This window comes from Alteromonas infernus (genome assembly GCF_902705815.1).
Genome location: NZ_CACSIG010000042.1, coordinates 1 through 57,671, shown reverse-complemented (window position 1 = coordinate 57,671; position 57,671 = coordinate 1). Strand labels below are relative to the sequence as shown.

Sequence of the window (57,671 nt, the reverse complement as noted above, 5' to 3'; positions counted from 1 at the left end):
GTATGGTTTTTTTCGGTGAATTCGTTTCTCCACTGGTTACCACCACAGTTTCAAACCCTATAAAGGCGTAAAGCGTAAGTAGGGCGCCAGCAGAAATGGTATCAAAAGCCGGTAGCGTGTTTGACATTGACGAGTCAGACTCGAGGTTAAAATCTAACTGCCAATAGCCTATACCGATAAGAGCGGCAAAGGGCAAAAGCTTTAACACTGAAATGGTGTCTAGTGCCCGCATCGCAGCTTTTAAACCCACAATATTCACAAAGATCAGCGTTGCTGTTAGTGCAATAATGGCCAGAGACTTACCTATCCCTGCGTTTAGCTCAGGCCAAACATACCCTGCGTAAAGTAACAGCACGTGCATATTGGCCGCGATAGCGGTTGCGCGGGCTAAATAGTAAATAAAGCCAGTTTGAAACGCGGCGGCATCACCGAAGCCTTTGCGGGCATAAATCACTGGCCCGCCGGTTTCTTGATACAAGACGGCTAGCTGCCCAAAGCACCACACCACAGCAAGCATCAGGGCGCCAAAAATCAAAAAGATGTAAGGGCTGAACGCACCTAATTCAGCGGCCATTTTGGCTGGTAGGGCAAAAATTCCCGCCCCAATAAGGCCGTTTAGCACTAAGAGGGCGGCACCTACACCGCCAATTCCTTTGCTTAAAAGGCCTTTGTTTGAATTGCTCATTTACGCACTACACTCGCGGTTATTGGGCAAATACTTGCTTGCCTGCCACGTACGTAGCGTGCACTTCGGTTTTCCAAATGTCCTTCGCATCAATGGTGAAGATATCTTGGTCCACTAAGATAAAGTCGGCCCATTTTCCTGGCGTTAGCGTACCTAGTGTGTCTTCCATATGCCCAGCGTATGCCGCATCTAACGTAAAGCCTTTAAACGCTTGCTCAACGGTTAGAGCCTCGTGAGCATACCAGCCTTTTACTGGCTGGTTGTTTCTGTCTTGACGGGTTACCGCCGCGTGAAGGCCGTAAAAGGGGTTGGCTAACTCTACTGGAAAGTCAGAACCTAGTGGCAGCGCAATGCCTGAATCTAGCAACGTTTTCCATGCATAGGCGCCTTTCATACGTTCTTTGCCTATGCGATCTTCGGCCATGTTCTTATCACTGGTGGCATGCGTTGGCTGCATAGAAGGTAGCACTTTTAACTTGGCAAAGCGGGCCAAATCATCGGGTGCAATTACTTGCGCATGCTCAATTCGATGGCGGAGTTCGCTGCCGCCAATATTGCCAAAGGTAGTTTCAAATTCATTGAGCGCTACGTGGTTCGCTTTATCGCCAATGGCGTGATAGTTAAGCTGAAATCCTGCGCCTATAACGGTGGTGAAAAGCTGCGTCATGTCTTCAGGTTGAGTCAGTAATAAACCATGCTGGTGTGGGGCATCGGAATAGGGCGCAAGAAGCGCTGCACCTCGGCTACCTAGCGCGCCATCGCCATAAGCTTTAACCGAGCGAATATACAAAAAGTCGTCTTCGTCGCGAATAGGGCCGTTACCCAACATGGTCGAAAGCTCGGTATCTGTTGCGCTTATCATAGCGTAAATACGTACCGGTAAATCGCCCTCAACGGCCTCTTTTAAATAGAAGTCATAAACCTCTCTGCCGACGCCGGCATCGTGCATTGACGTGATACCATTAGCAAGTAAGTGCTCACCAGCTGCGTCGAGCTGTTGGGCATATATGGCGTTACTGGCTTTGGGTAAATGCGCTTCTATTAATAAAGATGCGTTATCAATGAACACGCCAGTAGGGTTGCCGTTTGCATCTTTGATAATTTCACCGCCAACGGGTGATTGAGTGTCTTTAGTAATGCCCGCTAATTCCATGGCTTTAGTGTTGACCCACGCCGCGTGACCGTCTACACGGGTAAGAAAAACGGGGCGGTCAGATACGACGTTGTCTAAGTCGGCCGCTGTTGGAAAGGCCCTGTCAGACCATAATTCTTGGTTCCAGCCACGCCCTGTAATCCAATCTTGTTGTGCATTGGCAAAAGCGTAGTCGGCCACCATTTTGGCGGCATCTTGGGCGCTGCTGCTTTCTCGCAAGTTCACTTCGAGTAAGTTTGCACCTAAGCCTAGCAAGTGACCGTGTGCATCTATTAGCCCTGGCAGCATCACCTTTCCGTTGCCATTTATGGTTTCATCAATACGTTGGTTGTCTTTTTCTACGTTTAGTGCCACCACCTTGCCTTCATCTATAACAAGGTTAGAAAACGTGATGAGCTTGCCGCTTTCATTAAGCGTGTAACCTTTCACGTTATTTACAAGCGTTGCAGCCTGAGAAGCTCCCATAGACAGGGCAGCCATGAGTGCGGCAGAGGCAACAACGCCCATTACTCGCTTTGCAGGATGAGTATTCAATAGTGTTGGAGTCATAGTTAATTTCTGTCTTATCTTCATGATTTTTATTCTTCGTTTAATTCTTCAAAGTCGATGATAGGTGGCTGTAGCAAAAAGTCACGTTCCCAAATTTTTGCCATGGAAGCTTGGCTAATGTTGCCCCCAGATAACATCACTAAAGCGGTTTGCCTTGGTGTCGTATTGGCGGCCCATGCAGCAACCGCCGCCATAGTCATAGCGCAAGTAGGCTCAATGTGAAGCTTTAGTAGATGGTGCAGCCATTGCGTCCAATAAGCAATTTGCACCTCGTCCACTTCATAAAAATCATCAAGCTCTTGAAGTAAAGGAAACGTAACATCACCAACAGATGGTGTGGCTGCGCCATCGGCAAGGGTGTTAGGCGAATAGTCTAAAGCAACAATTTCACCTGCTTGAAGCGACATAGAAGCATCATTGGCTTCAGCGGGTTCTGCGCCAATGACAAGTGCATCAGGTTGCAATGTGCGTGTTGCCAACAGAGTACCTGACAACAAGCCACCACCACCGCAGGGAGCAAATACAGCGTCTACCTTACCCACCTCATTGAGAGCCTCAAGTGCTGCAGTGCCTTGTCCGGCTACAATATCTTCGTGATTAAACGGCGGGATCCAAACCGTATCAGGGGCTTTTGATGCTTCTTTTACCGCAGCGTCGGCCTCTGGACGAGTGGGAAACAACTTTAGTTCACCACCATAGCTTTGCGTGGCAGCGGCTTTAATAGGGGAAATAGTTTCACTGGCAAAAATTGTTGCCTTAATACCAAAGTGTGCAGCTGCATAGGCTACCGCCTGCGCATGATTACCCGAACTATTTGCAACCACGTGTTTTGGAAGGCGACCTTCTTCTTGTAAACGGGCGAGGAAATTCATGGCGCCGCGAAGCTTAAACGCGCCGATCGTCTGTAAGCACTCGGCTTTAAATAGGATACGGTGGCCTAACCAGTGGTTAAGTAAAGATGATTCCACTATAGGCGTGTGTTTTACGTCTTTTTTGATCCGCTCGTAAGCGAGTTTAATACTGTCAAAGTTAGGTGTGCTACTCATTAATTAGCGCTCTATGGTTAGCGATGCTTTATCTATTTTGATACTAATCCCCTACAGTGCCAGATGTGTTCATGTTTCGCCAGAGCCTACAACATATTGTATATAAGGCAATTCACATTTGTTTCATAATTCTACTTTAGTCTACCTCGGCGATTTACCGGAGATACGCAAATGCTGAGCAGAATTAACCATCGTATATATGCATTCCCTACGGTGCTTTTCCTTTTTCTCACCCTCGTTTTCGTATCTGCGGGTGTATCCATTCAAAGTGAAGAACGTGCGGCCCGAGTCTCTAAGGCAAATACAGTGGCTGAGCAAGTCAAAATCAGCTTAGAGGTATTTTCTACCGAGCGTATTCAAGCCCTTCACAACGTAATGAGAAATTGGCCTACGTTTGAACCGAACCAGGTAGACTGGTTTAATGCCCAAGCGCTTTCGCTTATGGGAATGCAAAAAGGATATTCATCGCTAGCGTTTGTTAACGCGAAGGGCAATATAGAGTGGATTGCTACCCCAAATTCAGGGGTTAAAACGCGACTGGATAACCGTTTAGTTGGGGAACCGATGAGCGAGTTAGGTCTGACTATTTCCTCGATGTCTGAAAAATTTGAAAGTACGCTTATTTTTTCTCCTCAGACTCAGCATCATCATATTCTTATTGGCAGAGCTATCAGCCCTCAAGAGCCGGAGCACGGGTATCTAATAGCAGGGTTCGATGTTCAGTCTATTTTAGGCGTCATGTTAGGCGAGTTAGTGGGGCCCCAATTTAACTTTAAGTTGGCGGCTGACAATGCCATATTATTTGAAAGCGGCGTACTTGTTAACGACGGCACACAAGTTTCACTCGCGCCGTTTTCCTTCATTACGCGTGATTTTACCCTCTCTATGCAATCTCAACTGAGCCCCTACAATACGGGTATGCTGGTTATCGTTATTGGTTTGATCATGACTGCCTTGGTGAGTTATGTATTGCATAAGCAGCTAAAAGGGGCGGTGAGTTTATCAGACAGCCAACAGAGGTATTTAACCGCTAGCGAGGCGTCTTTGGATGCGTTGTTGATATACCAACCGTCAGATGAAGACTTTGTGTTAGTAGAATCAAACTCCTACAGTCGATACTTATTTCGAGGGGCCTGTGATGTTCTGCACGCTATAACGCTTTCTGAGCAAATGCGTTACCTAGAGCTTCATGACATACCCAAGCATGTGCAAAGTGTTGCAGAAACTGGGGTGCCTTACGAGTCGCACCTTCCTTTAATAAGCGATAAAGTTGCCCCTGAATGGCTTAAAATACAGGTGGTAAAAGCGGCAAATAACATCGCGATTACAGTCAGAGACGTAACTGAACGGTTTAAAGCTCAGCAGGATTTGAAACGCAGTGAGGAAAAATACCGGCGTTTGGTCGATGGTATGCACCGACACTTTGTTTACACCAAAACGGTCGATCACACGTTTATTTACGTAAGTGCGGGCCTTGAAAAAATATTGGGATATGCTCAAGAAACGTTTTGTAAAAACGAGCCTAAATACGTTCGCCAAGTTCCCGATGAAACTTTTGAAATCCGCGAAATAATAGCAAGAGGAAACAAGCCCGAGCCCTATCTGGTTCACTATCAAAGTAGCGGTGGCAAATCCGTAGTGCTGGAGTTCTCCGATACGCCAATATTAGATGACGCGGGCGCATTAATTGCCATTGAAGGTATTGCCCGCGATGTAACAAAAGAGTTGGCGTTACAGGAGGAAGTGTTTTTTCAAGCGAATCACGATCAGCTGACAGGGTTACTCAACCGTTACGCGTTCGATGCGCAGCTACGCGAAATTTTATTACATACCAATGACAGCGCTGAGTGCACCCCATTCAGTGTTACCGGTAAAAGCGGTGGTATAAATAGCAAAACCAATGTGACGGCAATTAATCTACACAGGGAGCCTGCAAAGCCTAGCGTTATGTGTTTTATCGACATGGACCGTTTTAAATTGGTTAACGATAGCTGTGGGCACCCGGCGGGCGACAAGTTACTAAAAGAGATATCGACTATTTTTAGGCAATTTGTAAATGGCCAAGATTTACTGGCTCGCATAGGAGGCGACGAGTTCTGCATTATATTTCGCAACCAAAGTTTGGACGAGGTAACCCAGTGTTTAGATAAACTTTTGCTTGCCGTTTCAAATTACCGCTTCGTATATGACGATAAACTCTTTTTCGTTGGTGCCAGCATTGGTGTAATAGAAATAAACGCAAGTACTCAAAGCGCTGAAGCATTGATTAAGGCAGCAGATAATGCCTGTTATAAAGCCAAGCACCTTGGGCGCAATCGCTACTTTGTGTTTCGAGAAAACGACAGTCAAATGGCGATAGACGACAGTGAAAACCAAGTATTGCATGCACTTCATAAAGCACTGCAACACGACGGGTTCGAATTGTATAGCCAGGCGATTATGCCGCTTACAGTGCCGCAAGAAGAGCAAGGTGCTCACTTACAGCATTATGAAATTTTACTTCGTTTAAACTCTAAAGAGAGTGGGCTTATTAGTCCCGGGTTATTCATACCTTTAGCAGAACGCCACGGGTTGATGAACAAAGTGGATTTATGGGTTGTCGATAACACCTTAAAAACGTTGGAAAGCAACCCTGCGCATATCGACAATGTAGGTAAGGTAGCGATTAATCTGTCGGGGATCACGCTTGGCGATGAAATGGCGCTGCATAAAATCGCGCAGCGAATGCAAAGTACCACAGTACCCGCCGAAAAAATATGTTTTGAAATAACCGAAACAACCGCAGTAACTAACTTAAATGCGGCAAAACATTTTATTTCTACATTACGTGATATCGGGTGTAGCTTTGCCCTTGATGACTTCGGCGCGGGTATGTCTTCCTTCACCTATTTAAAAAATTTAGACGTGGATTACGTTAAAATTGACGGGTCCTTTGTTCGAAATATCGTTCACGATCCTATTGATCATGCTACAGTAACGGCAATTAATAACATTGCGCACAGCATGGGTAAACAAACCGTTGCTGAGTTTGTGGTGGACAATGCGACAGCAGAAGTGCTGCGAAAGCTGAAGGTCGATTATGGCCAAGGTTTTGCTTTGGATAAACCCAAACCACTGGCGCATAGAGTTCAATGGCGAGTAAAGCTTGCCTCTGCCTAAAAGGAAATAGTTATGGGTTTATTTGATACCATTATGGGTAATGCAAGCGAAACAAGCGCTGCAGATGTTCAAGAAGAACTCACCCCCATTTTAGCGGCTAATGAGACGGTTACTTCTGCGTTCAAATTAGTGCGCGATTTAAGCGTGTTCACTAATAAGCGTTTAATTCTTATTGATAAGCAAGGCCTTACAGGGCGCAAAGTAAACTACCACTCAATTCCCTATAAATCGATTACCCAGTTTATTGTTGAAACGGCGGGGCATTTTGATACCGACGCTGAGCTTAAAATTTGGTTGTCGGGCAAAGCCGATCCAGTTGAAATAGAGCTGAGTGCGTCATCAGCGCAGGCGGTACAGCAAAACCTAGCAACCCAGATGTTTAGCTAAGCGCAATTGTTTAGCTAGTTTACGGTTAATAAAAAGAATGCGGGCAGTGTGAAACTGCCCGCTTTTTTAGTTTCTTTCTTTAAGATTTAGTTTCAACAAGGGTTTGCAAATAATTGCAATTTCATGGCAGAAACATAATCTATAAAAGGTTTAGAAAACCACGCTAACGCTTGCTGAACAGGTGGTTGTGCCGGCTTCACACACTTGGTAACTATAGCTACCACCACCTTTAACATTAAGCGCGTCAGTATACGCGCCGTCATTTGCTGTTGTAGCAATCACGTTTCCGTCACGATATAAATCAACATTTGACGATGTAGCATCCGCCCAAGATAGATCCACACGTTGGGTGCCTTTTACTTTGTAGCCAGTAGCCGTAAGGGTCAAGTCACCGGTGCCGCCATTATCACCACCACCATTGTCACCACCGCCGTTGCCGCCAGCGCAGCCATTTTGCGTAAGGTAAGCATTCATATCGGCCGCTTGAGCAATACCATATCCGAAGAAATCATCTTTGCCAGCGGCACCTGCATCCATTGCAGTCGCTTTAAGCGCGCTTCGGATCTCTTCACCTGTGCAGGTTGGGTGGTTAGACCATACTAGTGCAGCAATACCAGCAACGGCTGGTGTTGCCATTGAAGTACCACTCATGTAGCCATAGTCACTGGCACCAATTGAAATATCAATGGTAGAAGCCGCAACTAAAGCACTTCTGTCTTCAAGCGCTGCGCCTACAGCAGGAATAGACGTATTATTAGTATCACCGAGCGTGCCGTAAAGCATACCAGGTTCGTTGTTGACAATAACGGCGCCTACACCACCAGATAGCTCACAGTTGTTCACTTTGTCGTAGAACGACACGCTACCGCGGTCGATCACACATACTTTGCCAGCAGCCCCTGTGTCTACCGTATCGCCTAAGCCAAGGAAGTAGGTAGCAGCCGATGCCGAGCCTGTGTTTTCCATTGCTGATGACGCAAAGCCTACACCGTCTACGCTCATTGATGAAAGCGACGCGCCACCTGCAGGGTAGGTAGAAAGGGTATCTACGCCGCCTGCTGTAACTTCCACACAGATAGTTTCGTCGGTCGTTACGCGTTTACCGCGACCTGTGGTACACGAAGGATATTGAGAGAAGTCGGCAATGTTGTTATCGGCATCGTTAGCGCCAATCATCATTACTGACGAGTAACCTGCAGGGTAAGAACGAACGCTATTGCCATCATTGCCCGCTGCAGCCACAGCTAGACCGCCCGCAGCAACAAAGTCTTTAAACGCATTTTCTTCTGTCGAGTTTGCGCCGCCGCCACCCAGGCTCATGTTGATGATGTTGGCTCCAGCCTGAGAACAAAGCTGTGCAGCTTGTGCTAAATCTGATGAGTAGCCCCAGCCTGATGCGTTAAACACCTTGATGATGTGCATATCAACACCAGGTGCCATGCCCACTACACCAAAGCCGTTATCAGCCGCGCCGATGGTACCGGCTACGTGTGTGCCGTGTGGACCACCATTTTCAAACCAGTTACCTGTACCAGGGTCGTTGTCACCGGTAATGGCAGACCAGTTGAAATCAGCATTCGATGAATCTAGCCCTGAGTCAATAACACACACTTTCATGCCAGCGTTGCTATCAAATGCAACTTGATCAGCCTGCGATTGATAAACCGCATACGGAGTTAGCTGGGTTTGCGTTGGGTCACCCGCGTCGTCGTTAAATAGCGCTAGCGGTACACGCTTTTGGTCTGCCTCAACCAGTTTTACGTGTGGATTGTTGAGTAAACCTTTCACGTCATCTAATGACTTACCGCTGAAGGTTGCAGCAATAAAACCGTCGGCATCAACGTGTATCTCTGCGCCAGACTGTTTTGCTAATGCTTTAACAATGCCCTTGGCGCTGTTGTCTACCTGAATGATGTAACGGTCGTTGTCTGCTAGTGCGCCAAAGCTTGATAGTGCTAAGCCAGCCGCGATTAAAGAAGGGGTAAATTTATTATTTTTCATAGGTACCACTCTGTTTCACCTGTTGTTTAATCCCACTTTTTTGATTGTTTTTTGTGGTGGGTAAGCAAAATGCTCATTTTTGAACCTACACTATGAAAAAAAATTAAACAAACCTTGTAGCAAAAAATTATTATAAAGTTGAATACCCAAAAAATAGGGCATAAAGATAAATTTTCTTTATGCCCTTGTATTTCATCTGCTTATATCTACTTAATCGTTCTATTGAAAAAGTTGGTTATCGTTTTGTATAAGTGAATGCCCGTTTGTTTTCCACGAATACTGTGTTTCTTTCCTGGGTAGTCCATGGTTTCAAACGGAATTGCCAAGTCTTGAAGATGCTTGTATAGCATCGTTGAATGGGTAAACAACACGTTGTCATCTGCCATGCCGTGGTAAATTAAAAGGTCGCCTTTTAGGTCTTTTGCGTAAGGGAATACTGAAGACGCAGTGTAAGCATCGTCATCCGTATTTGGGTTGCCCATGTAGCGTTCAGTATAGTGGGTATCGTATAAGCGCCAGTCGGTGACTGGTGCGCCTGATACACCCGCTGCAAAGTAATCGCCCGCTTTAAACATGGTCATTAGGGTCATGTAGCCGCCATAGCTGTGGCCATGAACACCAATACGCTCAGCATCAACGAAAGGAAGCGTACGCAAAAACTCTACGCCTGCCACTTGGTCTTCAACTTCAATAAAGCCCATTTTTTTGTAGATAGGATCTTCAAAACCCTTGCCGCGATAGTTAGATCCACGGTTATCTAGCGTAAACACTACATAGCCTTGGTCAACCCAATGTTGGAACAGCAAACCACGGTTGCCCGCCCAGCTGTTTGTTACAACTTGTGCGTGCGGGCCGCCGTAAAGGTAAACAATAACAGGGTGTTTTTGCTTAGGGTTTTGCTTTGCACTTTCTGGCGTGTAAATACGGTATTTGAGGGTTGCGCCATCTTTGGTGGTAATGTCACCAAATTCAGGGGCTGTCCAGCTATCCATATAGGCGTGCAGCGGGTGGCCTTCTTCAACCTTGTTTTCTTCAAGCCAGGTAATTCGCTCGCCGGTTGCGCTGTTAAGGCTAACCTGGGCAGGTGAATTTATGGTTGAGAAACGGTCAATAAAAATAGATGCATCTTTGCTAAACGCAGCGCTGTGATAAGCACCAAGCTCAGTCACGCGAGTTATATCCCCGCCATCTAGCGACACACTATATACATGGCTTTCCAGTGGCGTGTCTTTACGTCCAGAGAAGTACAAACGGTTATTTGCTGTGTCGATGGCTTCTACACTGTCTACTACCCAGTCGCCCTTCGTTAATTGCTTAACTAATTTACCGTTATTGTCGAAGAGGTAAAGGTGCTTAAATCCATCGCGCTCTGAAGCCCAAATGAATTGGCCTTGCTCTTTTAAGAAGTAAAGGTCGTCGTGCAGGTTTACCCACGTATCACTCGATTCGGTTAACAGCACCTTTTGCTTGCTTTCTGTTATGTCAAAAGCGCGAAGTTCAAGGGTTTGCTGGTCGCGGGTTTGCCACTGATAAGTAAAGGTACTGCTGTTTGGCATCCACTTGCCACGGGCAAAATAAATGTCTTTGTCATCACCTAAATCTACCCACGTGCGGTCGCCAGAACTGATGTCTTGAATAGCAAGTTCCACCAATACGTTTGGCGTGCCCGCTTTCGGGTACTTTTGTTCAATAAGTTTGATGTCGTCAGCATAGATTTCAGAGCGGGTGATCACGTCGACCGGGCTTTCATCCACCTTGGTAAATGCAATCTTGCTTTCATCTGGCGACCACCAGTAGCCTGTCATGCGGCCCATTTCTTCCTGTGCCACAAATTCTGCCATACCGAATTTTATATTGCCGCCACCTTCTTTGGTGATGGCGGTTTCTTTACCTGATGCAATGTGCTTTACGTAAAGGTTCTGGTCGCGAATAAACGAAATGTAGTTGCCTTTAGGCGAAAGCTTGATGTCGGTTTCAAAAGCTTCTGTATCGAGCAGCTGCTTGGCACCTTTCTCGCCAAGCTTGTGGTAAAACACGTCACCGCCTAGCGGAAATAATAAGGCTTTGCCATCGTCTGACCATTGGTAGCTTACAATACCGCTGCCTGATAAACGCATACGTTCGCGGCGCGCTTTTTCTTCGTCAGAAAGCACTTCTTCGCCACTTTGTAAATCGTTAGAGTCGAACAGCATGCGAGTTTCACCACTCTCAATGTGGTATTCCCAAAGGTCCAAACGTTCATAATCGGTTTGTTTCCCTTTAAGGAAAGTTACACGCTCTCCATCAGGCGATACTTTTAAAGCGCGAGGCGCATTGCCATCAAGAGAAGGGGAGGAGAAAATACGTTCAATAGTGAGCGTTTCAGCGTTTAAAGCAGTAGAGAGCATAGCGGCTCCGATTAAAAGGGCTTTTTTCATTTTTATCTGCATATTTGACTGTCGAAGGTTTGATTGTAGTTATATCAATTTATGATACAAGGTGCGACGTATGAAATCCGCAATGGTGCTAGGAGCGACAGGTTTAGTAGGACGAACGCTCTTAAACATGCTGTTACAGGATAGACGGTATAGTGAAGTAACCTGCTTGGTCAGAAAACCGCTGTCATCGCAGATGTTTAAGGACCCACACAATAGGTTAAAACCCGTGATGATCGACTTTGATCATCTTCAGGATTACCAAGGCTACTTTAGCGTAGATCATGTCTATTGCTGCCTAGGCACAACGCTTAAAAAAGCGGGGTCCAAGCAAGCGTTTCGGCGGGTGGATTTTGAATATGTCCACGTGGCGGCGCAGTTAACCCGGGCGCAGCGTGCGAATAGCTTCGTTTGGATTTCGTCGGTGGGGGCCGATGCTAAAAGCAGTAACTTTTATTTAAGGGTAAAAGGCGAGTTAGAAAATGCCATTATGCGCATGCCTCAGCTGCCCCATGCATCAGCAGTTAGGCCGTCACTGTTGTTAGGCAATCGAGATGAGTCGCGCACCCTTGAAGATATTGCGCAGAAAACCGCGCCTATCTGGCAAAGCCTGATGAAAGGGCCATTGAAAAAATACCGGCCGGTTCACGCCGTTGATGTGGCGAGAAACATGATGTCGTTACAGCGCTGGTAATGAAATGTCACAACCTTAACGTGAAGCGCTGGTTATCATGGTATAGAATGCGCGGCTTTCAATGACAGGATAATGTCTACCTTCTTATGTTTCGCTGCAAACAATTTACGGTTGCTCAAGACAAATGTGCAATGAAAGTGAACACAGACAGCCTTATTCTAGGAAGCTGGGCTGAGCCTAACTCCGCCCAGCGCATAGTAGATATAGGAACGGGAAGCGGTATTTTAGCGCTGATGATGGCGCAAAAAGCCCAAGCTTTGGCCTGCATTGATGCCATAGAGATTGATGACGGCGCTGCAGCACAAGCCGCTTTTAATTTTCAAAACGCGAAGTGGTCAAAACAGCTATTTATACATCATAGCGATATCAAGACGTTTGAAGCGCCATATCAGTACGATATGATTATCACAAACCCCCCTTATTTTGATACGCCACATCAAGAGACCAAGGCTTATAGCACGCAGCCGGAAAAGCGAAACCTAGCAAGACAGACGTCTTCACTTAATCCGAATGAACTTTTTAAGCGAGCCAGTGCAATGCTTGTTGAGTTAGGAAGTATGTACTGCGTGTACCCATCTTCTATAGAAGATAATGTCATTGAGATTGCTCTGTTCTGCGGCTTCGCATTAAAGAAAGTAATGTATGTAAGGCACTCGTCAGAAAAAAGCACCTTACCTTTGTGTGTTTCACTTCACAAAACGTGCTTCAGGTTTAGCGGGTTTAAACCGCCAACATGTCTTGGCATCAATCGCTGCAGATAGCAGGCAAACACTCACCATAAAGGATGAACAGGGCCAATATACCCACGAATACAAAGCCCTTTGTCAGCCTTTTTATTTGAAATTTTAACGAGCAGTAGAAAATGAATATTGTTGCAGAAGCGTTTGGTGCGATAGCTGTTGTTTTAAACTTTATTGGATATAGACAAAGCCATGTAGACAAATACCTACTTATTTCGGCTTTTGCGCTAGCTGCGCTAAGTGCGCACTTTTTCATGCTTGATGCCATGGCCGCCGGAGTCGGTACCTTGCTTGCCAGCGTTCGTAACTTTATTGCCATCAAGCACCGAAGTAACACCATCTTGTTTGCCTTCGTGGCGGTAAATATTGGGTTTCTTGCTTATGAGTGGTTTGTGCTAGAGCACGGTTGGATCATTTTTATCGCTTATGCATCCTCATTAATTTTTACGGTAGGATCTCTCGTTATTCGTAATACGCATACCATACGAAAAGTTTTTCTTGTTGCTGAAACCCTCGGGCTTGTTTATGCAATATCTGTAGGAAGCATCTTTGGTACTGTTTTTAACATTAGTAACCTAATAAGTATATTAAGTAAGCTGCGCAAGCCGAATACCTAAAAAACAAACATATCTTTCTTATCAATTAGTCTAATACCCCTCCTTTTTTCAGGGTTTAAAAGTTCGAAATTTAGCCAGTAAAGCTCAGCTTTAAAAAGCCTGTAAAAATAGCGCTATCCCTTATTCTATAAGGTTTATACCAAAGTTTAATGAGCTAAAGTTCAATTTTATTTTGCGTATGTAAGCGTATCATTATTAATCAGTAAGTATGGTTTCAGCAATTTTTCCTCCGGGTGTGCAGAAGTAAACTTGTTGTGTAGTAATGAGATCGTGGACGGTAAGATGACGTTAATAAACAGGGCGAACTATGCAAGTGTAACGCAAATACACATATTGGATCGCAAACTTGGATTATTCGCAAACTCATAGACATCACTATACCTCTAAGCTGATAGTAGTACTCTTAGTTGCGTCTCTTTTTCTAGGGGCGCTTTTGTTAGCGCCCATGGATGCGCTTGGCCAGCTCCTTTCTTCGATAGTCGTTCTTATTTTTGTATCGCTTTGCAGTAAAGAAGCGAGGCACACTCAAAAGTATCAACACTTATTTCGCGTTGTTGCCCTTGTTCTAGCAATCGCGCTTAGTGTTAGGTATTTACTGTGGCGGGGCCTTTACACACTGACCTATTCCGATGTTTTATCGATGATTGCAGTGTGGCTACTTTTCGCCGCTGAAATCTATGCAGGCATCACCTCTGTGTTAGGCGCTATTGTCAATGCGTTCCCTTTAAGCCGACCTTTACTTTCTTTGGAAGGAATGGATAAATCTACGTTGCCTAGTGTCGATGTTATGATTCCTAGCTATAACGAAGATGAAGAAATATTAGAAGTCACTATCCGCGCAGCAAAAATGCTGGATTATCCTAAAGAGAAACTGCATATCCATTTGCTGGATGATGGAGGGACGGATCAAAAAATCAATGCAGACAACCCGATTTCAGCCGCTCAAGCGAAGCAGCGTAGACAGGATTTACAGGCACTGTGTGAACGCTTAGGTATTACCTATCACACTCGGGCAAAAAATGAGTTTGCCAAAGCGGGTAACGTTAATAGCGCAATACAAAACACCCATGGCGACCTAATAGTGATCCTAGACGCAGATCACGTACCTACATCGGACTTCCTTGATAGAACCGTGCCTTGGATGCTTAAAAACGAGAAAGTATTTCTTGTTCAAACCCCGCACTTTATGGCGAATCCCGACCCTGTAGAGCGTAACTATTTTTCAGCATTCAGCCGTATGCCATCAGAAAATGATATGTTTTATGGCACTATCCAAAAAGGCTTAGATTATTGGGGCAGCTCGTTTTTTTGTGGTTCAGCCGCACTTATGCGCCGTAAGCATTTAGATTTGGTAGGCGGTATATCAGGTGAGTCTATTACCGAAGATGCCGAAACCGCATTGGACCTTCATAAAATGGGCTACGAGTCGGTTTATGTCGATAGACCCATGGTTAGCGGCCTTGCGCCCGAGACCTTCGATGCTTTTATTCAGCAGCGCATGCGCTGGGCACAGGGTATGACCCAAATTTTATTACTGAAAAAGCCTTTTAAAGCAGAAGGGCTAAAATGGTATCAGCGAGTGGGCTACATGAGCTCAATCATGTTCTGGTTATTCCCCTTTGCTCGTATCATCTTTTTATTTATGCCTTTGGCGTACCTTGTGTTTGGTCTACAGGTGTACCATGCCTCCATACTTGAAATCTTTGCCTATACACTGCCACACGTCATCGCTACCTACATGATATCTACCATGCTTTTTGGGCGAACACGATGGCCGCTAGTGTCTGAGCTCTACGAAATATTGCAATGTGCGTTTACGCTAAACGCGCTAGTAAAAGTCTTCTTAAAACCACGTGCACCCTCTTTCGTTGTAACCCCAAAAGGGGAGAGCTTAGAAAGAACCTTCGTGTCGCCCCTTTCTAACGTCTTTTACTGGGCAATACTTGTCATTACTTTTGCATTGGGAAGCGGTGTGTATAAGTTTATCACCGAGCCGTTAACCCGAGAGCTCACATTAGTGGTGTTGCTCTGGAATGTCTTTAATTTACTAATACTTCTGTCAGTGCTAAGTGTACTTTTAGAGCGTAAACAGGTAAGAAGTCAGGCTCGCCTGCCCGCCACCAATAGCGTGGTGATTAAGACAAATAGTGATGAAGCTTGGGTGGGTGACTTAGTTGACCTTTCGTTAGGCGGTGCAAGGCTAAAACTAAAAGGTGAGGGAGCGTTCGTGCCAGAAAGGGCAACGCTAACGTCATGGAGCCATGCACTTAATAAAAACGTACACATCGCTATTGTTGTACTTCACTACGACAGTAAATCAAAAATACTTCGGGTGCGCTTTACACCAGAAACTGAAGAACAAAAAAGTGAGGCTATCGCGTTTGCGCTTTGTGACAGTTTGCGCTGGTTAGCTTTTCAGCGACGCAGAACCAGACCTATTTCTTACTGGTTTGGCGCTAAACACGTATTAAAAGTTGGGCTAAAGCCTGTTTTATTACATATGCTTGTATTAATGGGGAAATTCGCTAGCCAATTAGGGTTACTACCTAAAGCGGCAAAGGATAGTTAATGATAAAAAAATACCTTATTTTCACCTTGTGTTTGTGCATGTCGTTTACCCTAGCGGCGCAAACCGAGACATATCGGTTGACGGATTTTTTTGGTGGTGACGGTACCGTACGCTTTGAGGGAAAATCTGCTTCGCTGGACATCTCGATTCCATTAAGTTCAGTTACCGACATTAACAGCGCGCAGTTAAGGTTAGAGGTGATGAGCTCTCAAGCACTGATAAAAAAACGCTCTCAACTTTATGTCAGGTTTAATAATGCGACGATAGGACAGGTAGCATTTGATCCTGATAGACCATCGCTAGTGTCAGAGATAGAAATTCCTAATACGCTGTGGCGCGCGGGTTTCAATACCCTAACACTGGCGGTAAGTCACCATTATGCTGAGCAATGTGTAGATGGTAGTGCGCCTGAGTTGTGGAGTGAAATAAATGCCTATACCTCCACATTGAAAATTGACGCTTCAACTGCTGAAACACGCTTTATGCTAGATGAACTAAGCGGCTTTTTTAACCCCGGTATTGGCGGACAGAGAGGCGTGCAACTCTATACCGCACGCGAGGCTGACAGTGAGCTAAAACAGCAAGCGCTCCCTATTGTGGCGCAAGCCTTGGCGCTTAGAAACCAGTATCAGCCACTTATCATAGAGAGCGACACTTTTGATGACGGATATGTGTTACCTCAGTTAGATGAAACTGAAAATAGCGAGTGGAACGAACAAAACATAGCCCGTTATGAACGTTCGGCTTGGTATTTAACGGCAAAACCCAAACAACCGGTTCACGTATTGGTAGGCACTGTAGAAGCGCTATCGCCGGTATTATCTGATGAAGTAATGAACCAAATTGACGGTGCGTTTCTTAAAGCCCAACGCACTCCAGCATTTATTACGGACAATAAAGTGATAGTGCCTGCAAGTTACCGACTTATTGTGAGTGGTACTACCCAAAGTGAAGTACTAGAAGCAGCAAAAGCACTGGCGATAATGGATGATGCTATTAATCCAATTTCTCAGGTAACCGTGCTTTCTCAAACTCAAATGGACGCGGACACGCTACAACGCAATCGAGTACTTACCCCCGATAATCGTTATTTTTTCCAACAACTTGGCGCGTCTACGTCACAGTTTAGAGGGGAGGGAAGTTTTAAAGTTAGCGCAGGTCGCACAAGTACCTTTGCTAAATGTTCATATAGCAATGGGTAGTGAGGTAACGAAAGAGGGCTCGATAATCGTTTTGGGCACGCCAGAAACCCTTTCGCAACTAGAACAGTCTGAATTTAGTACTGCCATAGAGGCCACGAAACGCTGGTCTTATCGACTGCAGAATAATTTGTATAACCATATTCGCACCGTAACCGGCGATGAGTCTTTTAAAGAAATGCGAACAAATGGTCAGACTGTACAAAAAAATGATTTAGGTGAGCAGGCGATTTTGACCGCGCAAGCGCACCCAACCTCATCGCAAACCGACACCTTATTCATTGTTGCTGCACAAACCCCTGAGCTGTTACAAACAAGAGTGACTGAGCTTGTTAGTCTTTCAATGTGGGCCAGATGGCAGGCGATTTCTTTGCGTGGAAAGATGCATTATCACCGTCACTTGTTATGCAAGTAAATGACAAATACGAAGTAGGTGAAGCTGACGATAACTGGCTGCATTTAAGACTATGGCTTTCTAACAACCCTTGGTATTGGTTGATTGGGTTTGTCGTTACTGTCTTCGTGGTAAGCTTAATTATCTACCTATTACTTAAGCGCAGAAATAAACAAGTACAAGACTCATGGTAACCGGATTTAAGGCAACAAAAACGCTGCTGGCGATAGCACTAACCCTATTGTTAGTGTCGTGCTCCACAAAAGAAGACAATGCTTTTAAATCGCAATTTATGGCGTATAAAGCGCTATTTATCGACGGCGGGCGTGTGGTAGATACGGGAAACGATGAGGTGTCGCACAGCGAAGGGCAAGGTTACGGCATGTTATTCGCTGTAGCAGCCGACGACAAAGATACCTTCGATGCCCTATGGCACTGGACCCAGCGCTCGCTTTTGCGCAGCGATGGGCTTTTCAGCTGGCGGTATCGCCCATGTGCCGATAATTCGGAGTCGTGTATAGACGACCCGAATAATGCATCAGATGGCGAGATTTTAATTGCATGGGCCTTGTTACGGGCCAGTGAAAAGTGGGGAATAAAGGGATATCAAGACGAAGCGGGTAAGATTGTTCAGGCTGTAGAGCAAAAGCTGTTGGTAGAGCATCAAGGTAGCGTGATGTTACTACCTGGTGAGTACGGCTTCACCTCACAAAGCGAGGGGCAAAAGAGCCTCCAGCTTAATCTGTCATACTGGGTTTTTCCCGCACTTACAGATTTATCTGCCTTATCCAATACACCGTCGCGATGGCAAAAGCTCCATCAAACTGGGCTTACTTTGCTTTCGAACATGCAATTTTCATCCTATCAACTGCCAAGCGACTGGGTGCGTTTTGAACCCCGCAATAGTGGTTCAGCAAAGTCAGGTTTATCCGGTGAGCTCACCCTAACCAACGTGGTATCTGCAGAGTTTGGCTTTAACGCTATTCGCATTCCGCTGCAGTTGGCATGGTCCGTACAGGTCCGAGACAACGCGGCATTAGCCGAAGAACTTTTTGCGCCCTATTATCAATGGTGGGCTAAAACGCCTACTCCAGCCACTGTTAATCTACTTACCGAGCAAACCGCTGAATATGAGATGACACCCGGCATGCAGTCGGTGAAGTTAGCCGTCAAGTACCTTATGAAATCTGAAGAACCAGTGTGGCCAACAGTTAATCGCAAGATGGACTATTACTCGGCCAGTTTAACGCTGCTCTCTATGCTAGCGGTGTCGGATAACGCATCGTGAAAACGCGCTTTACCCCCCGTATCTTATTTGTGGTATTAGGAGCGGTAAGTATCTCCTACCTGCCACAACAGGCTTTCGGACAAACCAAAACAACCTATAAAGAAAAAGATTTAGGCTTACTTCCCGCGCCCAATGCGCAGCCTGACATAACGGGGCTTTGGTATCACATTAACGAAAAGCAAATTAAACAGGCGAACGACGAATATAGGCGTTTAAAAAACAGTTATCCTACTTGGGATGTGCCTGAAGAAGTAAAGAGAGAGTTAGACAGGATAAACGGCAGGCTTAAACCCGCTCCCGCAGTACCTATTGCGACGTCCTCTGAGTCAGCAAGTAACGCTTTGCAAAAGGAACAGACAAATAAGGCATTTCAACCGCAAAAGCCACTCTCAAAGTCTTTGCCTTTGGAGCAGTTTGCCCAACTAACGCCTAAAGCGCGCGCTAACACATCAAAACAAAAGATTGAAACCTTGGCTGCGCTAAGCAAACAGTTAAAGCGTACCGACTTTTATCTGCTCATGGGTTGGACAGCTGTAGATAAAGGAATGCTAAAGACTGCCGAGCAACAGTTCGCACTGGCGTTGCAATCGTCGGTTCGCGATATCGATAAACAGTCTGCCCAGCAAGGGCTAAACAGTGTGACTGGTGTGAAGCTACAGCAATCACTTGCGCTGCGAGATATTGAGGCGCTAGAGCACTACCTTAACGCTGATAACAGCGGCTACGCGAAAGAAGTGTTGCAGGGCGCAGCTTGGCAGCAGTACGACAAGAAAGACTTCAAATTTGCTGACGCTTTGTTTCGCTTAGTTAACGACAATGAAGGTCGTTATTTAGCCCTTACTGCGCAAAAAAGTGAAGAGGCGCAAGACAAAGCGTTTGAGCTGGCGTGTCAATTAATTAAAGAAGCTTTTATTAGGCGTTGCGCGGATGCGCTTGCCAGCCGTCAGGCAAAGTTTTATGACCTAAGGCGCTATAAGCAAAGTATTGAGGCGGGTGAAAAGCTCTCCGGTTTGCGGCCTCTCAATGTTGATGAACAAGCGCTTATAGGGTGGGCGGCAAAAGCACTTCAGGACACTGGTAAAGCCACCAACGCTTTTGAAAGTGTGCTTGTTGTATCGCCCGATGATACCGTCATTGCTAATGAACTGGTTACCCTAAATCAATATAACGAGTCTGAGCTTAACCGGCTAGCGCTAAAGTTTACTGCGGTAAAAGCAATACAGCAGCAACGGGTTACACGCAGCGCGTGGCCGCGAAAGCAATTTTTACTTGCTTATAACAGCAACGATGAACGGGTAACTGCGGCGCAGTACAAAGAGGGAATTAGCGCGCTGTATGGCGTGACTACGCGTAGCCGCAGCGGGGACGAAGGGCTTGGTAATTTCGACGTCTTTTCACATTATGTAGGTATTGCCATTTTCAACCTGTGAACCATATTCACTGGTATTGCTCACACTGTCGTAGACGCTGTTAGGCCCGCCAAGTTTTACCGTGTTAGCGTGAACATCACCTGAAACCACTTTTGAGTTACCAAGTTTTACGTCGCCTTGAGAGGTAATACCACCAGACTCGACGGTCGAGTTAATAAGGTTAACGGTTTGCTGAGCGTTGAGGGCGTTATCGAAAGTCAGTTCGGAGCCAAACACCATGCCAGATACAGTCGTAGGACCGCCGTGTACGTCACCTCGAGTGAAATGAAGATTGCCGCCTACAGACAACGCAGACTCGGACACACTCGGTGATAGCAGCAAACCGACATTAAAATCGGTTACGTTCATTTCGCCGCCAACGGCTAGACGGCCTTCAACGTCAGAGCGTTCGCCTTCAAAGTTTTCGAAGATAAAGGCGTTATAGTTGAACGCTTCGCTTAGTTCTATTGTTGCTGCAGACACCTGGGGCGCTGACATAACCGCTGCAACTACAGCAGTATAAAGTATTTTTTTGTGCATAATGGCTCCAGTGACATCCGAGTCTGGAACCGAGTTTCAACATGGGTTTTCCAGACACACCGAATGGTACGATCTGAACAAAATTCATGCGATAGCACAAGAGATACTTTGGTATAAGGTCCTATACGAAAAAAGCCACCCGAAGGTGGCTTTTCTTAATTTTCGCTTGATTAAGACCGAGCTTTAGCTGCTCTTCTTAACCAAAACAGATACTTTTTCGATACCTGCGATTTTAACTTGGTTCATAACCTCTACCACAGTACCGTGCTCGCTATCTTCGTGAGCCTGGATAGCAGCTGAATCCGTGTTGTTTTCCGCTAGGTATGTTTGCGTGTTTGCAACCACACGACGAATATCAACTTCACGGCCACCCATCATGATTGAGCCATCAGCATCAATACGAATAGAAAGCGCTTTTGAAGGCTTATCGTTTTTAGCTTGATTGTCTTCTGGACGGTTTACGTCTAAACCTTTCTCTTTCACGAACGAGGTCGTTACGATGAAGAAAATCAACATGATGAACACGATGTCCAACATGGGGGTCATATCAATCTGAGCCTCGTCTTCAGCCGAGGTATGCTTTTTTCTTTTCATCTCGTCTTCTTTCTTCTGTTACGTTCGAGCCATTTAGTATACTGCTTGTTACAAAAATATACAGACTTTTGTATAAAAACAGTGTGCTCATTAACACTTGTTGTTGAAAAAATACTCAGTTTCACGGTAATAAAACAACAAACTAGGTTTGTTTGCGTGAAATAGCGACACCTAATTGGTAAAAATACAACATCAATGCCTGGTTGAGTGATGTACGCAAGTTACCATGAGGATAAATGCCAAGTCTAGCTTCCGTTGATTTTTTTGTACCTTGCACCAAAAACGCATTTTTGATCTCGTGATCTTGAATACAGGCTTCAAATGCTCGGGCAGCCATCTCCTGAGGCATAGCATAATAATACATTTTTAGCGCGCGATCAGCTTCTACGGATCGTACAAAGTACTCATTTGGCCTTTTTTGATCATTTAAAAACAAAAGTGAGAAGCAATCGCTCAATTTTTGATTCAATGGGTGAGGGTTCATAGGCGCATTGTCTAGCCACGCCTGTGTTGCAAAACTGCCTGCAGCTATGCCTTCAAACATACGAGGCGCAATGTAGTGGTCGAACGCGTGAAACCACTCATGAGCCAACGCACCGGCACCCGCGTTTTTCGCCAAGGCAAGCTGTCGCTTTGCGCTATTGTAATGCGCGCTGCTGTGTTTTTGGCCGCCACTGCCAAACGCAAGAGAAAGGGATCCGTTTAGCGAGAGCACCTGTTCATTTATATTTAAGATCGCAACTAGATCGTAAAGGGCATCAAAAAAAAAGATTCGCTGCGATCTGCTGTTCTTCAGCGGTTACCCATCGGCCAACCGTGATGGTGGCAAAATTGAACAGTTTGCGAATGTCTTGAAAGGAAACGTCTGCGCCATCCCTATGACTTGGGCTATTGCGATAAAACTGCTGATGTAGGCGGCCTTTATTGTCCAACGTTTGTGTCCGTTTTTAACAGGAGTTAGGCCATAGAGACCAGTAATTTCTCACACCATGCTTCAATACGCGCATCGGTTTTGTCGTATTGATTTTCATCATCTAGTGATAAGCCAACGAACTGGGTTTTGTCTTCAGTTAGCGCTTTTGAGGCCGTGAATTCATAGCCTTCATTTGGCCAATAGCCCACGATATTGCTGCCTGAGGGTACAATTGCATCGTGAAGCATACCTAGTGCATCTTGAAACCATTCTCCATACCCAAGCTGATCGCCAAGGCCAAATAACGCAATGGTTTTGCCAGACAGGTCTAAGCCGTGAACCTCTTCCCAGTGTGACTCCCAATCTTCCTGAAGTTCACCGAAATCCCACGTTGAAATGCCAAATATAATAATGTCGTATTCTGCGGTGCGCGTTAAACTGACATCTTTAATATTGTGCAAATCAACGATGTCTTCGTCAAAAAGGCTATTGAGCTGCGCTTGAATCTTTTCTGCCGCCATTTCGGTATAGCAGGTTGTAGAGCCGTAAAATAACCCGATTGACAGTGCGCTATCACTCATTAGATACCTCTTTTCAACTAATCGTTTTTTGAAGTGGGGAATTCTACCTCTTTACCGTTGCTCAACAAAGCCTTGCACTGCACATCGGTGTTTTTATGTGAAATTTTTAATACACCTATTGCACATCCGTTGAATAATTCGCCATACCCCATACTTGGCTCTCTTGCTTTTACCGACATATTTCTTCGACGAGTAAAAAGGTTCAATGGCGATTTAGAGCGATAAAGAATGCGGTTTAGTCTATCTAGCCATTTGATCAATCCATCGGGGAAGGCGTTTTTTAAACCGCTACAGGTGAATTGCGTGATATGAGGGCTGTTGCGACGAAAACGCAGCCGTACGTCGTACACGAAAGAATAGTGTACGTCGCCAGATAATATGATGAACTCAGGTGGCGTTTTGTAATGCCTAAAAATGTTGAGCATTACGTTTGCCGTACCTTTATGGGCCATCCAGTTCTCAGCATCCACGGTGAGGGCTTTACCAAAAAAGGTAAACACTTTTTGAATGGCCTCGATAACTTTTACGCCGTAAATCGGAGCGGCAGAAACAACAATAACCGACTCTTTTCCAATAATGGAGTGTTGAAAGTCGCACAGCGCTTCCCAATCCATTAAGCCGGAAGGTTTATTCATGTCAGATTCTGAGCGCCATCGCTGGGTTCGCGTATCTAAAACTTCTATAGGCGGTGTTGTATCAAGGCGATAGTGCCACTGGTCAAAATCGAGTAGGTCGTCAATGATCTCATCATGCTGAGCTATACCTTGCTCACCTGTAGACTGTTTTACTTTTTCTATTAGCGCCGTCACTTTTTTAGGAGCGTTTCCCCAGCCTTGACAGAGTAGGTAGCCAATAAGCGCGTTGCCTATCATGCGTTTAGACAATGGGTTGCCGTAAACCTCTTGTTCCCAGCCGCGGGTTAAATTCCAGTCATCGGTTACGTCGTGATCGTCAAAGATCATGTAGGTTGGAATGTGGGCAAGCGCGCGTCGCACCTGCGGCAGTTGCTTTACAAAGCCTTTAAGTGCTTCATTTTCTTTATCAAAAGTTGCGCTGTATTTGTCGGGAATACCGTCTTTATCAATCGTTATTTCGGCCCACAGTGTGTCGGACCACACCAATAAGTACATGGCAATGATTTCTGCGCTGCCTATCAGGTGGTTTTGCGCGTTTACCGATGTGAACACGGGCTTCTTTTTCGCACCAAAGAAAAGAGATGACAATACCGTGTTTGTCGAAATCTGCGGCAGCAGTTGCTCGCGTTCATAATAGCCGTGAGGGTGTGTAGCAAGTTCTTGCGTACTACTTACCACTGCGCCCTCCAGTGTCTCATGAAACAGGCCTAAACGAGCGATCACGCTATGTATGGCTTTAAGCATAGGGCCTGCAACATCATCGGCGTATATCTGATCCCCTGTCATCAGCAACAGATCAGGGAAGCTACTTTTTTGTCCAAAGGCATGTTCATGAAGCGTGTCTACCTGCGCTAACGCATCGTCACTGTGAAAATGCGGCTTGCGACACGAGCCGTGTAAGATAGTCTTTGGCGTTTCGGTAAAGTGAAAACTTAACGTCGATTGCCCTGTGTACAGAAGCGCTTGCTGCTCTTTGTGCCACCTGGCCTGGTGTTCCTTGTTATCGAAGTGAAGTTGGTAAGATACCCGAGCGCTATCGTCAAATGGTTTGGAGGCTGAAAATGAAAGTAAATGGATGAACGCGTGCGTGCCTACGCAAATGGTCTCGCTTTGACGGTCGCCGTCAATCGGCGCTTCATCATGTGACAAGGTTAATGAAGGCGCATCAGCCGAACTGGTTACTACCCATATATAACAAAGGTTAGATGTAACTTTTCTCACGATGGGCCCTGCTATGACGAGGGGCAAGTGCTGCGTAGAAATGACGTTCTCCTTCAATGTTATCGATATAGCTGCAATCAACAAGCACGGTGCATACAACGCGTAAGCCACAAATAACGCAGTGGGTCTTTGCGCATTACCTTTTACGCATGTTGTTATGAGTACTGTAAAATATCGTCATAACCTTACCCTTTTTTGTGCATAAACGGTATGCTCGATATACTCCCTTACAAATTTTTATTTTGCCCACAGTCGGTTAAATAGAGACAGGACTTCACAACATGCTTAAACACTTAACGAGTGCTGTGGTAACAGCATTGCTGCTGAGCGCCTGCAGCGAGCCCCAAGACGTGATTATTACGCCAGAGCCCCAAGACTTAACAGAAGTTACCGTGGGAAGCTGGATTTTAGATCAAAATGGTAGGGTAATGTTTGATCCCCAAACATCGGGATTAGTAGAAATTGATGGTGAACTTGTCACTATTGCCGATGCAAGCGCAGACGCTACGCAACAATTAAAGCTACACACTATTGCGCCAGAAACCGCCACACTTAGCGTATCGAGCGAGCGTTTTTCGTTTGCCAGAAGTGTGCGTAGAAGCTGCTTTTTCAGCTATCTTAGTGAGCAGCCTGATTTGGAAGCATTAGCCGTAGACCCCAGAAATACCGATGTGATTTATACGGTAACCGAAGATGCCACACGCACCGGAGCATTAAGTCCACGGTGTGAAACCAAGTACGAGGATACCGGTTCAACAGACTATCCCACCTTGCTGGTCAAGCTTACCCGCAAAGATAATGGCACAGTAGAAATGTCAAATGTGCGTCCACTCCAATTTCCTCTAGCACTTGAAGTGGGTAATTTTCCTAACGACGGTATTGAAGGTCTTGCCATGGCCGACGACGGTACCTTGTATTTAGGGTTAGAGAAGGACAAGGCCCGCCAGCCAAGGATTTTCTCGCTGAATGTTGATGACGGTCTTTTTGAATCCAGTGACTTTGCAGCGGTAAGTGAACCTAGTTTGCAGCTACCCCGGTTTACATCTGGTAATCATCCTATCAACGGATTAACCTTCTACACGCACACAACAGGCGCGTCGTATTTGCTGGGGGCTGCAAGAAATGACAATGAACTTTGGGTAATTGATGTCAGCGGTAAAAAGCCAACCAAACGCATACCTATTACCTTTGATGTTGCCGGCGACGAGAATTGCGAGCAGTACACTATGGATAATGCATCAATGGAAGGGGTGGTGGTCATTAAAGATACCCTGTGGATCATTAACGATCCTTGGGAAAAGAACTACTTAAAAAACGCGACGTGTGATGCTCACTTAAGCCGATATGAAGATTTAGCGCCTCTATTATTTCCACTTAAGATAAACGACACGTGGTTTAAATAAATCAGTGTTAGCGCTGACACATAAAAAAGGTTGCTAGCACCAATAAAGCAACCTTTTTTTATTAAAACGGGACCAGCGTTATTCGCGCTGATTCTCGTTACGCGTCACTGCGCAGACGAGAAGCAAAGGTTTTCTTAAACTTCGCCAGTTTCGGCGCAACCACCATTGAACAGTACTGGTTTTGCGGGTTATTTTTGAAGTAATCCTGATGATAGTCTTCGGCATCGTAGTAATTGTTTATCTCTACGATTTCCGTAACTACTGGGTCAGGCCAGATTTCTTCTTCAGTAATTTCTGCGATGATTTTCTCAGCTTCGGCCTTTTGCTCGGCGTTGTGATAGAATACCGCACTGCGATATTGTGGGCCTACGTCGTTACCCTGTCGGTTAAGCTGTGTAGGGTTGTGCAACGCAAAGAAAATTTCCAATATTTCGCGATAGCTAATGCTATCTGCATCGAAGGTTACCTGTACTACCTCGGCGTGGCCGGTAGTGCCGGTGCATACTTCTTCATAAGTTGGATCGGCTTTTTCGCCCCCAGCATAGCCAGAAATAGCTTTTTCTACACCCTCAACGGTGTTATACGCTGATTCGATACACCAAAAGCATCCGCCCGCCAAAGTCGCGACTTGTAAATTTGCCATAATAAAACCTCTCATAATCTATGGTTGTAGTGTGGGTGCGCCCCGCCTTCAACACAAGTCATCCAAGCGTGTTTTTTTATCGTATAAACGAATATTAAATAAGAATAATGTGGTGTCATCGCGAAAGGTTTTAAGCTTAACGCTTTAAATACGCGTGATGAGTTTTACGATAGATTACGTTTTCAGTGAAAGGTATCGATTTTGCCTTTTCGGGCAAAACAGCCAACGTCGATGCGTTCTATGTAGTAGAGGTAGTAAAAAGTGATTATTTTCTATGACGGCTATTGCCCCTTATGTATCGCAGAGATGCGACACCTAGCAAAACGAGATAAACACAACAAGCTAACGCTGGTTGATATTCAGTCGCCTGATTTTTCTATTCGCTATCCCGCGCTAGACTGGCACGCACTTAATGCCAGAATACATGGCCTTCGCAGCGATGGCACCTTGATAACCGGCCTCGACGTCACCCATGAGGCGTGGAAAGCGGTTGGTGTAGGCTGGCTTTACGCGCCCCTTCGTTGGCCGCTTATTCGCCACGTGGCCGATGCCTTTTATAACGTTTTCGCGAAGCATAGATACACTATTTCTTATTTGCTGACGGGCAAAAAACGCCAGTGCGACCGCTGTATACCAGGAGAGCCCAATGAAAAATAAGGTGTTAGTTGTTGGGGCTTCTGGGGGAATTGGGGCTGCGCTAGTTGACCAATACCGCTCAATGGGCAATGACGTTATCGCGGTAAGCCGTGCGCCGGCTTCAGACTTTGAGCAAACAGAAAGTGTCTCATATTATCAAATCTCAACGCAGGACGATAAACACATAGGTGAGTTTGTACAGCAGTTAGCGCAGCAGGGGGTAGTGATAAGCGCTGTGGTGATAACCACGGGTTTTTTGCATAACGAGGAAAACGCCATTCACCCTGAAAAGCGTTTAGAGGATATAAACGAAGCGGCACTGTCGGCGTATTTTGGTACTAACAGCATTACGCCTGCGCTGTGGCTAAAACACCTTGTTAATATTGTGAGCAAAGAAGGCTCGACCCTTGTATGTCTAAGTGCACGTGTGGGCAGTATTTCTGATAATGGCTTGGGTGGCTGGTATGGCTATCGCGCGTCGAAAGCCGCACTTAACATGTTTGTTAAAACCGCATCGGTTGAATACAAGCGTAGAGTAAAAAATACAATACTGGTTTGCTATCACCCGGGCACCGTTGATACCGGGCTTTCAAAGCCTTTTCAAAAGAATGTCGCTGCTAAGAAACTATTTACCCCTGAGTTTACGGCGAAACAGCTTATTACGCACCTTTCTCAACTAGATAGAGAGCAAGTTTGCCATTTTATCGACTGGAACGGTGAAGTGGTAACTTGGTGATACGGTCTTTCATCATTTCAACAAGTTCAACATCAAGACTTTTTATTTCACTGCTGTTACCATGCTATTTTTGGGATTGGTGCAGCGTATTGATAAGCCCATAAAGGTTGCAATACAACGCGTTGACGCCACACGTGAGTCATAATAACAGAACGCCATCCTGATAATAAAATAATACCAGTTCGCATGGCATTAACCTTCGACATACAACAGGTGTCGGGTTTTTATTGCGAACTGCTATAACAATAACTCAACGAGAGGAAGGGATATGAGCGGGGCCAGAGAACAGTTCGGATCGCGCATAGGTTTTATTTTGGCTGCTGCCGGTTCTGCAGTAGGCATTGGTAATTTGGTTGGTTTCCCTGTCGGTGCAGCTAAAAACGGCGGCGGCGCATTTTTGTTAATGTACGCCATTTTCGTTTTTGCGATATGTTTGCCGGTTATGCTGGCGGAAATGTCAGTAGGACGCCATGCTAAAAAAGACCCATTAGGCGCGTACAGCGATATCAGCGGTAACGAAAAAAAATGGAAGGTCGCAGGTTGGTTAGCCATTGCTACACCTTTCATGATTGCCGTTTTCTACATGGTTATCACCGTGTGGCTTTTTGGCTATTTGTTTGAAGCGGTAAGCGGAAACTTAGATAAACTCGCTAACCCCGAAACCTTTGGGCTGTTTATTAACTCAGAGGCAATCTTCGCCTATATGGCAGTTGTGGTTGGGGTGGTGTACCTCATACTTCAAGGCGGGGTAAAAGAAGGCATCGAAAAAGCGGCAAAGCTGCTTATGCCAGCACTCTTTGTTATGCTCATTGGCTTGGTAGTGTTTGTACTGACCCGAGAAAATGCCATGGCTGGGGTTAAGTTCTATATCGTGCCTGAGTTTTCAAAAATCACGGCTGAAGTTGTCAACGGCGCCTTGTCGCAAGCCTTCTTTTCGCTGTCGTTAGGTATGGGTATTCTGATCACTTACGGAAGCTATATTGATAAACGAGCGGATGTGCCTAACTCGGCCAAATTGGTTGCCTTAACCGATACAGCGGTTGCATTTACTGCGGGGTTAATGATTCTTCCGGCTATCTTCTCTTTTAACCCAGATATTAACCCTGATGATCTAAGTGAGTCTTCGGTTGGCATGATCTTTACATACCTACCGAGTATCTTTCTCGCGTTACAAGATTCAATCGGGTATCTCGGTGCGTCGATTGTAGCGAGCTTGTTCTTCTTGCTTGTGTTCTTCGCAGCAATTACTTCACTGGTATCTATTTTTGAAGTACCGGTTGCGGCATTGATGGACGAGAAAGGCGTAAGTCGCAAATGGGCGCTAGGCTCTTTAGGCAGCATTATGATTGTGTTAGCCATTTTGAGCGCATTATCGTTCGGTAAAGTGGATATGTTGACTTCGTTTATGCACTACGCAGGGGCAGATAAGTCTTTGTTTGATGTGATTTACGACGTGTTCTACGACACTATTTTACCGCTCAACGGCTTACTTATTTGCTTGTTTGTTATTTACCGTTGGAAGAGCGCTAACTTCAACGCGTCTTTGGAAGAAGGTAGCAGCGGATACAAGGGTAGCTGGTTTGAAAAGTATGTAGATGTGTCGCTTAAAACCTTTATACCATTAATTCTGCTTGTTATTTTTGTAAACACAGTCGCAGTGAAATATTTTGGGTTTAACCTTTTCGGGTAAACCGCTTCACACATTACATCTAAACAAAAACGGCAAGCTTGGTAACGGGCTTGCCGTTTTTTATTGATTTAGAACATGCGATAGGGGTCAGCGAACTCGGGCGTAATACCTAACTGCGCCCAGCATTCACGGGCGTCAATTACTTTCCCACCAGGCTCAGCGTCGGTCCCTGTAAAATCAGGCGGCTCAATACCCATGGCTTTAGCAGCCTCAACATAGTACAGCCCCCGTTTGGGGTGAGACAAACTACACAGATGTATCGTGTCATTCAGTGGGGTACAGCGAATAATTTCGCCAAGCGCCTTAACGATATCAAAAACGTGAACCAGGTTTATTCTTTTATTCCCCGCTTCTAGCTGACGTCCACTTAACGAACGGGCCGGGTGACGGTCTGGGCCAACCAAGCCCGCTAACCGCACAATACTTACGTTAATTTGCTCTCGCAGTGACAGTAAATATTGCTCTATTGCTACATGCGCTTTTGCCGACGCAGTTTGAGGGTTGGTTTGGGCCTGCGCTGTCAATGTCTCATCAGTATTATCACCGTAAACCGAGGTCGTACTGATAAAAACGATATGCGCAACGCCCGCCCTGATCGCGCTATCTATTAATGACAGCATGTGCTTTGTAAAGGCGTCTAAATTGGTGCTTCGTCGGCCGGGCGGTACATTGAGTAATAAGGTTGCATTAGGTAAATAGCGTTCAAGGGGCTTGGTGTTATCTCCTAGCGCATATTCAAGTGCTTCGATACCTTGCGCTTGTAACGCATGGCATTTGTCCCGACTTCTACTTGTGCCGACAATATTGAAATCATCGTTAAGTGCTTCGCCAACATACCCGGCTAACCATCCATAACCCGTAATTACTAAATTTTGCGTCATAGTCTCAATACCCTTTGTTTAATAGCCGTAGATTACATTAATTTGCAAAGCCTTGCTTTTATCAATACGTAAGTCGTTTTACTGATTGCCTTAAAAAGCGGCACTAAAAGCGCAAAGGTTTAAACGGGGTTGATACACGAAGACAGGGGGCGGACTTGCGAAAAAAGCCAACTATGGGCGTTACCCATCATTGGCTTTATAGATGTTAATGGTTTTGATACGAAGGGCTATTACATCTTCATTTCTGCATGACCATCGATATCTAACAGGTTCAGCTCTTCAAGCCCGGCAATTGACGCCTGCATTTTTCCTTCAGCATAATCAGCCTGTTTCAATACTTTACACAAGGCATCGCCTTTTTCTTCTAGTGCGGCGGCTTGACTCTCAAGACGATATTCTAGGTCTTCACCCCAACGTTCCATTTTTTCTTCGAATTCAGACATATCGCCGCCTTCCCATAGCATCTGAGTACCTACGGCTATTAAAATTCTGCCTATCGACTCGCTAATCAATGACTCTATCTGTGTTTCAAATTCTTGTTCCCAGCTTTCGTCAAACCAACCTGGCTCATCGAACTTGGTTGAATCGACACGGATATTACCCGCTTCATCATAAAATGAGGTGTTGAGCTTAGCGTCGAGCGAGTTAAAGAGTTCACGAAAGTCGTCGCCCATTTGGTCGCCGCCAAGGAGCTCTGTGAATACTTCAGTTACCGCGACATTAGCAATCTCTAAACCTTCACTGGCAATGTTCAGTGTCATTGGAATGGCCATATCTATATTGTCGTAGTATTCACCCACCCACTTTTTTTGCTCGCGATTAAGCGACACAGCTTCGCCGTTAACGGTCATATTGTGTTGAGCGTCTATGCTCATCACCGAGCCATTATCCATGGTTACGGTTAAGTCGCCTTGATAGTATTGAATGTGACCATCAAGCTCCATATCACAGCTGTTGGTCTGAAAGTTCTTATCGTGTGCAAGTGCCTGTCCACTGATTAAAGCGCTGGTGATGGCAACTGAAAGTAATAGTTTGTTAGACATTGTTCATTCCTTATTTCACTATTAACACGGTAGTGCGCGTGCAAAATGTAGTTCGGTATAGCCAGGGCTTGCTAAAAGCGGCGGCGATAGCCTGTTTGTAAAGAATAGAGCAATGCTCTTGCCAGAATTTAAAGGTTATATTTTTCAGTGGGTTATGCTTTTTTTGAGAGGGCAGGAAATATAGGCGGCTCCATTTTTTGGCGAATATAATAATAAATTAGCCATTTTGACTAAGATCAATTTATGCCTTTTACGGCATATTTAAACCCATCCAAGCATGTTCAAATCTTAATTATTGGTGCATAATACTGCCAATAATTTTAAGGGGTTATCACAATGGCTGATTGGATTAATGCAATTATGTTTGGTGTTGCGCTAATTGCCTTTACGCTAGGGCTAAGCAGCATCGTTATGGGCTTTATGACTGCTAAAGCAGGTGCTGAAGGTATGCAGGAAAAAATCGAGTACGGTTTTTTTGGCGTTACAGGTTTGGTGCTTTGCATGCTGATGGCCTATGCCTTAGCTTAAGCAAAAAGCGTTATGAAAAAACCGGCTTCAAAGCCGGTTTTTTTACGTCTGTAAAACAGTTATTGATGGTTACGCTTTCGGCGTGCTGTGAGGCTCTGCAGGCGTGTTTACACTAGGCTCTGTGCTTTCATCGGCACTTTCATCGGCACTTCCATCAGAACTTTCACTTGTACTTTGCTTGGCACTATTATCAGCACCTTGCCTGGCGTTCACCTTTGCCTCTTGCTGATAGGCACTGTGCTCGCGGTGGGCTAAAAGCGAGAGGTGACCGTCTCGCTGGTAGGCGCGTAGGTCGAACAGGTCAAGCATGGCCATGACGTGGTCGAAAATATCCGACTGTACTTTCTCGTATTTGACCCATTCTTTTTCTGCGCTAAAGCAATAAATTTCTAAGGGCAAACCTAGCTCATTAGGGGGAAGCTGCCTAACCATAAGCGTAAGCTCTTGGTTGATATTCGCATGCTTGCGCAAATAGGCTTCTAAGTAGGCTCTAAACGTACCGATATTGGTTAGCTTGCGGTTATTGAGTAAATCCGACTCATCAATGGAGTAATCCCTGTGATAAGCACGCAGTTCGTTTTTCTTTTTATCGATATATTCGTTGATATAACGAATTTTTGAAAAGCGGTCTAACATATCGTTGTCGCAGAGTTTGATAGAGTGCACATCAATATAAATGGCGCGCTTAATTCTGCGGCCGCCGGACTCCTGCATACCTCGCCAGTTCTTCACCGCTTCAGTAGTAAGGCTATAAGTAGGTAGTGTCGAGATGGTTTTGTCCCAGTTTTGTACCTTTACATTGGTTAAGCCTATTTCAAGTATTTCACCGTCGACTTCGTATTTCGGCATGGCTATCCAATCACCGGTATTGAACATGCGGTTAGCGGCAATCTGTATACCGGCTACAAAACCTAAAATAGTGTCTCTGAATATCAATAACAGCACCGCGGCAATAGCGGTTAGGCCCGATACAATAAGCAACGGACTTCTATCGACTATTAAAGAAATACTCAGCAGTATAGTAATGATTGCAAAGGCAAGTTTAGTCACCTGAATGAACCCTGTAATCGGGGCTCGTCGGGAAAGGGCTGAGGCGTTGTAAACGTCTTCTACTGTGCTTAGCATGGCGTACAAAGCGAGTAAGCCACTGTAAAGCATATACAGCTGAGCACTTTTGATTACCATACCGTGCATGACGGCTTCATCATCGATAAGTACTGGAGTGGCAACGTAGATGAATAGCGCAGGGAAGAGGTGCATTAAACGTCTAAAGAAGCCATGCTCTTGAAGCGCGTTGTCCCATTTATTATTAGACTTGTAAACCCAGCTAGCAATTTGCGGGCGTACTAATAACCGCGCAATAATATAAATGAACGCTGCAATTATCAGGATAGACCCTAGTGCAAGCACTGTATAAAGCGGGTCCTCAGTGGTTAAGTTTGGGAAAACGTCTTTTACCAAGTGTATAAAATAATCGCGTACTGAAGCACTCACTTCCATTATTTATGACTCCAATAATTGCTTTATGCGGTTGTCTTTATTTTTCCATAAGCTGTTTAACCAGTTTTGGAAATAAAGACGAAATTCAGACTCTGTGCGTTCTGACTGCTGTTGTAACTCGGGTACAGGCGTTACGTTTACATCAATAACAATTTTAGTCATCTGGCCGCTTAACATTGCCATCATCGGATGACGTTTATTTTCAGGGTAGAGCAAAGAAATATCCAGTACGTTCGTAAATAACTCGCCCATGGCTGATAAGGCGAAAGACACGCCCCCCGCCTTAGGTGGAAGTAAGTTGACGTAGGGGCTTTGCTTTGAAAGGTGCTTCTGTGATGTAAAGCGTGTTCCTTCAACAAAATTTATTACTGTAGTTGGCACGGTTCTGAACTTTTCACAATACGTTTTAGTGGTTTCCAGATCTTTTCCCCTTTTTTCAGGGTGCTTCTCTAAATAAGCACGGGTATACCTGTGCATGAAAGGCATATCAAGTGCCCACGCGCCAAGCCCTACAAAAGGCAGCCAGATAAGCTCTTTCTTTAAGAAAAACTTGGGCGCTGGAATACGATGTGTAGCAAATTCAATAAGTAAAATGATATCGAGGTAGCTTAGGTGGTTCGCGATAATAAGATACCAGCTATCTTTAGAAAGCGTGCCGTGAACAGAGCACACAATGTCGACCTTGTTGAATAGGCGAATCAATATGACACTAATGCGGCCAAAGCTAAACATCAGCGCGTGCATGACCTTATTCCACGCTGTTCTAATTTTTCCGTTCGGCAATAAAAGCTTTACCAAACCCAATAGAATAATAAGCCCACCCCACAAAGCTAAGTTAAGAATTTGCAGTGTGGTATGTAAAACGAAGATAAAAGGCGCAAGTACTAGACGGATCATAATGGTTTCTGAGTTGCGTTAAGTGATGCTAAACGTTGATCTTTGGCATGCCAACGCTCATTTAGCCATGTCTGAAACCGGGCACGCACTTGTGGGTCATCAAAATAGCTGTCGTTGAAAACCCCATTATCCATAATCTCTTTTATTGGCATCACATCAATATTCACGCGAATGTCGCGAACTTTACCGCTTACGAAATCCCAAAACGAGGGGACCCCATTAGGATAGTCGATGGTAACGTCAATAAGTTTATGTAGCTGGTCGCCCATGGCCGACAACACAAAAGCAATACCGCCGGCTTTAGGCTTTAGCAAGTGCTCAAACGGAGAGTTCTGTCTATCATGCTTGGCTTTGGTGAAACGCGTGCCTTCTACGAAGTTCATTATACTTACCGGCTTATTGCGAAATTTTTCACACGCTTTGCGGGTGGTTTCCATATCTTTACCTTTCAGGTGCGGATTTTTAGCAATGAAAGACTTCGAGTAACGACGCATGAATGGAAAATCGAGCGCCCACCAGGTAAGACCTAAAATGGGCACATAAATAAGCTCTTTTTTGAGGAAAAACTTCAGAAAAGGAATCTTTCGGTTAAATACACGTTGAAGAACGAGGATATCGACCCAAGATTGATGGTTAGCAACAACGAGGTACCAATCTTTTCGAGTCAGTTTTTCCAGCCCGTTTACTTGCCACTTTGTGCGTCCACTAATGCGCTGATTAATATTATTGACGCCGATCCACGCGGTGGCGCATGCGTCGAGTAAATAAGAAATGAAACGCCGCCACGGGGCGATAGGGATGAGTTTAAAAACTGCCAATATAAAAATAGGCGTAGACCACAAAACTGTGTTTAAAAAAAAAAAATGACCGAAATAGTGCCAACAATATGATGCAGCAGTGCTTTTACCATTGTACTTACCTCAAAAATTAGGCGCTTAGTGTAAACGAACTTGATCTAAAATCCGATAGAGCCTTTACTGATTCCACAATAAAGGTGCAAATTTACGAATTTAAGGAGCTGAAATGGAACTTATTGGCGAAAATAGAGCATTTGGGGGGCGTCATTTACGCTACACCCACAAAGCTGAAACAACACAGTGCGATATGACATTCGCGATATTTCTTCCCCCTTTCGCTTCGAAAGAGAAGCCAGTGCCAGTATTGTATTGGCTGTCGGGGTTGACCTGTACCGACCAAAACTTCATGCAGAAAGCAGGAGCAATGAAACTAGCGGCCGAGCTCGGTATGGCAATAGTCGCACCAGATACATCACCTCGAGGAGAAGGTGTACCTGATGATGAAGGATCTTATGATTTCGGCCTAGGCGCTGGGTTCTACGTAAATGCTACGCAAGCACCGTGGAATACGCATTACAACATGTATAACTACATTGTTGATGAATTGCCTGCGCTCATTGAAAGTGAGTTCCCTGTTACTAAAGAGCGAGCCATTAGTGGCCATTCAATGGGGGGGCACGGTGCCTTAGTTATCGGCATGCGTAATCCGAATAAGTTTGTATCTGTGTCTGCTTTTAGCCCTATTTCAAATCCATCTGATTGTCCGTGGGGACAAAAGGCGCTTGGCCGTTACTTAGGCGATGATAAAGAAACGTGGAAGGATTATGACGCTTCTGTGTTACTTGCAAGTAAAACACACAGCGTGCCGCTTTTAGTTGAGCAAGGCACAAAAGATGAGTTTTTACACGAGCAACTAAAGCCGCAAACGTTAGTGCATGCTGCACAGCAATCAGACACCCAGTTAACGCTAAACATGCATGAAGGTTATGATCACAGCTATTTCTTCATCGCTTCATTTATTGAAGAACACTTAGAGTTCCACGCGGGGCATATGGGCCTTATTTAACAATATTTCGAATGTGGAAAGCCGAAGAACGGCGATGTAAATCGCGGTCTTCGGCTTTTTTATTTGTAGATAGGGTAAGAGATGGTGTAAGTCATTGCCTGTTTATTTAAGCTTTTGCGCTAGCGAAATAAATTCCTTTATAGCGACGGGGCGTTGGTATAAATACCCTTGACCATACGCACATTGATGACTTTGCAAAAAGTCTTGCTGCTGCTGGGTCTCAATCCCTTCAGCGATGATTTTTATATTCAGGTTATGTGCTAAACCTAAAATAGCTTGCACAATGGCTTGGTCGTCGGTGTTTTTTTCAAGTTCACTTACAAACGAGCGGTCAATTTTAAGTTCGTCAATTGGCAGCTTTTTCAAATACACGAGTGAACTGAAGCCTGTTCCAAAGTCATCAATCGATACGGTAATCCCCATCCCGCGAAGTTCGTTCAACAGAACCGAAACCACATCTAAACTTTCTACCAACACGCTTTCGGTAAGTTCAATTGACAGGTTTGAGCCCGGCAGCTGATGGTCTTCAAGTGCGTTCCTAATTTGGTTAAGCAAGGCCAAGTCTGAGACTTGTCGGCCCGAGATGTTAATTGCTAAACGGATGTCTAAATTGGCCCCTTTTAAGGCGTCAATCGCATTACACGCTTCATTGATAAGCCACTCACCAAAGGGGAAGATGAGCTCGCTTTTCTCCGCTAGTGGAATAAATACTTCTGGGGAAATAAATTTTCCCTCGGGCGTAATCCAACGTGCCAAGGCTTCACATTTAACAATTTTACCTGTGGTTAAATCGACGATAGGCTGTAAAAAAAGCTTTAGCTGGTTTTCGTCTATCGCTTTGCGAAGCTGGTTTTCAAGTTCATTAATGGCGAAGTGCTGTTTATGTAACTCTTCGCTATAAGTTAGCGCAGTATTACGCCCCTGATATTTAGATGCCTGTAAGGCAATATCAGCACACTGAAGCAGACCCTCAGACGAACTGCAGTGGGCAGGGTAGTTAGCTTCACCAATGTTCACCCCTAAGTTTGGCTCGCTTCCATTAAGGACGGTATAGGTTTGGGTTAACTTTTGAATAAGGTTTTTTACGTACTGCTCGCTCGATTCATCCTTAAACGTATCTTCACGTTTCACTAGGGCGAATTCGTTACTGCCAATTCTTGCTATAAAGCCGCTATTGCCGACGAAGGCCTGCAGGCGAAGCGCGAAGGACTTGAGGATCTCATCTCCTGACTGATAGCTAAGCGCTTCATTTATTCTCTTGAAACCGCAAATATCAATAATGAAAAGCTTGAATGCCGTTTCCTCTTGCACAAGACGTTTTACGGTATCAGTAAACAGATTCCGATTGGCAACCTTGGTTAGCGAGTCCATTCCGCTAGCGGTTAACACGCTCTCTTCTTTATTGTGAATATGTGTAATATCAGTAAACAGGTAAACCCAGTGCGTCAGCTCATCTCCCTGTAACACTGGGTGAATGGTAACTTGAAGCCAGACTTTGTATTCGTCCACCGGCTGCCAATAAAGCTCTCCCTGCCAAGGGGCTTTTTTCTTCACAAGAGTTGGTAAGAAAGAGGCGGGGGCATCGATACCTTTTAATAGCTCACCTACGCGGATTGAGCTTGGTGTTGTACTGCTGCAAAGAAGAAGCCTATGAGAGGCTTTGTTATCAAGAACTAAACCGCCCTTATCATCAAGAATAACCACACCTGTTTCAAGGTTGTGAATTGCTTGTTGAATAGGAGGAACCAATTTCTGCATTCGTTTATTTTTGCGAAGCACACTGTTTAATTTGTGCCTTATATATTCATGCTGACCAACGATTTCGTGGTGGCTTAACAATAGCTCTCTTGCGGCTTGCAGGGTTTTTCGCTTTTCGTCGAATTGTTCTTCAATGTTTTTAACTACTAAGTAGCGCGAGCCAGATTCGCTATTAATCGCTAGTGCCTCAAGACGTAGTACCTGCTTTTCATTTTGTTCTGTCCAAAAGCCTGAAGACAAGGTAAAAGAGGTATCGCCTTTCCACACCTCATCGGCATCTAGAAAGAAATCATCTAGGAAAATGGAGGGGATATGCTTTTTTTGTAGTCGGTTTTTTTCGTCTAATGTGACAACGTGAGGAAGCCATGGTAATTCTGGGGTTAGGCACTCTAATTCTTCTTCAGCACTGCACTTAAATAAAGCGCAATTCGTAATGCCCAACGCATTTAATAAATGAATATCCATGGCAATCTCCTACCAAAACGCAATGGTACTAAATAAGTTTTCTACATTTTCACCGGTTTTTGCGCTGGTTTTTGTAAGCGAAGTAAATTTCTGAGCATAAGTGTTTAGCTCTTCCTCACTCCAATGCCAACTTGTTGGAAGGTCGGTTTTATTAACAACGAAAAATGCAGGAATGTCAGGGTAGTGTTCTTTGGCGAGTTCTAAAATTTCCATGCCTTCAAGCAAAGATTGAGAACGGGTCTGGTCTACCACAACGATGTAGGCGCTGGCCCCTCTAAGATATCGAGGGTTGAAACCACAGTATCTGTCGATACCTTCTAAATCCCAAAGCAGAAGCTGAACACCGCGTCCCTCTTTATTGACTTGTTTCTTGTCTATTTTTACACCAATAGTGGTCTTGTACTTTTCAGAGAAAATACCTTCGACGAACTGCTTGATTAGGCTTGTTTTTCCAACACCAGTAGGTCCTAAAATACAAACTTTTTTCTGTATCACTGAAAAGTTTCCTTACTACAGCTCACTGGATATTAATACGTTTAACATAACTGAACGTCCCATTGATGCGTTTTGCAATGGTAGCTCTCCTAAGCTTACAGGTATAAGGATATCACTTTCTACACCAAGTGAAATTAATGAATTCACAACATTCTCTGCGCGTTTTTGGCTAAGCTCACGATTTCGTGCACTTGAACCTGAGTTGTCACTGGCACCCATTACCACAATGCTAACAACCGTATTGGTTTTGTTGGCAAGAGATAAAAGTTGCTTTATTTCGTTAGCCAGTGATTCTAATTTGGCTAACTGTACTTCAGAAAGCACTTGTTGGTTAGTAGCAAAAAGTACAGTTTGCGAAGAAATTTTATTAACTAACCGGTTTAGCGCCGCTTTTTGTATAACAGCATTGTCGATTTGATGGGCTGCTTTTATGTTAAGCGCATCCGTATCTACATGAATTGACGAAATACCTGGAATACGCCCCATTTGTTGGGTAAAGCGCTGAGCGGTTGAGGCGAATACGCTTCCCGAAATCACTGCGTTATTATCCTCTTTAGCGTTAAGCGACAAGGTTTCTGTTTCACTTAAGTGCAACGCATTAACCAGCGTTTCGAGTTTACGCAATATCACATGGGATTTGAGCGAGACAAACGGCTCTTCACTAACAATCACTCTGGATAAGTCAATATCACTTTCGCTAAACCACTGGTTAATGCTGGTGGCGGCGGGATCTCGTAGCACCTTTGCGTGTACTTTTCCGTTTGAAATATAAGTGTCGGTAAGGATGACACCAGGTGGAGGCACAAGCTCGTGTAAATCGCTTTTTAATACAGTCAGCGATAGCCGCATAAATGATAGAATAACTATCGCGAACAGCATTGCTAAAAGTACAACACCGCCGATAAGGCGCTTCGATTTCTTACCTTCGCCTTCTTTTCTTTCACTTACCAAGCAGTCGGCCAAAATAGTTTCGCAGTCGTCAAAGGGGGCGTTATCACCGTCATAGTTGACTAAGGGCTGTTGGTAAAAGTGGTGAAACTCTTCTAGCGCCTGCTGCAGCTTGCCGCGCACTTCGGGCGGAACACTGCCTGTTACTGCCGCGACAAGTAGAGCCTGGGGGCCAATTTTAATAAGTAATGTGAAATCTTCTGTTTTGATTTCACCAAGCTCGTTTTCTGATTCCGTGCTTGTTACGCCAAAAGCGTCGGCCACAAAATCATTAATAGCAACTAGCATGGAAGAAATGAGATCGGCATCTTTTTCTTTATCAGGATCTGATGAAATACTGTGAAGAAGTGTTCCGGTCTCTCTATGAATAACCAGAAGCTGCTGAACCTGATATTGGTAGATTTGTGAGGCAACATATTCAGAATACTTGATACCCGACTGCCATGCTCTAAATCGCCACGAAATACTCTTCGGACTTAGGCTGTGTTCAATAAGCGCATTGGTTCGTTCTACGAATTCAATCAAAAACGACGAAACCGCTTTTCTTACCAATGTGCCAACAAGGGGATAAAGCGTGCCTACAATTTTCTCACTGTTTGCCTCTATGGAGCGGTGCAAAGACTTTTCAACCAGAGGGACAAGTACCTTGTTCACTGAGCCATCTTTGGTTTCACGCTCAAACAATGCTTCTGAAACAACACTACTTACAAAGCCCTTTGCATCGTTATTAAGCTTCTCCTGAACGAACTTGTCGTCTCGCCCAATAAGCAGCTCTCTGACTTTATCCAGTGAGTTGTCAGGCAAATCAGCTGGTGCTCCCTTGTCAGTCATTAATTAGCTATCTGTGGCGAGGTTGGTAGCCATAGTTGAAAGTAGGTTAGCCAGTGTTTTCCTGTCGGTTTTACTTTCTGAAAGCTCGCTCGTTACCTGCTGAAGTTTTTCCAGCAATTCTTGATGGCGTTTGCTAAACAAGTTATCCAACGATTCAAGCTCCTTAACAACATGAGCTTCAAGCGCGTCATTGTCACTTTTCGCTGCAGTTTCAGCTATTTCCAGCTCACTTTGTAATTTATCAGTCGTATTTTGAAGCTGCTCTTGAACATTACTGTGATTGTCATTAGCACTGGCCAATTGATTAGAAAGTTCAGAGATTTGTTGATCGATAAGCTTACGTATATCATTAAACTGATCATCAAGATGTGTATTCAGTTTTGCAAAGCTGTCGTTAACGCGTGACTCAAGGGCAGACAGATCTGCGCGAAAAGCACGGTTAGTTTGACCAAACAAAATTTCTCTTAATTGAGCAAGTTCGTCTGCTGGTTGAGGGGCGCTTTGGGTTTCGTTAACGTCTTGCGTTAGCTGGTCCTTCGGCTTCTTGTCCGCCATAAAATGTCTCCAAGGGCGCGGTTTATTTGCATCAGGCATGCAAAAAACGGCTATCACATATTTATCTATGCTAATAATTTTTAAGTCCTACTCTATACAATAGCCCCAATTTGAAAACTTTGAAATACGCTAAAAGCATAATAGTGGTAAGCACCTAGCAAAAAGCAGCGCTGTTTCAGTAAGTTGTTATTAGCCTTTCTGTGCGGTCTCCTCGTTTAGTGTGCGCAAAAACGCATAAAAGACGGGGGAGAAAAGTTAGAACAACCCACTAATATCCGCGTAAGTAATATTGAAAGCTTTTATCGCTACCGATTACTTCCTTTGTTTAAAGAAGAACTACCTGAAACCCATAGGCAAATAGCCGGTATGTCATTTTCAAAGGCATTGGGTTTTCTCACTCAGTGCGAGTCGATAGGTCACCCTTTTTCAAAACTTAAAACCGAACTTCTCGCACTAAGCAGTAAGACTAAAGAGTCTGATTGGCCAGCAATAATGGCAGCGAGGGTAGATTACATTCAGCAGTCGCCATTACTGCTAAAAGAATTTTTGGCAAATTATCAGGATATAAAGCCTTTGCTTAGTGCCTCTTTTGCATCTATTCCGAGCGACAGTGCTAGCAAACTAATCGCGCTTTATGAAAAGCGGATTTTACACGTAGAGCAAAGCCTTAGTGTAAGAAAGAACGAAACGTCGCATTCACGTTCAATAACGATAGACGCTAAAGGGGTTCTTGGTAAGGCAGATAAGCTTGCAACCCTGAAAAAGCTCATCGAGTTCTCTGATAAAGATAAAACATACACGCGTGATGAAGCCCTAACAGATTTAAGTATTTCCCGTTCACATGAGTTATTGCGTAATGGAAAATCAACCGGAGTCTTTATAGGGGCGGCGTATGCAACGCCTTGGTACATTAACGTGCCTGGGTTAGATTCATGTGCCAGCTTTGCCAAAAAGATAGCAATGAACTGTATGCAAAATCGGCAGCTTGAAGAAGCGGTGGGTGAATAATGTTGCTTGCCACTAGCCTATTTTTATCGCTATTCAGTACGGTCGTAATCATCATCTTTCACTATTGGGGATTAAGAACGATTACGCGGTTTTCAAGGCGTTTTACGTCGCATTTTTTCATGAGTGTATCCGTGGTTATTTTCCTCTTCTTAATTCATATAATAGAAATATTATGGTACGCACTTATGTTGTATTTCGCATTCGACATCGTTGGTTTAAGTGGCTTTCAAGGTGACACTGTTCTATTGCCTTTAGACTTCCTTCACGTAGCAGCTAGCAGCTTTACTACCTTAGGCAGTTTATCGGTAACGCCCCAACAAGAGTTAGCGCTTTTGATTGACGCTATATCGCTCACGGGGTTTATGATGCTTACTTGGTCTGCCACTTATTATTATAATATCTTCTCAAACTCAAACCTTCGTGACACTTACTAGCGGGTGGGGGCTTATCAGTAGCCGGTGAAACACCATGGCTTTCATATCGTCATAGTCCTGTGCATCCATGTTGTACGGATAAGCGTCCAGCCATCACGTGAGCTGTCCATTTGTTCATTTATCTTTGGTGTTCACTATTATTGAACAGTACAAAATAATGAACAAGAAGACGTCCATGTCTAAAATTTTTAGGGGAGAAAGGGGCCGCGAAAAAGTCTAGTAAGAGTTTTCGCTCTTTTTCCTTAAACATGTGGGCAGCTTCAATGTAATTGAATGCTGCACTGTCTTTCTCATCTTGCGTTCATACTGCTATAAGAAAGTGGAAAAGAAGGCGTTCATTTTGGTTCATGTAAATCTTGCAGTCATCAATGAGCGTAAGTTTGCTGCACAAGCCAAACAGTGACGTTCAATATGGTGACTTTTTATTTTGGATGCTAAGAGGCGCACGACGAGGGTGAAGTGAATGTTTTAGACTTGGAGAAAACTATCTTGCCTTTGTTTTTCTGCTTTACAGAAGTAGAATATACAGTTCGTTCTCCGCGAAGCCGCTTGTTGATTGAGTAAAAGCCATATTTTTGTATTCCTACTGTGTCCCTCTAAGGGATAAATCGACGGAATAACACGGAAATGTCACTAATTTTGAAATCGGTAAAAATGCGATGAGATTTACTTTTTTACATATTAATCAAGGTTTTAATGTCTATGTCTGACATCTCTTTCAATCGTAAATTCTCTGTCGCTCCAATGCTCGATTGGACAGACAGGCATTGCCGCTACTTTTTACGTTTAATGTCCAAGCATACGCTTTTATATACGGAAATGGTTACAACAGGGGCGATCATTTACGGTAAAGGCGACTATTTAGGGTACAACAAAGAAGAGCATCCTATCGCGGTACAGCTTGGTGGAAGCGATCCGTCTGACATGGCCAAGTGCGCAGAATTATCTCAAGAGCGCGGCTATGATGAAGTGAACATTAATGTGGGCTGTCCAAGTGACCGAGTAAAAAACGGCAGCTTTGGCGCGTGTTTAATGGCGCAGCCAGAAGTTGTAGCAAACTGCGTTAAAGCTATGCAGTCTGCTGTTGATATTCCTGTAACCGTAAAATGTCGAATTGGTATTGATGACATGGACGAAGATGAAGACTTTGCTCGCTTTATTGATACGGTCGCCGACGCTGGCTGTGATACATTCATTGTTCACGCACGAAAAGCCTGGTTGCAAGGGCTAAGTCCGAAAGAAAACCGCGAAATTCCGCCGTTAAATTATCCGCGCGTTCACCGCCTTAAACAAGCCCGCCCTGAATTATCGATTAGTATTAACGGTGGTATTAAAACACTTGCTGAAACCCAGCAACAGCTAGAGAGCGTTGACGGTGTTATGGTTGGCCGTGAGGTTTACGCAAACCCATATATCATGTCGACCGTTGATAAGGACATATTTGGTGATGCTAATGCACAGAGTCTGTCACGTCGTGAGATAGTACTTCAAATGCAACAATATATTGAACGCCAAGAAGACCCTTACTTTAAACCGTGGCATGCAGCCCGTCATATTTTGGGGCTGTATCAGGGCCAAGCGGGTGGGCGTATATGGCGCAGATATCTTAGTCAAAATGGTACGGGTAAAAACCCAGATCCGAACTTGCTCCTTAACGCACTGGATGCAGTAGAAAGTGCCCAACGAGAAGTGGCCGAATATAATAGTCAAAAAGACTAACGTTTTAGTAGTTTTGACCAAAGTTTAATATTTGTTCAATTTCAAGAAGCTCGCCTTATGGCGGGCTTTTTTATTTAGTTTATTAAAATCAGGGTGTTAATAGGTTTTGAGATCTTGGCACAGCTCTCGCAATCCTCTAAGTATCGCAACAACGGCGTGTTGTTGCACTGACTAACTCAGAGGGAAATTATGAAAACTTCACTAATCGCAGCAACTTTACTAACAGCAACCATGGCAAGCAGCGTAGCAAATGCAGAAGAGTCAGTGCTACAGTCGTTTTTAACGAATGTTGTATCCAATGCAGTAGCTGCAACAACGCAAGAAATTAAAGCCGATGTGTACCAAGCAGTTGCAAACACCACTTACCATTTTGAACTGAGCCCACAAGAGTTACAGGGCAGCGGTAAGGTGAGTGTAACCGACCTTGTTGTCGCTACACCGACTAATGGCGAAGCCAACGAAGACGATGCCGACTAAATTGATACTTAGTTTAAGAGAGCGCCTTAGGGCGCTTTTTTTGTACCTGTAATAACTTGAAAAAGGTAGGCATCGCAACAGTTTTTGCTCGTGGTCAAATTAACGAATTTGTTGGTCAAAACAACTAATAAGTTGCATCTGGTCGTTAAGTATGCAGTCTTGTTTTCTTTTATTTTAATTAAATATTATATAAAACAATGGGTTAAATAACTGGCACAGTGATTGTAGTAGTTATGGTGTTGAGAAGAACTCAGTCAGTGGCAACCAGCGTCGGATCAGATAAACAAGAAATGCTGGAAACCAAAATACTATTTTGAACGGAGAAATAATCATGGGTATGTTTTCGCGCATTAACGATATTGTTCAAGCAAATATCAACGCAATGTTAGACAAAGCTGAAGATCCTGAAAAAATTATTCGCTTGATCATTCAGGAAATGGAAGAAACCTTAGTTGAAGTTCGCACCGATGCCGCCCGCTATATCGCACAGCAAAAAACGTTAGCGCGACATATTGACGCTGCGAAAAAAGAAGTGGATGGCTGGCAACACAAAGCTCAGATTGCGATGAACAACGATAAAGAGTCATTAGCTAAAGCAGCGCTAATAGAAAAGCAGAAGTATGTAGCGAAACTGACATCCCTTGAAGAGCAAGAAGGCCATTTGGCCGACAGCATTGAAAAAATCCAAGGTGATACTGCTCGCTTGAATACTAAGTTGGCGGAAGCTAAAGCGAAGCAAAAATCCTTAGCGCAAAGAAGAAACGCTGCCCATACACGCTTAAAAGTTAAGCAAGCGGATCATGAAAGTAAGATAGATGATGCCATGACACGCTTTGAAAATTACGAACAGCGAATCGATCACTTAGAAGCTCAAGTCGATGCTTATGACTTAACTAAATCAAGTGAAGCGACCTCTCTTCAGGCTGAGTTCGATGCAATGCAGGCAGATGAAACAATTGAAAGGGAGTTGGCTGAGCTTAAAAAGAGCAAGGTCGCTTAAGCTACCTTGAGTACCGCCGCCCCGTATTGCGACTGTCGAAATTAAGAATTTTTGGAGAAAATGATGAAAGTACCGACGCAGAAACGTATTTATAGAGATCTTGATGCTGGAATTATTTCTGGAGTGTGTGCAGGCGTTGCACGCTATTTTGATATAGACGCAGTATGGGTAAGAGCGGCAGCGGTGTTGGGGCTGTTTATGGCCACACCTATTACGCTTGTTGCTTATGTTGCTGCCGTTATTTTATTACCGAGGCTAGTGTAATGAAAAACTTTCTGATTGCATTGGTGATAGCCATTATATTGGTGAATTGCCTAGGTAGCTTAGTTGATAGCTGGCTGGGTATGCATATTATTATGTCTGACCAGCTTTTAAGCCCTTGGGAGAACGTAGCGGTTCTGTCACTTATTGGCGTAGTACTAGCCGTTGTGGGTTTCGTGGTAGCGGTGAGTGTGATGGGAACAATACTATTAGCACTAAGCGCAGGGTTTTTAGCTTTATTAGTTGTGGGCGTTAGTGCATTTTGGCCCATAATTCTTATCGTTATTGCGCTATATGCGTTGAAAAATCGGAACTCTGCCGCGTATAAGCAGCGAAATGATCAAAGTATGCACCATACTTTATAACTAATATAAATAGATTTAAATTGTGTTAACGTAGTAAAAAATGGTGATATATAAGTAGCCGTCATAAAGGTTACGCATTATTCGCATAGTATTAATAAACTCAAATAGCTGACGGTGCTCGGCTATTTGCTATTTAACAGGAAGGTTGGTGTTTAGATGAGACAATCAATTAACTCAAAACGGATAGCGATTGTCGCTGTGGTGATTTTTCTTCTGTTCTGGCTTATCGGGTGGTATTGGAGCCTTTCGCCAGATACCTTTGATATAAGAAAGCGTTTAGAACAAAACTCATCAGTAGAAAACCCAACGAATATTGCGGGTTATACACTTACAACCACCATGATAGACGTGTCTGAAACCTTGCTTAATAAACCTGGTGGTTACCTTTCAAATGACGTTATTCCCCCTAGCGTCTTTTTAGACAATATGCCAGCGTGGGAGTTTGGAGCATTGGAGATGGTGCGCGACTTAGCGCTTTCAATGCGCAAAGACTTTAGCCGCTCACAGTCTCAATCGATTGAAAACCCTTACCTTACTAAAGCTCACCCCAAATTTAATATGGACCATAAAAGTTGGGCATTACCGTCTTCTGAATCTAGCTATGCTGAAGGTATTGAGCTTCTGAAAAAATACCGCGACGAGCTGGCAAACACGCGAAATTCAGATAGTCAATTTTATACGCGTGCAGACAATCTGCGCGAATGGTTGAAGCAGGTAGAAAAACGCCTAGGTAGTTATTCACAAAGATTAAGTGCCAGCGTAGGATCTGCTAGAATTAATACAGATTTAGCTGGCGATGCTAACGCGAGACAATCTACGCCTAGCACCAACCAACGCGTTGTTCAGACAAGCTGGTGGAAGTTAGATAATAATTTTTATGAAGCGCGTGGGGCAACATGGGCTCTACTACATTTCCTTAAAGCTGTAGAAATTGAATTTAACGATGTGCTTGAAGATAAGAACGCATTAGTGAGTCTTCAGCAAATTATTCGCGAACTGGAAGCAACACAACAGTCTGTATTCAGTCCGATGATTTTAAATGGCAGCGGCTTTGGTATGTTAGCGAATCACTCTTTAGTGATGGCAAACTATATTTCTCGCGCAAACGCTGCTTTAATTGAAATATCAGAACTTCTTAATCAAGGATAATTAATGAAAAAAGGTCTTATAGCTGCCGCATTGGGATGCGCATTATTTTCAGTTTCATCTCAAGCAGACACTATCGCAGGCGTTTATGTTGGTGCTCAAGTTTGGCAAACCGATACCCAAGGTGGCTTTGCTGATAGCAATAACACAGCCGACTTTAATTTTGATGATGAGACCAATACGGCGCTATATATTGCCTTTGAACATCCAGTACCTTTCTTGCCTAACGTTAAGGTTAACCACACTACGTTAGACAATTCGGGTACCACAACGCTAGATTCAACGTTCACGTTTGATGGCGAACTGTTTTCTGAAAGTACGACGGTAAATACAGATATAGAGTTAGATGCAACAGACTTTATTCTGTACTACGAGCTGTTTGATAATGACTTAGTAAGCTTTGATCTAGGTGTGAATGCAAAATATATCGACGGAGCATTATTTGTCGTTGATACAGCGAGTGATACAAGCGGTTCAGCAGAGTTTTCAGGTATTGTGCCTATGGCCTATTCCAAAGTTCAGTTAGGCTTACCTTTTACCGGTTTGTCAGCGTACTTTGAAGGTAGCTATTTGTCGTTTGACGATCACGAGCTAAGTGACTATCAAGCAGCCGTTCAATATTCGTTTATTGAAAGTTTAGCCGTTGATATGACACTTCAGGTGGGTTACAGAAACGTAACGGTAGATATTGAAGACCTTGATGACGTGTATGCAGACATGGAATTCGACGGTGTATTTGCTGGTTTAGAGCTTCATTTCTAGTCGTTAGGTATTGATTTTAAAGGGCGTGACTGCTTATGCAGTTCACGCCCTTTTGCTATGAGTAAGCGTAATTTCTTCCCGTTATTACTTATTCATAGTGTCATTAGCACTTTCAGTAATAAAAAAGTTTCATTTATTCTTTTCTCTTCTTGTAGAAAGCCGTTAGCCTTAGCGCTATTGATAAAAGGCTAAAAGACTATGTCACAAGATTCTAATTCGAACTCAGCGCCAGGCGCGGTATTAAACGAACAGCAGTGGAATGCGATTACGCAAGCCATTGCAGGCTTAAATCGTGATCAACTTACTTGGGTAAGTGGCTATGCAGCAGGCATGGCGGCTGCACAAGGCGGTTCGATTGCACCAGCATTGCAAAGTGCTCCAGCAGTCGGTGCTGGTGACGCGCCAACGCTTACTATTTTGTACGGGTCGCAAACCGGTAACGCAAAAGGTTTAGCGGCTCAGTGTCAAGCTAAAGCTGAAGAAGCGGGCTTCAACAGCAAGCTAGTTAGCATGGCAGATTACAAGCCACGTAACTTGAAGTCGGAAACCCACGTTGCAGTATTTGTTAGTACTCACGGGGAAGGCGATGCACCGGATGATGCCATTGAACTGCACGAGTTTTTGGCAGGCAAGAAAGCGCCAAAACTTGCCAATACCAAATATGCTGTAGTGGGGTTAGGTGACAGCAGTTACGAGTTCTTTTGCCAGACAGGTAAAGATTTTGATGAGCGCCTAGGTAAACTGGGTGGCAAAGCGATTATTGAGCGTCTTGACTGTGATGTTGATTATGAAGCTGAAGCACAAGCGTGGTTAGCTAAATTAATCGAGTCGTTAAAAGAAGACTTTAGTGCAGCACCGCAAACTGCGGTAGCGGCACAAACTGGCGCAGCAGTGCAAGGTGTTGCGGCGCAAACTTACACCAAAAAGGCACCGTTCAAAGCAACCTTAATTGAGTCTCAAAAAATCACAGGGCGTGATTCAATCAAAGACATCCGCCATATCGAAATAAGCTTAGAGGACAGCGGCATTACTTACCAACCAGGCGATGCGCTTGGTGTTTGGTTTAAAAATGCGCCGTCGTTAGTATCTGAACTTATTAGCATATTGTCGTTAAACGGCGATGCAGAGGTAACTGTGGGTGACGCAACTATGTCACTTACTGATGCATTAACTTCAAAGCTAGAATTAACGTTAAGCTACCCTAACTTTATTAAGTCGTACCAAGCAGCAACAGGCTCTGAAACGCTAGCGACGCTCATGGAAGATAAAGCGCAGCTTCGCACTTATATGGCCGAGCGTCAGATTATCGATATTGTTCGCGACCACCCAGGTAAGATTTCAGAACAGCAGCTGGTTGAAGCACTTCGCCCGCTTACCCCACGCTTGTATTCAATTGCGTCAAGCCAAGCAGAAGTTGAAGAAGAAGTTCATTTAACTGTGGCCCACGTTGATTATGAAGCGTTCGGCCATCGTCACCAAGGTGGGGCGTCGGGTTTCCTTTGTGAGTATTTAGAGGAAAACGGTGAAGTTGATGTGTTTGTTGAAAACAACGACAACTTCCGCTTGCCGGCTGATCCGAATACTCCTGTTATTATGGTGGGACCAGGCACAGGTATTGCACCGTTTAGATCGTTTATGCAAGAGCGTGACATACAAGGCGCTGAAGGCAAAAACTGGTTGTTCTTTGGTAACCCACACTTCACGCAAGACTTCTTGTATCAAGTAGAGTGGCAAGGTTACGTTAAAGAAGGCCTGCTAGATAAAATTACGCTGGCGTTCTCCCGTGATCAGGAAGAGAAAGTATACGTTCAACACCGTTTACTTGAACACGGTAAAGAGGTGTACGAATGGCTAGAACAGGGCGCACATTTCTATGTGTGTGGCGATGCCATGCACATGGCGAAAGATGTTGAAAATGCCCTAATTACTATAGTGCAAGAGCACGGCGGTAAATCAGAAGCCGATGCCAAAGCCTATATTGTAGAGTTACGAAAAGCGAAGCGTTATCAGAAGGATGTCTATTAATGAGTAACGAAAAATCACCATTTATCGTTGAGGGCAAACTGGCTGACAACGAGCGCTTAAAGCGCGAAAGCAACAACTTGCGCGGCACTATCACGACAGATCTAAAAGATGATCTTACTGGTGGCTTTACGGCTGATAACTTCCAGCTAATTCGTTTTCACGGTATGTATCAACAAGACGATCGCGATATTCGCGCTGAACGTGCTAAACAAAAGCTAGAGCCGCTTCACAACGTTATGCTACGTGCGCGTCTACCCGGTGGTGTTATTACCCCTGATCAGTGGCTAGCCATCGATAAGTTTGCAGACGACCATACAATGTACGGCAGCATCCGTTTAACTACCCGTCAAACGTTCCAGTTTCACGGCGTGTTAAAGCCACAGATAAAATTAATGCACCAAACCTTGAACAAGGTCGGCATCGACTCTATCGCAACTGCTGGTGACGTAAACCGAAACGTGCTGTGTACCTCTAACCCTGTGGAATCAGAGCTACACTTACACGCTTATGAGTGGGCTAAAAAGATAAGTGAACACTTACTTCCTAAAACTCGTGCCTATGCCGAAATTTGGCTAGACGGCGAAAAAGTTGAAACAACCGAAAAGCCTGTTGAACCTATTTTGGGTGACAACTACTTACCGCGTAAGTTTAAAACAACGGTAGTTATTCCGCCGCAAAACGATGTAGACGTTCATGCAAACGACCTTAACTTTGTTGCCATTGCGGAAAACGGGCAGCTAGTTGGCTTCAACGTACTTGTTGGTGGTGGCCTTGCAATGACCCACGGCGACAAGAGCACGTATCCGCGTAAAGCGTCTGACTTCGGGTTTATACCGCTGGAAAATACGCTTGACGTAGCCGCTGCGGTTGTCACAACTCAGCGTGACTGGGGTAACCGAGTTAATCGTAAAAACGCGAAGACAAAATATACGTTAGAGCGCGTTGGTGTAGATAACTTTAAAGCGGAAGTAGAAAAGCGCGCGGGCTTAACATTCCAAGAGAGCCGCCCTTACGAGTTTACTGACCGTGGCGACCGATTTGGCTGGGTAGAAGGGATTGATGGAAAATACCACCTTACCGTGTTTATCGAAAATGGTCGTATTTTAGATTACCCAGGCAAAACGCTAAAAACGGGCTGTGCAGAAATTGCCAAAATTCATAAAGGGGATTTCCGTTTAACTGCAAACCAGAACTTGATTATTGCTGGGGTTCCACCACAAGACAAAGACAAGATAGAAGCCTTGGCGCGTGAACATGGACTAATAGCGCCATCAGTTTCTAATCAGCGCCTAGACTCTATGGCCTGTGTTGCATTGCCAACTTGTCCGCTAGCCATGGCAGAAGCAGAACGTTATCTACCTGATGCCGTTACCGAACTAGAAGGCTTACTTGCCAAGCACGGTCTTGAAGAAGATAGCGTTATCTTCCGCGTGACAGGCTGCCCGAACGGCTGTGGTCGCGCCATGCTTTCAGAAGTTGGCCTGGTAGGAAAAGGGCCGGGTAAGTACAACCTTCACTTAGGTGGTAACCGCGAAGGTACGCGTATTCCGCGTATGTATCGAGAAAATATAAGCGAGCAAGAAATCATGGCAGAGCTTGATACGCTGCTTGGCCAGTGGGCTAAAGAGCGTGATTCAGGTGAAGCTTTTGGTGATTACGTTGTTCGCGCTGGTGTTGTCAAACCAGTAGTAGACTCCGCACGGGATTTCTATGACCAATAGTACAGCAGAAAAGCAGCAGCCACTTACGCTTGATATCAGCAAGGAAGCCCTTGCTGATATCAATGACATGTTGGAAAAAATGACAGCGCAACAGCGAGTAGCTTGGGCGCTCAATAACTTGCCAGATACACATATTGTGTCTTCGAGCTTCGGAGCGCAATCGGCAGTTATGCTGCACATGCTTACGCAGGTACAGCCGGATATTCCGGTTGTGCTTACCGATACTGGCTATCTGTTCCCAGAAACCTACAAGTTCATTGATGAGCTTGTAGAAAAGCTAAACCTAAACTTACATGTTTATCGTGCTGACATGTCATCCGCGTGGCAAGAGGCGAGGTTTGGCAGGCTTTGGGAACAAGGTGTTGAAGGTATTGAGAAATACAATAAATTGAACAAAGTTGAGCCAATGCAACGTGCGTTACGCGAGTTGAATGCGGGAACCTGGTTCGCGGGATTACGCCGAAGCCAGTCTGATACCCGAGGAAAATTGCCTGTGCTGCAAAAGGTAGGGAAGCAGTTTAAGCTTTACCCTATTATCGATTGGAGCAACAAAGACTTGCACTATTATCTTAAAGATAACGAGTTGTCCTATCATCCGCTATGGGAGCAGGGTTACGTGTCTATTGGTGACTGGCACACCACGCAATCTCTTCAAGAAGGAATGAGTGAACAAGATACCCGTTTCTTTGGGTTAAAAAGAGAATGTGGTCTTCACGAGTTTGGTGATGGTATTTAGCTTATGTTAAATACCTCGCCTAATACCGCCTTTAATTCTTGAAGGTAGGCGTTGTTGGGTGATTTGGTGACAAGTTTGTAAAGCTCGCTACCTACAGAGGTGAACTTGTAATACACCAGTGCAACATCGGAGGTTTTACAGGTTAAGGTCATATTCTCATTCACACACCGCCATGTAACCTGTTGCCCTTCGGCATATACGCCACTTTCAATCTCGCTGGCGTAAATTAACTTCATTTCTTGTAACGACAATAAGTCGGGATAACTTAATCCAACGGTAGCTAAATTTATTTGTTCAGGCACGGGGCGTTTAAACAGCGAAAGCAGCCCCTTGCGTTTGTGATAGCCCACCAATATACGCGGTACTGCGTCGTTATTTCTGCGGCTGGCGATATTAACGGCTTTATTAAACACTTTAGCGTCACGATGTGTGAGCGTTTTTAATAGCTGAAGTGTTCTTAAAGAAAAGCTACCGGGCCGTGCGACTTCCACTGCGAAAATTTTACCCCATAATTCCTGCATGGGCTGGCTGTAAATCTCTTCAGCCATGGTACTAAATGCGAAAAACCAATCAGGGTCAAGATTATCGCTAGTTTGTTCGTTGATTGTCACATTTAGTGCTATATTTAAAACAGCTTGAAGATTGCTCGCTTTTTGTGTTTCTAAAATTTGTTTTCTTCGTTCCAATGCATGTTTTTGCTTCTTTGGATCAGAAGACATCAACGAGGGGCTGATACCTACTCGTGCGAACCACGAAAGCATGCGTTGACGACTAGCATCAGCTTTCACTGTACCGGCCGCTTTTTCTGCAGTAGCTTGTTCAGCCGTAGTCTTGGCGCTGTCATTTCCCGCTTGCCGTGGTTTTTCTACCTCTTGAGGAAAATGCTGGGGTGTAATCTTCATAAATGGTTAAATGACTGAATGTAAAATGGCATGTGACATGAGAGCACTATTGCATTGCGTAACCTATATATCAATGTAATCGTCGCTTTAGACTATGAGTAATACGTTCTTGTTTTGTGTGTTTCGAGGAAATGAGCGGTAATGTCGGCAATGGATTACGATAACGACGAATTGATTTTTTTAGATGACGATGGTTCAGTTGAAGAGCAAGTTCTCTTGGGCAAAGATTGGAACATTCTCATTGTTGACGATGATGAAGAGATTCACACGGTTACGCGCCTTGCGCTGTCTGACCTTGTCGTAAACGATCGCAAATTAAACTTTATCCACGCTTATTCAGCAAAGCAGGCTAAAGCGTTACTTCATGAATATAGCAACAGTATTGCTATTATCTTGCTCGACGTGGTCATGGAAACCGATGACGCTGGTTTCGATGTAGTCAAGTACATCCGTGAGGATATGAAGTTGTTCGAGCCGAGAATAATCCTGCGCACGGGTCAGCCAGGATATGCGCCCGAAGAGCAAGTCATAAAAGTCTACGATATCAATGACTATAAAACCAAGACAGAGCTCACTCGAGCAAAACTACTAACAACTATTATCTCTTCTCTGCGTTCTTATCAGCAAATTATTACCATTAGCCAAAGCCGCGCAGGCTTGGAGAAAATTATTACCTCCTCGGCTAACCTGTTTGAAGAACATTCCGTAAAAGAATTCTGCGAAGGTGTCGTTACTCAAATAAGCTCTTTAATTGGGCTCGATTCAGAAGGCTTATTGTGTGCAAGAGCAGGTTCATTGCTCGACAGGGATGATTCTGAAGTTTACGTTTTAGGTGCAGCGGGCGAGTATGCTAAGTTTATTAATCATCCAGTAGCCGACGTTAAAAATATAGAAATAGAAGAAAACGTCGTTCGCTGTTTACGGCTTAAAAAGCATATTTTCGAGCCAAGCTGCTCGGTACTTTATATCAGTAGAGCGGGCTTTGAAGCGGCAGTATACGTGCGCCAGACTCATGAAATAAGCGAGCTTGACAAGCATTTGCTGGAAGTTTTCTTATCAAGCATTTCCGTGGGATATGAAAACGTAAACCTTTTCCACGAGCTAAGAAATGCAGCGTTTCGTGACTGGCTAACGCGCCTTCCAAATCGCAACGAATTTATTAACATGTTGGATAAGCCCCACCTATTCGCCGGGGAAAACTGCAGTGTGGCCCTTATCGATGTTAATCACTTTTCAGACGTTAATGACGGGTTAGGCCAGGAAGTGGGAAACGAATTACTGCGGGCTATTAGTGAGCGTTTTCAAACTTCTTTCGATGGATTGGTTAAAAAAGGCCGTATTGGTGCGGACGTATTTGGGCTGATTGGTCCCGATGAATTGGTTTGTCCAGAAGCGATTAACGCTATCTTTCAATCGTCTTTTAAAGTCGGCGATCACACACTTCCAGTAAACGTGACACTTGGATTTTGTAAGTTAGATAACAAACGCAATATTGGTATTGAAATTTTAAAGCGTACCAATATTGCCTTAAACCGCGCTAAGAAAAACCTTACAGATAACTTCGAGTATTACGCGAAAGATATTGAAGACCAGACAACCTGGCGTCTCGATATGATCCGTCGTCTTAGAAGTGATTTCGCTGCTCGAAAGCTAGAGCTTTGGTTTCAACCGCAAATAGATTTACTAAACGAAAAAGTAGTGGGTATGGAAGGTTTACTGCGGTGGCCTGATGGCGATGGTGGGTATATCTCACCGGCAATCTTTGTACCCCTCGCAGAGTATTCTGGCCTCATCGTAGATATTGGTGAATGGGTACTAGAAGAGTCGTGCCGCCGTCTTCAAGCGTTGAAAGAAAAAAACTATGGCCACCTACGCGTAGCAGTCAACATTTCTATTCCGCAATTCCGAGATAGGTTATTTGTAGAAAAGGTAAAGCACGCCCTGTCAATTGCTAACTGTGATCCCAGCCGTCTAGAACTGGAAATTACAGAGAGTGTTGTTATGGATGAGCCTCAAATAGTGATTGATGCATTACGCTCGCTAAAAGAATTTGGGGTGAAAATAGCGATAGATGACTTCGGCACCGGTTTTTCATCAATGAGTTACTTGCAGCAGTTACCTCTAGACCGACTGAAGGTAGACCGCTCTTTTGTAAAAGATATTAAGCCAGGTGCGAGTGCAGTGCTGGCTGAAACAATTGTTACCTTAGGTAATAAACTAGGCTTATTAACCATTGCGGAAGGCGTGGAAAAAAGAGAGCAGGCTAGCTACATGATTAAGTTAGGCTGTGATGAGGCGCAAGGTTACCTTTACGCGAAGCCCATGCCGTTTGACGCGCTTTTAGCGTTTTTAGAGACCCACGATTAGTTTTGCAACGCGTTCGAAACATAGTGTTGAAGCATCGGCAGGCTTTCTTCCTCAAACCACTTATTTTTTGCGAGCCAGCGGTTATTTCTGCCCGACGGGTGAGGTAAAGCGACGTGACCGGCGTTCGCTGCAAACGTAGTGTGAACGGCGTCTGTTAAATTTTTATATTCGGGCAAATAGTATTGCTGCGCGTAACGGCCAACATAGACCGTGAGTTCTGGCCTTATTTGTGACAGAAAAGCCTGATGCCAAGTAGGCGCGCACTCTTTTCGGGGGGGAGCATCCGCACTTTTGTATCCCGGGAAACAAAATCCCATAGGCAGAATAGAAATGAGTTTAGGGTTGTAAAAGGTAGGTTTTGATACTGACAGCCAGCTACGCAGTCTATCGCCGCTTGCATCGTTAAAGGCAATGCCACTTTCATGGGCCTTCAACCCCGGCGCTTGACCAATAATAAGTACTTTGGCAAATTTTGCCGTACTGAAAATAGGGTTAGGAGTGTGGGGAAGGTACTGAGCGCATAAGGTGCAATTTCTCGCTTCTGCTACCAGCTCATCGTGCCCTTTCACTTTTTTCTCCAAATATTTCTCTTTGTAATACTTTTGTCACAAAACTATGATCTCAATTTGACTATCTAATGTATATACAGTATGTTTAATAGTGACAGTGAAAGACTGTAACACAGGAGAAGAAACATGCGTAAAGTAGTACTAACATTAGCTCTATCAGCAGCCTTTGGTATTGCGCATGCGGAATCTGGTAGCAACCAGCTTTTCGATTGCATGGATGCGAAAACATTCGAAATGAACAACCAATGTATGTCGAGCCAAATCGACAATAACATTCGTTTCCGTGATGCACAGGCAAAGCTTATCAACATTGCAAGCGAAAGTCAGGGTGACTACGCTATTGCGACAATGACATTCGATCAAGAAAATATGCACATCGACATCGTAGCACATAAAGATTCGCTAAACGCGCTTGCTGCGAACCGTAACTAGTTTTTAGTTAACGCATATAAGCCGGCGACAATTTCGCCGGCTTTTTTGTTTGCCCAGCGAAGCTGGCAAACCCGTCAGGTTGAAAGA

Annotated in this window: 51 protein-coding genes and 2 pseudogenes (1 of these 53 running past the window's edge); 31 read left to right on the top strand and 22 right to left on the bottom strand. The window is 44.6% G+C overall.

The genetic code is table 11. The features are described 5' to 3' along the window. From ACX5J7_RS10810 to ACX5J7_RS10800, 3 genes are all read right to left on the bottom strand, one after another. A protein-coding gene (locus ACX5J7_RS10810) for an APC family permease (protein WP_498707160.1) crosses the window boundary here: on the bottom strand, positions 1–685 show its 5' portion. 623 nt of this gene lie to the left of the window's left edge; only the first 685 of its 1,308 coding nucleotides appear in the window; the start codon lies at positions 683–685; its stop codon lies beyond the left edge, outside the window. A gap of 19 nt (positions 686–704) precedes the next feature. Next, entirely contained in the window at positions 705–2,345 is a 1,641-nt protein-coding gene (locus ACX5J7_RS10805; protein ID WP_287151117.1) for an amidohydrolase, read from the bottom strand. Between the two features lie 71 nt (positions 2,346–2,416). After that, positions 2,417–3,433, bottom strand: coding sequence for a serine/threonine dehydratase (locus ACX5J7_RS10800; RefSeq protein ID WP_498707158.1), 1,017 nt, complete (start codon positions 3,431–3,433; stop codon positions 2,417–2,419). Between the two features lie 171 nt (positions 3,434–3,604). On the opposite strand from ACX5J7_RS10800, the gene ACX5J7_RS10795 reads away from it, so the two are divergent. After that, a complete protein-coding gene (locus tag ACX5J7_RS10795; RefSeq protein ID WP_498707157.1) occupies positions 3,605–6,592 on the top strand; it encodes a putative bifunctional diguanylate cyclase/phosphodiesterase in 2,988 nt (995 codons plus the stop codon). Between the two features lie 12 nt (positions 6,593–6,604). Next, positions 6,605–6,979 (top strand): PH domain-containing protein, encoded by a 375-nt coding sequence (locus ACX5J7_RS10790; protein WP_015068106.1) that lies wholly within the window; start codon positions 6,605–6,607, stop codon positions 6,977–6,979. A gap of 150 nt (positions 6,980–7,129) precedes the next feature. Here the strand turns inward: ACX5J7_RS10790 and ACX5J7_RS10785 are convergent, their stop codons facing one another. Both ACX5J7_RS10785 and ACX5J7_RS10780 read right to left on the bottom strand, forming a co-directional pair. After that, positions 7,130–8,980 carry a S8 family serine peptidase gene (locus tag ACX5J7_RS10785; protein WP_498707155.1) on the bottom strand — a complete coding sequence of 617 codons (1,851 nt, stop codon included), beginning with the start codon at positions 8,978–8,980 and terminating at the stop codon, positions 7,130–7,132. Between the two features lie 206 nt (positions 8,981–9,186). Beyond that, the gene (locus ACX5J7_RS10780; RefSeq protein WP_498707153.1) at positions 9,187–11,397 is read right to left on the bottom strand and encodes a S9 family peptidase; all 2,211 of its coding nucleotides are present in this window, start codon (positions 11,395–11,397) and stop codon (positions 9,187–9,189) included. Positions 11,398–11,467: 70 nt separating this feature from the next. On the opposite strand from ACX5J7_RS10780, the gene ACX5J7_RS10775 reads away from it, so the two are divergent. The 9 genes from ACX5J7_RS10775 (at position 11,468) to ACX5J7_RS10735 (ending at position 20,325) form a co-directional block, all read left to right on the top strand. Beyond that, entirely contained in the window at positions 11,468–12,088 is a 621-nt protein-coding gene (locus tag ACX5J7_RS10775) for an NAD(P)H-binding protein (RefSeq protein ID WP_498707152.1), read from the top strand. Between the two features lie 131 nt (positions 12,089–12,219). Then, the gene (locus ACX5J7_RS10770) at positions 12,220–12,849 is read left to right on the top strand and encodes a tRNA1(Val) (adenine(37)-N6)-methyltransferase (protein WP_498707151.1); all 630 of its coding nucleotides are present in this window, start codon (positions 12,220–12,222) and stop codon (positions 12,847–12,849) included. A gap of 101 nt (positions 12,850–12,950) precedes the next feature. After that, positions 12,951–13,445, top strand: coding sequence for a YgjV family protein (locus ACX5J7_RS10765; protein WP_071952715.1), 495 nt, complete (start codon positions 12,951–12,953; stop codon positions 13,443–13,445). A 346-nt stretch (positions 13,446–13,791) separates the two neighbouring features. Then, a complete protein-coding gene (gene bcsA, locus ACX5J7_RS10760; protein WP_041702855.1) occupies positions 13,792–16,014 on the top strand; it encodes a UDP-forming cellulose synthase catalytic subunit in 2,223 nt (740 codons plus the stop codon). Beyond that, on the top strand, positions 16,014–17,216 hold the full coding sequence (locus ACX5J7_RS10755; RefSeq protein WP_498707150.1) for a cellulose biosynthesis cyclic di-GMP-binding regulatory protein BcsB: 1,203 nt from the start codon (positions 16,014–16,016) through the stop codon (positions 17,214–17,216). Before bcsA ends, ACX5J7_RS10755 begins: the two co-directional genes overlap by 1 nt. Further along, on the top strand, positions 17,209–17,628 hold the full coding sequence (locus ACX5J7_RS10750; protein ID WP_498707148.1) for a hypothetical protein: 420 nt from the start codon (positions 17,209–17,211) through the stop codon (positions 17,626–17,628). The genes ACX5J7_RS10755 and ACX5J7_RS10750 overlap by 8 nt, the downstream gene beginning before the upstream one ends. After that, positions 17,619–17,801: a hypothetical protein gene (locus ACX5J7_RS10745; protein WP_498707145.1), complete on the top strand. Its 183-nt coding sequence runs from the start codon at positions 17,619–17,621 to the stop codon at positions 17,799–17,801. The genes ACX5J7_RS10750 and ACX5J7_RS10745 overlap by 10 nt, the downstream gene beginning before the upstream one ends. Further along, entirely contained in the window at positions 17,795–18,895 is a 1,101-nt protein-coding gene (locus ACX5J7_RS10740; protein ID WP_498707144.1) for a family 8 glycosyl hydrolase, read from the top strand. Before ACX5J7_RS10745 ends, ACX5J7_RS10740 begins: the two co-directional genes overlap by 7 nt. Next, positions 18,892–20,325 (top strand): hypothetical protein, encoded by a 1,434-nt coding sequence (locus tag ACX5J7_RS10735; protein WP_498707143.1) that lies wholly within the window; start codon positions 18,892–18,894, stop codon positions 20,323–20,325. Before ACX5J7_RS10740 ends, ACX5J7_RS10735 begins: the two co-directional genes overlap by 4 nt. Here the strand turns inward: ACX5J7_RS10735 and ACX5J7_RS10730 are convergent. The 5 genes and pseudogenes from ACX5J7_RS10730 to ACX5J7_RS10710 form a co-directional block, all read right to left on the bottom strand. Continuing rightward, positions 20,290–20,844 (bottom strand): choice-of-anchor A family protein, encoded by a 555-nt coding sequence (locus tag ACX5J7_RS10730; protein ID WP_498707140.1) that lies wholly within the window; start codon positions 20,842–20,844, stop codon positions 20,290–20,292. The genes ACX5J7_RS10735 and ACX5J7_RS10730 overlap by 36 nt on opposite strands. A gap of 183 nt (positions 20,845–21,027) precedes the next feature. Then, positions 21,028–21,438: an ExbD/TolR family protein gene (locus ACX5J7_RS10725; RefSeq protein ID WP_015068094.1), complete on the bottom strand. Its 411-nt coding sequence runs from the start codon at positions 21,436–21,438 to the stop codon at positions 21,028–21,030. 142 nt (positions 21,439–21,580) lie between these two features. Further along, a pseudogene (locus ACX5J7_RS10720) lies at positions 21,581–22,370 on the bottom strand (CLCA_X family protein). A gap of 25 nt (positions 22,371–22,395) precedes the next feature. Next, positions 22,396–22,932, bottom strand: coding sequence for a flavodoxin FldB (fldB, locus tag ACX5J7_RS10715; protein ID WP_015068092.1), 537 nt, complete (start codon positions 22,930–22,932; stop codon positions 22,396–22,398). 17 nt (positions 22,933–22,949) lie between these two features. Then, positions 22,950–24,815, bottom strand: a complete 1,866-nt coding sequence (locus ACX5J7_RS10710; protein ID WP_498707250.1) for a metallophosphoesterase family protein — start codon at positions 24,813–24,815, stop codon at positions 22,950–22,952. 254 nt (positions 24,816–25,069) lie between these two features. Here ACX5J7_RS10710 and ACX5J7_RS10705 point away from each other — a divergent pair, with 254 nt between their 5' ends. After that, on the top strand, positions 25,070–26,191 hold the full coding sequence (locus ACX5J7_RS10705; RefSeq protein ID WP_462835697.1) for a hypothetical protein: 1,122 nt from the start codon (positions 25,070–25,072) through the stop codon (positions 26,189–26,191). A gap of 97 nt (positions 26,192–26,288) precedes the next feature. On the opposite strand, the gene msrA is transcribed toward ACX5J7_RS10705, so the two are convergent. Beyond that, the gene (gene msrA, locus ACX5J7_RS10700; protein ID WP_462835696.1) at positions 26,289–26,834 is read right to left on the bottom strand and encodes a peptide-methionine (S)-S-oxide reductase MsrA; all 546 of its coding nucleotides are present in this window, start codon (positions 26,832–26,834) and stop codon (positions 26,289–26,291) included. 261 nt (positions 26,835–27,095) lie between these two features. Between msrA and ACX5J7_RS10695 the strand changes: the two genes are divergently transcribed. From ACX5J7_RS10695 to ACX5J7_RS10685, 3 genes are all read left to right on the top strand, one after another. Then, positions 27,096–27,491, top strand: a complete 396-nt coding sequence (locus tag ACX5J7_RS10695) for a thiol-disulfide oxidoreductase DCC family protein (RefSeq protein ID WP_498707138.1) — start codon at positions 27,096–27,098, stop codon at positions 27,489–27,491. After that, positions 27,481–28,206: an SDR family NAD(P)-dependent oxidoreductase gene (locus ACX5J7_RS10690; protein ID WP_498707135.1), complete on the top strand. Its 726-nt coding sequence runs from the start codon at positions 27,481–27,483 to the stop codon at positions 28,204–28,206. The genes ACX5J7_RS10695 and ACX5J7_RS10690 overlap by 11 nt, the downstream gene beginning before the upstream one ends. Positions 28,207–28,474: 268 nt before the next feature. Next, positions 28,475–29,896 (top strand): sodium-dependent transporter, encoded by a 1,422-nt coding sequence (locus ACX5J7_RS10685; RefSeq protein ID WP_333971305.1) that lies wholly within the window; start codon positions 28,475–28,477, stop codon positions 29,894–29,896. Between the two features lie 68 nt (positions 29,897–29,964). Here ACX5J7_RS10685 and ACX5J7_RS10680 read toward each other — a convergent pair whose 3' ends face one another. Together ACX5J7_RS10680 and ACX5J7_RS10675 are read right to left on the bottom strand one after the other, a co-directional pair. After that, positions 29,965–30,777, bottom strand: coding sequence for an NAD-dependent epimerase/dehydratase family protein (locus ACX5J7_RS10680; RefSeq protein ID WP_024016966.1), 813 nt, complete (start codon positions 30,775–30,777; stop codon positions 29,965–29,967). Positions 30,778–31,007: 230 nt separating this feature from the next. Further along, the gene (locus tag ACX5J7_RS10675) at positions 31,008–31,820 is read right to left on the bottom strand and encodes a DUF2884 family protein (RefSeq protein WP_024016965.1); all 813 of its coding nucleotides are present in this window, start codon (positions 31,818–31,820) and stop codon (positions 31,008–31,010) included. Positions 31,821–32,156: 336 nt separating this feature from the next. Between ACX5J7_RS10675 and ACX5J7_RS10670 the strand changes: the two genes are divergently transcribed. Then, positions 32,157–32,348 (top strand): hypothetical protein, encoded by a 192-nt coding sequence (locus ACX5J7_RS10670; protein WP_012519804.1) that lies wholly within the window; start codon positions 32,157–32,159, stop codon positions 32,346–32,348. Between the two features lie 69 nt (positions 32,349–32,417). Here ACX5J7_RS10670 and ACX5J7_RS10665 read toward each other — a convergent pair whose 3' ends face one another. The 3 genes and pseudogenes from ACX5J7_RS10665 to yihG (ACX5J7_RS10655) form a co-directional block, all read right to left on the bottom strand. Continuing rightward, entirely contained in the window at positions 32,418–33,848 is a 1,431-nt protein-coding gene (locus tag ACX5J7_RS10665; RefSeq protein WP_498707133.1) for a mechanosensitive ion channel family protein, read from the bottom strand. A 3-nt stretch (positions 33,849–33,851) separates the two neighbouring features. After that, positions 33,852–34,745, bottom strand: coding sequence for a 1-acylglycerol-3-phosphate O-acyltransferase, YihG family (yihG, locus tag ACX5J7_RS10660; RefSeq protein WP_020744299.1), 894 nt, complete (start codon positions 34,743–34,745; stop codon positions 33,852–33,854). Beyond that, positions 34,742–35,655, bottom strand: a pseudogene (gene yihG / locus ACX5J7_RS10655) (1-acylglycerol-3-phosphate O-acyltransferase, YihG family). Before yihG (ACX5J7_RS10655) ends, yihG (ACX5J7_RS10660) begins: the two are co-directional and overlap by 4 nt. A 113-nt stretch (positions 35,656–35,768) precedes the next feature. Between yihG (ACX5J7_RS10655) and fghA the strand changes: the two are divergent. After that, on the top strand, positions 35,769–36,608 hold the full coding sequence (gene fghA / locus ACX5J7_RS10650; RefSeq protein WP_498707130.1) for an S-formylglutathione hydrolase: 840 nt from the start codon (positions 35,769–35,771) through the stop codon (positions 36,606–36,608). A 102-nt stretch (positions 36,609–36,710) separates the two neighbouring features. On the opposite strand, the gene ACX5J7_RS10645 is transcribed toward fghA, so the two are convergent. Genes ACX5J7_RS10645 through ACX5J7_RS10630 form a run of 4 tightly spaced genes read right to left on the bottom strand, consistent with a single transcriptional unit; the run spans position 36,711 to position 41,660 of the window. Then, the gene (locus ACX5J7_RS10645; RefSeq protein ID WP_498707128.1) at positions 36,711–38,831 is read right to left on the bottom strand and encodes a sensor domain-containing protein; all 2,121 of its coding nucleotides are present in this window, start codon (positions 38,829–38,831) and stop codon (positions 36,711–36,713) included. Between the two features lie 9 nt (positions 38,832–38,840). Continuing rightward, complete coding sequence (locus ACX5J7_RS10640; RefSeq protein ID WP_012519798.1) at positions 38,841–39,326, bottom strand: Rab family GTPase; 486 nt, start codon at positions 39,324–39,326, stop codon at positions 38,841–38,843. Between the two features lie 15 nt (positions 39,327–39,341). Then, the gene (locus tag ACX5J7_RS10635; RefSeq protein ID WP_498707126.1) at positions 39,342–41,105 is read right to left on the bottom strand and encodes an OmpA family protein; all 1,764 of its coding nucleotides are present in this window, start codon (positions 41,103–41,105) and stop codon (positions 39,342–39,344) included. A 3-nt stretch (positions 41,106–41,108) separates the two neighbouring features. Next, on the bottom strand, positions 41,109–41,660 hold the full coding sequence (locus ACX5J7_RS10630) for a hypothetical protein (RefSeq protein WP_498707124.1): 552 nt from the start codon (positions 41,658–41,660) through the stop codon (positions 41,109–41,111). 366 nt (positions 41,661–42,026) lie between these two features. Between ACX5J7_RS10630 and ACX5J7_RS10625 the strand changes: the two genes are divergently transcribed. From ACX5J7_RS10625 to ACX5J7_RS10570, 12 genes are all read left to right on the top strand, one after another. Next, positions 42,027–42,668, top strand: coding sequence for a hypothetical protein (locus ACX5J7_RS10625; RefSeq protein ID WP_498707122.1), 642 nt, complete (start codon positions 42,027–42,029; stop codon positions 42,666–42,668). A 185-nt stretch (positions 42,669–42,853) separates the two neighbouring features. Further along, the gene (locus tag ACX5J7_RS10620) at positions 42,854–43,102 is read left to right on the top strand and encodes a hypothetical protein (protein ID WP_278385051.1); all 249 of its coding nucleotides are present in this window, start codon (positions 42,854–42,856) and stop codon (positions 43,100–43,102) included. Between the two features lie 696 nt (positions 43,103–43,798). After that, positions 43,799–44,821, top strand: coding sequence for a tRNA dihydrouridine(20/20a) synthase DusA (gene dusA, locus ACX5J7_RS10615; RefSeq protein WP_498707121.1), 1,023 nt, complete (start codon positions 43,799–43,801; stop codon positions 44,819–44,821). 189 nt (positions 44,822–45,010) lie between these two features. Continuing rightward, positions 45,011–45,298, top strand: a complete 288-nt coding sequence (locus tag ACX5J7_RS10610) for a hypothetical protein (RefSeq protein ID WP_012519766.1) — start codon at positions 45,011–45,013, stop codon at positions 45,296–45,298. A gap of 331 nt (positions 45,299–45,629) precedes the next feature. Then, entirely contained in the window at positions 45,630–46,298 is a 669-nt protein-coding gene (pspA, locus tag ACX5J7_RS10605; protein WP_278385057.1) for a phage shock protein PspA, read from the top strand. 63 nt (positions 46,299–46,361) lie between these two features. Continuing rightward, entirely contained in the window at positions 46,362–46,562 is a 201-nt protein-coding gene (locus ACX5J7_RS10600) for a PspC domain-containing protein (protein ID WP_012519764.1), read from the top strand. Next, positions 46,562–46,924 carry a hypothetical protein gene (locus ACX5J7_RS10595; protein ID WP_278385060.1) on the top strand — a complete coding sequence of 121 codons (363 nt, stop codon included), beginning with the start codon at positions 46,562–46,564 and terminating at the stop codon, positions 46,922–46,924. Before ACX5J7_RS10600 ends, ACX5J7_RS10595 begins: the two co-directional genes overlap by 1 nt. 156 nt (positions 46,925–47,080) lie before the next feature. Next, on the top strand, positions 47,081–48,073 hold the full coding sequence (locus ACX5J7_RS10590; protein WP_498707117.1) for a DUF2333 family protein: 993 nt from the start codon (positions 47,081–47,083) through the stop codon (positions 48,071–48,073). 3 nt (positions 48,074–48,076) lie between these two features. Then, positions 48,077–48,832: a TIGR04219 family outer membrane beta-barrel protein gene (locus tag ACX5J7_RS10585; protein WP_012519761.1), complete on the top strand. Its 756-nt coding sequence runs from the start codon at positions 48,077–48,079 to the stop codon at positions 48,830–48,832. A gap of 198 nt (positions 48,833–49,030) precedes the next feature. Further along, positions 49,031–50,857 (top strand): assimilatory sulfite reductase (NADPH) flavoprotein subunit, encoded by a 1,827-nt coding sequence (locus ACX5J7_RS10580; protein WP_278385065.1) that lies wholly within the window; start codon positions 49,031–49,033, stop codon positions 50,855–50,857. Then, positions 50,857–52,578: an assimilatory sulfite reductase (NADPH) hemoprotein subunit gene (cysI, locus tag ACX5J7_RS10575; RefSeq protein ID WP_278385067.1), complete on the top strand. Its 1,722-nt coding sequence runs from the start codon at positions 50,857–50,859 to the stop codon at positions 52,576–52,578. The genes ACX5J7_RS10580 and cysI overlap by 1 nt, the downstream gene beginning before the upstream one ends. Beyond that, the gene (locus ACX5J7_RS10570) at positions 52,568–53,314 is read left to right on the top strand and encodes a phosphoadenylyl-sulfate reductase (RefSeq protein WP_278385068.1); all 747 of its coding nucleotides are present in this window, start codon (positions 52,568–52,570) and stop codon (positions 53,312–53,314) included. The genes cysI and ACX5J7_RS10570 overlap by 11 nt, the downstream gene beginning before the upstream one ends. On the opposite strand, the gene ACX5J7_RS10565 is transcribed toward ACX5J7_RS10570, so the two are convergent. After that, a complete protein-coding gene (locus tag ACX5J7_RS10565) occupies positions 53,311–54,216 on the bottom strand; it encodes a TIGR03899 family protein (protein WP_012519757.1) in 906 nt (301 codons plus the stop codon). The two genes, ACX5J7_RS10570 and ACX5J7_RS10565, sit on opposite strands and share 4 nt — an antisense overlap. Before the next feature lie 141 nt (positions 54,217–54,357). On the opposite strand from ACX5J7_RS10565, the gene ACX5J7_RS10560 reads away from it, so the two are divergent. Next, the gene (locus tag ACX5J7_RS10560) at positions 54,358–56,583 is read left to right on the top strand and encodes a bifunctional diguanylate cyclase/phosphodiesterase (protein WP_498707113.1); all 2,226 of its coding nucleotides are present in this window, start codon (positions 54,358–54,360) and stop codon (positions 56,581–56,583) included. On the opposite strand, the gene ACX5J7_RS10555 is transcribed toward ACX5J7_RS10560, so the two are convergent. Beyond that, positions 56,580–57,164 (bottom strand): uracil-DNA glycosylase family protein, encoded by a 585-nt coding sequence (locus tag ACX5J7_RS10555; protein WP_498707112.1) that lies wholly within the window; start codon positions 57,162–57,164, stop codon positions 56,580–56,582. The two genes, ACX5J7_RS10560 and ACX5J7_RS10555, sit on opposite strands and share 4 nt — an antisense overlap. Before the next feature lie 114 nt (positions 57,165–57,278). Here ACX5J7_RS10555 and ACX5J7_RS10550 point away from each other — a divergent pair, with 114 nt between their 5' ends. After that, positions 57,279–57,584 (top strand): pyridine nucleotide transhydrogenase, encoded by a 306-nt coding sequence (locus tag ACX5J7_RS10550; RefSeq protein WP_278385071.1) that lies wholly within the window; start codon positions 57,279–57,281, stop codon positions 57,582–57,584. Positions 57,585–57,671: the final 87 nt, after the last annotated feature.

Excerpts from the sequence above, each read along its gene's own strand:
- ACX5J7_RS10805 (WP_287151117.1), bottom strand. The coding sequence starts at position 2,345 with ATGGGCGTTGTTGCCTCTGCCGCACTCATGGCTGCCCTGTCTATGGGA.
- ACX5J7_RS10800 (WP_498707158.1), bottom strand. The coding sequence starts at position 3,433 with ATGAGTAGCACACCTAACTTTGACAGTATTAAACTCGCTTACGAGCGG.
- ACX5J7_RS10795 (WP_498707157.1), top strand. The coding sequence starts at position 3,605 with ATGCTGAGCAGAATTAACCATCGTATATATGCATTCCCTACGGTGCTT.
- ACX5J7_RS10790 (WP_015068106.1), top strand. The coding sequence starts at position 6,605 with ATGGGTTTATTTGATACCATTATGGGTAATGCAAGCGAAACAAGCGCT.
- ACX5J7_RS10785 (WP_498707155.1), bottom strand. The coding sequence starts at position 8,980 with ATGAAAAATAATAAATTTACCCCTTCTTTAATCGCGGCTGGCTTAGCA.
- ACX5J7_RS10780 (WP_498707153.1), bottom strand. The coding sequence starts at position 11,397 with ATGAAAAAAGCCCTTTTAATCGGAGCCGCTATGCTCTCTACTGCTTTA.
- ACX5J7_RS10775 (WP_498707152.1), top strand. The coding sequence starts at position 11,468 with ATGAAATCCGCAATGGTGCTAGGAGCGACAGGTTTAGTAGGACGAACG.
- ACX5J7_RS10770 (WP_498707151.1), top strand. The coding sequence starts at position 12,220 with ATGAAAGTGAACACAGACAGCCTTATTCTAGGAAGCTGGGCTGAGCCT.
- ACX5J7_RS10765 (WP_071952715.1), top strand. The coding sequence starts at position 12,951 with ATGAATATTGTTGCAGAAGCGTTTGGTGCGATAGCTGTTGTTTTAAAC.
- ACX5J7_RS10755 (WP_498707150.1), top strand. The coding sequence starts at position 16,014 with ATGATAAAAAAATACCTTATTTTCACCTTGTGTTTGTGCATGTCGTTT.
- ACX5J7_RS10750 (WP_498707148.1), top strand. The coding sequence starts at position 17,209 with ATGGGTAGTGAGGTAACGAAAGAGGGCTCGATAATCGTTTTGGGCACG.
- ACX5J7_RS10745 (WP_498707145.1), top strand. The coding sequence starts at position 17,619 with ATGCAAGTAAATGACAAATACGAAGTAGGTGAAGCTGACGATAACTGG.
- ACX5J7_RS10740 (WP_498707144.1), top strand. The coding sequence starts at position 17,795 with ATGGTAACCGGATTTAAGGCAACAAAAACGCTGCTGGCGATAGCACTA.
- ACX5J7_RS10730 (WP_498707140.1), bottom strand. The coding sequence starts at position 20,844 with ATGCACAAAAAAATACTTTATACTGCTGTAGTTGCAGCGGTTATGTCA.
- ACX5J7_RS10725 (WP_015068094.1), bottom strand. The coding sequence starts at position 21,438 with ATGAAAAGAAAAAAGCATACCTCGGCTGAAGACGAGGCTCAGATTGAT.
- fldB (WP_015068092.1), bottom strand. The coding sequence starts at position 22,932 with ATGAGTGATAGCGCACTGTCAATCGGGTTATTTTACGGCTCTACAACC.
- ACX5J7_RS10705 (WP_462835697.1), top strand. The coding sequence starts at position 25,070 with ATGCTTAAACACTTAACGAGTGCTGTGGTAACAGCATTGCTGCTGAGC.
- msrA (WP_462835696.1), bottom strand. The coding sequence starts at position 26,834 with ATGGCAAATTTACAAGTCGCGACTTTGGCGGGCGGATGCTTTTGGTGT.
- ACX5J7_RS10690 (WP_498707135.1), top strand. The coding sequence starts at position 27,481 with ATGAAAAATAAGGTGTTAGTTGTTGGGGCTTCTGGGGGAATTGGGGCT.
- ACX5J7_RS10685 (WP_333971305.1), top strand. The coding sequence starts at position 28,475 with ATGAGCGGGGCCAGAGAACAGTTCGGATCGCGCATAGGTTTTATTTTG.
- ACX5J7_RS10680 (WP_024016966.1), bottom strand. The coding sequence starts at position 30,777 with ATGACGCAAAATTTAGTAATTACGGGTTATGGATGGTTAGCCGGGTAT.
- ACX5J7_RS10675 (WP_024016965.1), bottom strand. The coding sequence starts at position 31,820 with ATGTCTAACAAACTATTACTTTCAGTTGCCATCACCAGCGCTTTAATC.
- ACX5J7_RS10670 (WP_012519804.1), top strand. The coding sequence starts at position 32,157 with ATGGCTGATTGGATTAATGCAATTATGTTTGGTGTTGCGCTAATTGCC.
- ACX5J7_RS10665 (WP_498707133.1), bottom strand. The coding sequence starts at position 33,848 with ATGGAAGTGAGTGCTTCAGTACGCGATTATTTTATACACTTGGTAAAA.
- yihG (WP_020744299.1), bottom strand. The coding sequence starts at position 34,745 with ATGATCCGTCTAGTACTTGCGCCTTTTATCTTCGTTTTACATACCACA.
- fghA (WP_498707130.1), top strand. The coding sequence starts at position 35,769 with ATGGAACTTATTGGCGAAAATAGAGCATTTGGGGGGCGTCATTTACGC.
- ACX5J7_RS10645 (WP_498707128.1), bottom strand. The coding sequence starts at position 38,831 with ATGGATATTCATTTATTAAATGCGTTGGGCATTACGAATTGCGCTTTA.
- ACX5J7_RS10635 (WP_498707126.1), bottom strand. The coding sequence starts at position 41,105 with ATGACTGACAAGGGAGCACCAGCTGATTTGCCTGACAACTCACTGGAT.
- ACX5J7_RS10630 (WP_498707124.1), bottom strand. The coding sequence starts at position 41,660 with ATGGCGGACAAGAAGCCGAAGGACCAGCTAACGCAAGACGTTAACGAA.
- ACX5J7_RS10625 (WP_498707122.1), top strand. The coding sequence starts at position 42,027 with ATGTCATTTTCAAAGGCATTGGGTTTTCTCACTCAGTGCGAGTCGATA.
- ACX5J7_RS10620 (WP_278385051.1), top strand. The coding sequence starts at position 42,854 with ATGTTGTATTTCGCATTCGACATCGTTGGTTTAAGTGGCTTTCAAGGT.
- dusA (WP_498707121.1), top strand. The coding sequence starts at position 43,799 with ATGTCTATGTCTGACATCTCTTTCAATCGTAAATTCTCTGTCGCTCCA.
- ACX5J7_RS10610 (WP_012519766.1), top strand. The coding sequence starts at position 45,011 with ATGAAAACTTCACTAATCGCAGCAACTTTACTAACAGCAACCATGGCA.
- pspA (WP_278385057.1), top strand. The coding sequence starts at position 45,630 with ATGGGTATGTTTTCGCGCATTAACGATATTGTTCAAGCAAATATCAAC.
- ACX5J7_RS10600 (WP_012519764.1), top strand. The coding sequence starts at position 46,362 with ATGAAAGTACCGACGCAGAAACGTATTTATAGAGATCTTGATGCTGGA.
- ACX5J7_RS10595 (WP_278385060.1), top strand. The coding sequence starts at position 46,562 with ATGAAAAACTTTCTGATTGCATTGGTGATAGCCATTATATTGGTGAAT.
- ACX5J7_RS10590 (WP_498707117.1), top strand. The coding sequence starts at position 47,081 with ATGAGACAATCAATTAACTCAAAACGGATAGCGATTGTCGCTGTGGTG.
- ACX5J7_RS10585 (WP_012519761.1), top strand. The coding sequence starts at position 48,077 with ATGAAAAAAGGTCTTATAGCTGCCGCATTGGGATGCGCATTATTTTCA.
- ACX5J7_RS10580 (WP_278385065.1), top strand. The coding sequence starts at position 49,031 with ATGTCACAAGATTCTAATTCGAACTCAGCGCCAGGCGCGGTATTAAAC.
- cysI (WP_278385067.1), top strand. The coding sequence starts at position 50,857 with ATGAGTAACGAAAAATCACCATTTATCGTTGAGGGCAAACTGGCTGAC.
- ACX5J7_RS10570 (WP_278385068.1), top strand. The coding sequence starts at position 52,568 with ATGACCAATAGTACAGCAGAAAAGCAGCAGCCACTTACGCTTGATATC.
- ACX5J7_RS10565 (WP_012519757.1), bottom strand. The coding sequence starts at position 54,216 with ATGAAGATTACACCCCAGCATTTTCCTCAAGAGGTAGAAAAACCACGG.
- ACX5J7_RS10560 (WP_498707113.1), top strand. The coding sequence starts at position 54,358 with ATGTCGGCAATGGATTACGATAACGACGAATTGATTTTTTTAGATGAC.
- ACX5J7_RS10550 (WP_278385071.1), top strand. The coding sequence starts at position 57,279 with ATGCGTAAAGTAGTACTAACATTAGCTCTATCAGCAGCCTTTGGTATT.